This window comes from Nocardiopsis alkaliphila YIM 80379 (assembly GCF_000341005.1).
In the GTDB taxonomy this organism is placed as follows: Bacteria; Actinomycetota; Actinomycetes; order Streptosporangiales; family Streptosporangiaceae; genus Nocardiopsis; species Nocardiopsis alkaliphila.
In genome coordinates this window covers 1-57,671 of sequence record NZ_ANBD01000092.1, presented here as the reverse complement: position 1 = coordinate 57,671, position 57,671 = coordinate 1, and the positions used below count along the sequence as shown (strand labels likewise).

Here is a 57,671-nt window from a genome sequence, read left to right as displayed (position 1 = left end):
GACCTGCTCGCCGTCGACCAGACCCCGGGTGGCGTCACCCAGGCCGGTCTGCGCGCCAACATCAACGTCGCCCTGCAGTACCTTGCGACCTGGATGGGTGGCAACGGCGCGGTGGCCATCCACAACCTGATGGAGGACGCCGCCACCGCCGAGATCTCCCGTTCGCAGATCTGGCAGTGGCTGCACAACGACGTCACCCTCGACGACGGCCCCAAGGTCACCGCCGAACTCGTCAAGCAGATCATCGACGCCGAACTCGTCACCATCAAGGAGTCCTTGGGCGCCGCCTACGACGAGGACCTGTACGAGCAGGCCAAGGAACTGTTCACCGAGGTCGCCCTGGACGACGAGTACGTCGACTTCCTGACCCTGCCGGCCTACGAGCGCATGCCGTAGTTCGAACGCCGCCGAAGAGTTTCACAAAACGGAAGATTGATTCCACCGCACCCCTTGTCTCGGCAAGGGGTGCGGTCGTACGGTCGCCCTTGCGAGGTCGCGGTCGGAGTACGGGGCCAGTACGCGCTCCGACCGAACCTGGGAGGCGCCCCGTGGCCACGTCCACACACCCGAAGAGCACACCGGCGAACCTGACCGTCCTCATCCCTCGGTTACGCGAGGTCTGCGGTGCGGACCGTCCTCACCGACCTCTCCCAACGCCGTGTCTACGAGCGCGACGGCCTCGCCCACCACCGCGCCACCCCCGGGGTGGTGGCCATGCCCACCACCACCGCCCAGGTCGCCGCCATCGTCTCCCTGTGCGCCGAGCACGGTGTCCCCTACGTCCCCCCGGGGCGCCGGCACCGGTTTGTCGGCTGGAGCACTCCCCCACGCCGAGGGCGTCCTCCTGGTCACCTCACGTATGCGGCGCATCATCGAGATCGACCTGGCCAACGAGTGCGCCGTGGTCGAACCCGGTATGGCCAACCTCGACATCACCCGAGCCGCCTCACCCCACGGTTACTACTACGCACCCGACCCTTCCAGCCAACAGGCCTGCTCGGTGTGCGGCAACGTCGCGGAGAACTCCGGTGGGGCCCATTGCCTCAAGTACGGGTTCACCTCGGGCCACGTGCGCGTCCTGGAGATCGTCACCCCGGCCGGAAAGATCGTGGAACTGGGCGGCAAGGCCACGGGCGCACACGGTTACGACCTCATCGGCGCGTTCATCGGGTCCGAGGGCACCCTGGGAGTAACCACCCGCGTCACCGTCTCCCTGACCCGTTGCCCACACAAGACCGTCACCCTGTTGTCGGCCTTCACCTCCATGGACGCCGGAGGTGAGGCGGTAAGCGCGATCATCGCCGCCGGGGTCCTGCCCTCCGCCATCGAGATGATGGACGCGTCGGCCATCGAGGCCGCGGAGGCGGCGGTGGCCTGCGACTACCCGGCGGCCGCCGCCGCGGTCTTGGTGGTGGAGTTGGACGGGCCGGCCGCGGAGGTCGACGCCCAGATCGAGCAGGTCACCGAACTGTTCTGAACCATCCCACCACCGGCGAGAGGTGGGAAGGCCGAGCGTGAAGGATCTGGACGTCGAAGGGGCCGCCCTGCGCGAGGGCGATGTCGAGGACGCGGTGTGCGGGGTGGTGCCCGCACGCGTGGCCCGCTTCGAGGACACCCAGGCGTTGGGGCGACTGTTGGGGGCGGCCCGTGAGGCCGGCCTGACCGTCACCCCGCGCGGTGGCGGCACCGCCCTGGGTTGGGGCGCGCCACCATGCTCGGTGGACCTGCTGGTGGACACCCGCGCTCTCCTGGATCGAGCACAACGCCGGCGACCTGGTGGTGGAGGTGGGCGCGGGCACCCCGGTGGCCGAACTCCGACGGGTCTTGGCCGAGGCAGGACAGCGCCTGTCCCATGATCCGGTGCGCACCGGGGGACCGTGGGCGAAACGTTGGCCACCGGGCTGAGCGGTCCACGACGACTGCTCGCCGGAGCCCTGCGCGACCTGGTGATCGGGATGACCGTGGTGTGCGCCGACGGCGTGGTGGCGCGCAGTGGTGGTCGGGTGGTCGAGAAGGTCGCCGGCTACGGTTCCAGCATGAAGCACTTCGATCGCACCATGGCCGAGGCCGGGGAGAGCCGGAGGCGGGTGGAGCGCGCCCGCGCGATATCGGCCAAGGTGGTCGACCTGGCCGAGTACCTCGTCGACCTCGGGCCTCACGCGAAGCGTCATCCGCTGCCGCTGCACGTGGCCTACCACGACGCCTGTCACCTGTCCCACGGCCAGGGGGTCACCAGCCAACCCCGGAAACTGTTCGCCCCGATCCCCGACCTAAAGGTGTCCGACCTGCCGAACAAGGAGATCTGCTGTGGTTCTGCGGGGGTGTACAACCTGTTCCGGCCCGAAGCCGCGGCCGAATCGGGCGAGCGCAAGGGCCAAGACGTGGCCTCGACCGGGGCGCGCGTACTGGTGTCGGGCAACCCGGGATGTTCACTCCAGATCGCCTCGGCCATGGAACGTGCGGGCTCATCGATGGCCATCACGCACACCGCGCAGATCTTGGACGCCTCCCTGCGTGGCCTGAGCGTGGACCGACTCCTGGGTCGGGGCTGAGTCATCCGGATCGAACGTGGCCGGTGGGTCGAACCTACCGGCCGTTTCCGCGTGCCCAACGGGGGTCTGCCGTATCGTCCCGGACCGGCGTGCCCTACGCCATGACCTTCCCTCTCCAGGGCCGCGGCCGGGCACGGTGGGGAAAGACGTCCATGTGTTCGGCAAGAGCACTAACTCAAGACTCCTTCCCACTTGCCCCGTCTTGCAAACCACCGCCGGGATGGATATCCGATGATTGACAATCTCCTATGGACTTCAGTGATCAAGAGATCTCTACCGCCCGAAAGGGTCGACGAAAAACGAGCGCCGACCTGAACTGCGAATTCTGCATTGCGCGGGACTCAGTACCCGAATCGAGCATACCGCGATCCCCCTGAAGCCCTTGACTGGCTCTGCGGTGCCCGAGTAATGTCACAGCGCATCACTCGCACTGATATCACGCGAAAGCGGAGGTCATCATGACCGAAGCCAATGACAAGAACACCAATGGATCCTCCAGGAAACAGGACTCGGTTTCACAGGTCGATGTCAATCGACTGACCCGCCGACTCGACCACTCTGTTCCGGAGCCGATGCTCCTGGAAGAGCCGAAGAAGTCTTCCTAGAGAGCCGATAGAAAATGACCACTGAGGAGCCGACCCAGACGCCGGACAGCTATTCCTGGAGTCAAAAATGGAGTTACTGGATACGAGATAGAGTCAGTGTCTCCGACCAGGCGCCTCAGTGGTCTGATTTCTGCAAGGAATACACCGAACACCTGCGGTCCCTGCGGTCACTGGAGCGGATCAGACCCAGATACCAGTCTAGCGACTTCCTCGACACCGATACCCTCGAGAAGATTTACGAAGACTCCGATCGGGCTTTTCGGGACCACGGTTGGCAGCACAATGGAAGATGGAATGCCCGATTGTCGGACCATGTCGCCGACCTACTCGACTCTGCGGGCATAGTTTCCGAACTTAAAACCTTGACGCAGGAAACCATAGAATTCCCACACGGCGGAACCTACATCCGCTACTTCAACGAAGGCGAGCGGCTGAATTTCCACCTTGATGATTTCAGCTACGGGGAGGCAAATGTCCTCATCTGCCTGGATCATTTTCACGGATATTCGGAAAAGCTGAGTTCTACGTTGTTCCTCGGCCCGTCCGGATACGAATCCCATACATTGGAAAAGGGTGGTGCCCTCGCTTTCGACGGTTGCTTCACCCCCCACGGGCGAACCCCCCTCGCTGCAGGAGAAACCGTAACACTACTCGCTCTGGCCTTTCGGCCGGTTTCCGCCAAACACATCGACACGAACAACCTTCCCGAGCCTCCGTGTTGAGGCCACTCAGCGGCCGGGGGACGGGAGGTTCCGGAGAAGACGCGGGCGGAACCACCGGCCACCCACGTGAAGGCGGGGCGGCAAGCGGACACCATCCAAGCCCGGATGCTCCGGTGGAAGCGGACAACGACATCGGGAATCAGGACACCATGACCCAAGTTCAGCCCTACCAGGCAGCAGCCCTGCCCGGTTTCGTTTCTCGGAACAGCCTGGCCTCCAGACTCGGAGCCGAGGGCTCCGTCTCCGGGACCACGCCCTCCTTCATTCACACGAAACTGACCAGAAAACCCTGGAAAAGCCTGATCTCGGATATTTCCACGCAGTCTTTTACCGTATCAGGGCACGAGTTCTGGTGGGCGTGGGGAACGACTCAGGACGGCCCATTCAACAAGGCGTTGGACCTGCCTGGGCAGGAAGCGACGAAACCAACCAGTGAGACACGCTCGGAAACGGAGAGTGCGATCGAAATGATCGCTGATTATCCGTGGGCATTCACCCTATTCAAGAACTACACGACGACATTAACCTACGTCCTGAACGACCCCGGAAACCCTAGGCCCATCACATCCGCATCGTTCCCTGATTTCCCCATGCAGACTTTCTTCTCCAAGGTTGCCTGGAAACACATACCCCCCAGGAGCGTCCTCCGAGAGTCTTCTATCCATCTATTGGCAGAAAACCTTTTCCACGAAAGCATACACCAGTACATCAACGCCCGGATACTCACAGAACCGATCCTCCCCGCGGATTTCGACTCGGGCAAAGGCGTAAAGGTTGACATTTCATGGCGCAAGGGCCAGGGCAGCGAAAGCCTGTGGTCCCTCGACCGAGTTTTCCATGCGGCGTCCGTGTACACCATGCTAATTCCTTGGCGCCATGAAATCCTAAAGCGAAATGACCTTCCGCCTGAGACTCGAAAAGTAATCGAGGGCGCCGTTGAATTTTCTGAGAAATCATTGGACGAGCTTTCCTCAGCACTCCAGGAGCATCTCGAATCATTCACCCAAAGGGGGGCCTTCTTTGTGGGTCAAATGCTGGAACGAGCATCGACGTACACTCAACTGACGCGCAAGGGTCATATGTAGTCGATCTCTCATTCCGAAAGTCGGACACGAGCCCGTACCGACACCTCGACGCCCCCGCACACAGATCCGAACACCATACGCATCGATTGACCCCGCCCTGTTTCATCTTTCAACCTATATGGTGGCCCTCTTGCCGATTGAACCCATGAAGATCGTCCTCGATTACGTTCCTCTCCTGCCCGCGCAGGACAAAGACCGCCGCAAGGTGTTCGAAGACCACGAGTACTCTCCCCGATTCGATGACGATTTCGAAGAGGTCGTCGAGGAACTCATCGACCTTTCGGTCCGATTGCTGACCCTTTTGCCGGATCCCTCGTTGAGCCCCGACGAACGCTTGGAGCGACTTGCGCGGGTCGTCCCCCACTCCCAGTTGGTCACCGCGCACCGCAGGAGCGTACGGCACAAGCTATATCAATTGCGTCGTCGGCTGGATGAGTTGGTACCGGACGAGAAGCTGGACCACCGCCAGAAGCTGGAATGGCTGGTGCACCGGTTGGAGGAACTGGTTCCAGGAGAGGATCTGCGCCCGATCCAGCGTCTGGAGAAGTTGGGTGACTACCGCTCCACCGACGTCGGACTGGCACCCTGGCACTGGCAGTGAGTCCGTGATCCGCCATGAGAAACCGCGACGTATCACACCCTCACTCGGAACATGCTCGTACCGCCGCCCTTCTGAGCGCACCGGGACCAGTGGGCTCGGGCTATTGCTAGAAAGTCGAACATCGTGTCGGAACAGAGATTCCCGCGCCGGGGACGAGTGATCGGCCACCAGGCGTTCTGGGTGTTGTGGGGCGGTCAACTGGTCTCACTCCTGGGCTCCACCGCGGCGTCGTTCGCTTTGGGACTGATCGTGTACGCCGAGACCGGGAACGTGGCGGTGCTCGCGCTCATCACCGGGGTCTCCACATTCGGTTCCATCTATCTCGCACCCGTGTGCGGCGCCGTGGCCGACTATTTCGACCGCAAGCCCACCGCGTTGTTCTGCAATGTCGCGCTCGCCCTGGTCGCCTCCATACTGGCCTGGATCGCCTATCTCGGGGTCGGTGAACGTGTTCCCTGGCTGCTGGGTTTGGTGTTCGTATCAGCGCTGTTCAACACCGGTCTGTCGGTCACCCTGGCGGCGTCGGTGCGCGAACTGCGTTCGGAAGCGAACCTGACACGCGTCAACGGTGTCACCTCCCTGCTGGAGAACGGCCCGATCGTGGCCGGACCACTTCTGGGTGCGGCCATCTACGCCTTCCTCGCTCCAGCGCTGATCTTCGTCCTGGACGCGAGCACCTTCCTGTTGTGCGCTCTGGTGGTGCTCTTCGTGCGGTGGCCGCCCCGCCCGGCCACGGGGCGAACTCTCAGGCTGAGACCCTTCGCCGGTGCTGCGGCGGGACTCGCCCACATCTGGCGTGAGCGCGACTTGCGCACACTGCAGTTGAGCTTCGCGGGGGTGAACCTGTTCAACGGGCTGGCGATCGCGGCGATGACCGCTTTCGTCGTGTCCGCGTCCACGGAGGGTAAGGATGCCTGGAACCTGGCCGCGGTCAACGTGGCCGGGGCGCTCGGTCTGCTGCTGGGATCGGTGATCGTGTTCGCTCTGGCCACACGGGTGGACAGGCGGTGGCTGATCGCCGGCGGGGTGGTCTGCGGCGCCTTGGTGGGCAGGCTTCTTCTAGTGGTGACCGTGATCCCCGTCATCTGGGTGCTCGCCTACACGGTGCGGAACCTGTGCGTTCAGGCGTCCAACGCCCCGCTCACCGCCATCTGGCAGGAACGGGTGCCTAAAGACATCCAGGCGACCGTCTTCGGTGCCCGCCGCCTCATGGGCCAGGGCCTGTATCCGCTCGCCGTACTCGTGGGGGGTCTCCTCGGGGCGGGCGCCCTGAACGACTCCGCGGCGGTGGAGTGGGTCCTCACCACGATCGGTCTCGCCTTCGCCGGGGTGGACTCGGGGATCACCGCGGTGATCCTGATCGCGGGTGCGGGAGAACTCATCCTGGGGCTCGTACTGCTGACCTCCAAGGCCCTACGCAAGCTGACCCACGCCCCGGAACCGAGCGAGGACGACAGTGACCCCGCAAAGGCGCGCACGAACCCGGCGCCCACCTGAGCGCGAACACGAGACAAAGGGCCCCGACCTCTCAGATCAGGAAGGTCTCGCCCTCGGCGACGATGACGGCCGGACCGCTCAGACGGGCTCCGGATGCGTCCATGTAGACGGTGCACTCGCCGCCCAGGACACGCACCTTCCAGACCTTCTCGTTGTCCCCTTCGGCGGTGGCCGCCGCGGCCACCGCCACGATACCGGTGCCGCAGGAACGCGTCTCCCCCGAGCCACGCTCGTACACGCGCATGTCCAGCACGCCGGGCTCGACCTCCCGGTAGACCTCGACATTGGCGCCCTGGGGAAAGGCCTCGGTGTCCAACTCAGGGGCACGAGTCAGGTCGACGTCGGCGACCGGGCCCTCCACCTCACAGGCCAGGTGCGGATTGCCCACGGAGATCTGGGCGCCGTGGACGACCTGGCGAGCGAGCTTGGCCGAGGAGGTGCCCTGCATCTCCACTCGGCCCATGTCTATGGTGATGTCGCCGTTGGGCTCGATCACCACCTCCTTGGCGCCATCGCGGGTACCGACCTCGAAACGGTCGGAGTCGACCAGACCCGCGTGAAGCAGGTAGCGGGCGAAGACCCGCACCCCGTTACCGCACATCTCGGCGATACTGCCGTCGGAATTGCGATAGTCCATGAACCACTCGGCGCGTTCGGCGGTGCGCGCGGCCGGGGCGAGGGTCTCACCCAGCCTGGCGGTACGAACCACCCTCAGGATGCCGTCACCACCGATGCCCGCACGGCGGTCGCACAGCCGTCGGACGATCTCCTCCGTGAGTTCGAGCTCCCCTTCGGGGTCGGGGAGGATCACGAAGTCGTTCTCTGTTCCGTGGCCCTTGGCGAATCGCATGCGGACCATCCTAGGGGTGCTCGTCCACCTCGCCGACCGTAGAATTTTCCCACCCTCCTCTCACACCGAGTGGGCGTGTCGTGGTCACGACGTGACTACGCTGGAAGAATGATCAAGGTGATCGCGGTCGTGGGCCCGACCGCTGTGGGCAAGTCGGACCTGGCAGTCGACCTCGCGGAGTGGTTGGAGGAACGTACCGGCCGCCGTGGTGAGGTGATCAACGCCGACTCCATGCAGCTGTACCGGGGCATGGACATCGGAACCGCCAAGCTGACCGAGGCCGAACGCCGAAGCGTGCCGCACCACCTTCTGGACGTTTGGGAGGTGCACGAACCCGCCGACGTGGCCAGCTACCAGACCATGGCCAGGGAACGGGTGGAGGACTGCGCCGACCGCGACGTCATCCCCGTGCTGGTGGGCGGCTCCGGACTCTACGTGCGAGCCGTTCTGGACCACATGGACTTTCCCGGCACCGACCCCGAGGTACGTTCACGCCTGGAAGCGGAACTGGCCGACGTGGGGCCCGGACTGTTGCACGCCCGTCTGGCCGAGGCCGACCCCGAGGCCGCACGCACGATCCTGCCCGGCAACGGGCGCAGGATCGTTCGGGCGCTGGAGGTCATCGAACTGACCGGTAAGCCGTTCACCGCCAACCTGCCGGCCCACACGTCCTTCTACCCCTGCGTGCAGCTGGGACTGACCGCACCGCGCCCCGAACTGGACGAGCGCATCGACCTGCGCGTGGAACGCATGTGGGAACAAGGGCTGTTGGAGGAGGTCCGGTACCTGGACAAGCAAGGGTTGCGCGAGGGCCGCACCGCGTCCAAGGCGCTCGGGTACTCCCAGGCCCTGGCCCAGTTGGACGGTGCGATGACCGAATCCGAGGCCATGCGGAGCACCGCCCAGGCCACCCGCCGCTTCGCCAGGCGTCAGGAGTCGTGGTTTTGCCGTGATCCCCGGGTGCACTGGTTGCCCTACGATTCACCCACCCTGTTGGAGCGGGCGATGGCCCAGGTCGAGGCCGCGCTCTCCGGCCATACCGAGGAACCCGGTGAGGCTCTGGTGGACGTGGCCACGATGGTGCCTTACGGCCGGCTCTGACTCCCTGACCGTCGGACTCGATCGAAGCCTTCGTCCCGGGTCCAGGTGGCGACGAGATAGCCCACCCCGTAGAGGGCCTCATAGGCGAGCAGGTCTCCGATGAAGGGACGCCCTTGGGTCGCGCCGGCCAGAAACTGCCAGGAGGGACGTCCGGCGACCATGAGTTCACCGGCCGCATCCGCGTCGAGCCCGGCCAGTGCGGCGGTGTCCGCCTTGCTCAGCGCCTCGGCGACGGCGTCATCGAAGGGGACCGCCCGTTCGTCCACGCGGCCGGGTGAGCTCTCGGTTCGACGAGCGCTACCATCCCCCATGACCAGCAACGCGACCCGTTCGGCGTTCCCCGTCCACTCGGCGCCCAGCGCGAGCGCGCGTTCAGCACGGGTGTCGGGGGCGAGTTCGAGGTAGCCGTCTGGGGTGAGCCCTCCACGTTCGGCCAGCCATCGCCCGGTCGTGGCCGCCAGATCCAGGACGGCGGGCCCGGCCCCCACCCGCAGGTCCACACCGTAGCCGGACAGCCCTCCTGCGGCCTCGGCACCATGGCTGCGTTCGATCGGGCCACGACCCACCACGTACAGCCGGTCGAAACCACTCCGCCCGAGCGTGGCGACGGCACGGTCACAGGCCGCACGCAAGGAATCGAGTTCGGTGGCGGCGCCCTGAGCGATCTCAGGGAACAGAACCGGCGGATGAGGGCACACGGCGGCAACGGTCAACACAAGGGCGAGGTTATCTCCATCCTTGTCAACGGATGTTTCCGCGTCTGGCGTTGACCGTGTGAGAGAATGTGGAAACCGGTCACACAGTCAAAAAGACGATCGAAGAAACGGAGCCGGAATCGGGGGCGTGGATGTGGTCGTCGCGTTAGCGCTGGTGGGTGCCACCGGCGGCGGCCCACGAACCGAAGGAGCCGTAAGCGTCCTCCTCACGGCCTTTCCCGAGCTCTCTGGTACCCGACCGCCTACCTCGGCCCGACACGGTCCCGGGGACACTGCGGCTGAGCGAACCGCCGGTCCGGCTCCGCTCGAGGAAGGTTTGACAACACCGGGCCCCGCACCCCACCCTCCAGGGGCGCGGGGCCTGAAAACGAAGGTTCGACTCAGGCGTCGCAGCAACCGGTCGCCGGGGCCGGTTCTTCCGCGGGGACCCCGACCTTGGGCATCCCCAACATCACGTCCGGTTTGTTCACTTGGACCGGCTTGCCCTGACGAGCGTCCCAGGCATCACCCGCACGGGTGCGCCGCAGGTGACGCACACCCGAGTCGGCGACCAGGTGGTGCGGGGCCGCGTAGGTGACCTCGACGGTGACCATGTCACCCGGACGAGGATCGTCCGCGTCGCCCACGCTGAAGTGCACCAGACGGTTGTCGGGCGCACGACCGGACAGACGGCGGTGTTCCCCGTCCTTCTTGCCCTCGCCCTCGGCGACCATCAGCTCGACCTCGCGGCCGACCAGCTTCTGGTTCTCCTCCCAGGAGATCTGGTCCTGTAGGGCGACCAAGCGCTGGTAACGCTCCTTGACGACCTCCGGCGGCACCTGGTCGTCCATGGTGGCGGCGGGGGTCCCGGGACGCTTGGAGTACTGGAAGGTGAACGCCATCGCGAAGCGGGACTCGCGGACCACGTGCAGGGTCTCCTCGAAGTCCTCCTCGGTCTCACCGGGAAAGCCCACGATGATGTCGGTGGTGAGGGCGGCCTCCGGCATGGCGGCGCGCACCTTCTCCACGATGCTCAGGAAACGCTCCTGGCGGTAGGAACGACGCATCGCCTTGAGCACCCGGCTGGACCCCGACTGCAACGGCATGTGCAACTGGGGCATGACGTTGGGCGTGGCGGCCATCGCCTCGATGACGTCGTCGGTGAAGTCGCGCGGGTGCGGAGAGGTGAAGCGGACCCGTTCGAGCCCTTCGATCTCCCCACAGGCACGCAGCAACTTGGAGAAGGCCTGTCGGTCCCCGAACTCGCTGCCGTAGGCGTTGACGTTCTGCCCCAGCAGGGTGACCTCGGTTACGCCCTCCTCCACCAGCGCCCTCACCTCGGCGAGCACGTCGCCGGGACGGCGGTCCTTCTCCTTGCCCCGCAGCGCGGGCACGATGCAGAAGGTACAGGTGTTGTTGCAGCCCACCGAGATCGACACCCAGGCCGCGTAAGCCGACTCGCGCCGACTGGGCAGCGTGGACGGAAAGTGTTCCAAGGACTCGGCGATCTCCACCTGAGCCTCCTTCTGGACGCGCGAACGCTCCAGAAGAGCCGGCAGGGAACCGATGTTGTGCGTGCCGAACACCACGTCCACCCAAGGGGCGCGGCGCACGATCTCACCACGATCCTTCTGGGCCAGGCAACCGCCCACGGCGATCTGCATCCCGGGGTTGGCGTCCTTGACCGGACGCAGATGCCCCAGGTTGCCGTAGAGACGGTTGTCCGCGTTCTCCCGGACCGCACAGGTGTTGAAGACGACGATGTCGGCGGTGGTGTCCTCGGCTGCGCGTGCGTACCCAGCGTCCTCCAGCAGACCGGATAGGCGCTCGGAGTCGTGGACGTTCATCTGGCAGCCGTAGGTCCGCACTTGGTAGGTACGACTCTGGCTCACTGTTTCAGGCTAACCCGTGTCAGGGGTGGGTGCGCCGCCATCCGAAATCGGTTCGATCACGGGACCGACCGGAGAAGGGCCCGGCCTCGCTCGGGGATCGATCTCACCCCGAGAAGACCGTGTCCCCGGTCTCGTCGAGGAGAGCCGGGGACACGGGCGACACCGAGCCGGGGACAGGTCACTCCCGTCCGCCGTCCTCCCCGGCCTTCTCTCCCTCTTCTCTGGGCTCGGCGGGGGCCGGTTCGGCCACCGCGGGCCCGGCCGCAGCGGACTCGGCCACGGCCTTACCCTGGGGAACGGCGACCCCGCCCACCTGCGGGATGAAGGTCGGTCCGCCCTCCTTCTTGGTCTTCCAGCGCTCGTAACCGATGATCACGCCCACCAGGACCAGCCCGGCCACATTGGTCTCCCACGTGGCCGAGACCAGCCAGAGACCACCCAGGACCAAGCCGAACCGCTTGTACCACTGCAGGTGCCGGTCGATGTATCCGACCAGGCCCACGGCCACCAACGCGGACCCCACCACACCCGAGGTCCCCGCGATAATCCCGGTGACCAGCGTGACGTCCTGCAAGAGCAGTTCGGGGTTGAACACGAACATGAACGGCATCACGAAGGCCGCCACCGCGATCCGCACCGAGTAGAACCCGGTCCTGATCGGATCACCGCCGGAGATACCCGAGGCGGCGTAGGCCGCCAGACACACCGGCGGCGTGATGTCGGCCAACACACCGAAGTAGTACACGAACAGGTGCGCCATCAACAGCATGGCCAGGGTCCGGGTCTCGAACTCGCCCTGAAGGACCGCCACGATCGCCGGAGCCGCCAGGGTCGCGGTGATCACGTAGTTGGCGGTGGTCGGCAGACCGATACCCAGGATCAGGCAGGCCAACATGGACATGACCAGGACCAAGAACAGGTCGACGCGCATCGAGGCGACCGCTTCGACACCGAAGTCCGCTCCCGCACCGGTCCAGGCCAGCACCGGCGAGGTCACCACCATCGTCAACAGGTTCGCCAGACCGGCGCTGAGGGAGTTGGCGATGCCCAACAGTCCAGAGCTCAGCTTCAGGCCCAGGTCCGTGGTGATGATGACACCGGCGATGATCCCCGCCGAGGCACAGGCCACGATGATCGGGATCGCCAGACGCGAGGCGCCCACCAGACCGTCCAGGAAACTGTGCAGGTTGAGCCGATCGTCACTGGTCTCCTTCCAGGAGGTGAAGACCCTCATCAGCACGATGCCGAGCAACGCCAAGGCGAAGGAGATCGCCAGCGCGGTCACACCCCGGTCAAGACCGGTGACGATGTTGTCCATCACCCATACCAGAACGGCCGCCGCAACGGCCGCGACGGCGATCGGAAGCGCCAGGCGCAGAGCGATTCCGAGGGCCTCCCCCGCCCTACGCAGGCGCACACGCCCGTCCACACGGTGCCAGGGCAGAACCACCAACTGGGACACCAGGTTGATGACCACGGTGGCCAGGACCGCGCCCATCGCGGAGAACATCGGTGAATAACCCATGGAGAGCAGCGCGAAGATCGCGATCACCGGGGCGATCAGGTACCCCCGGGTCAGGAGCAGGTGACGCAGGTTCGGCAACAGCTCCTTGGGTAGACCACCGACCCCCATCCGCTTGGAGTCGTAGTGCACGACCACGTACTGGGAGACGAAGAACATCACCGCGGGGATCGCCGCGGCGGTCAGGATCTGCTGGTAGGAAGCGCCGGTGAACTCGATCATGATGAACGCGCCCGCGCCCATGATCGGAGGCATGATCTGCCCACCGGTGGAGGAAGCCGCCTCCACCGCGCCCGCGTACTCGGGCTTGTACCCGGACTTCTTCATCATCGGGATGGTGAACGCGCCGTTGGAAACGGTGTTGGCCACCGAACTGCCGGTCATCGTGCCGGAGAAGGCACTGGTCACGATGCCGACCTTGGCGGTACCACCCACCGAGGAACCGGTGGCCCCCAGGGCCAGGTCCGTGAAGAAGCGTTCCATACCCGTGCGCTGGAGCATCGCGGCGAAGATCATGAACAGGAAGATGAACGTCGCGGAGATCCCGAGGGGGGTACCGAACACCCCTTCGGTGCCCACGTAAAGGTTCGTGATGATCTGGTCGACGCTGGCGCCCCGGTGCCGCAGGAAACCGGGCATGTCCTGCCCGAAGTAGGCGAACGCCAGCAGGGCCGCGGCCAACACCACCAGAGCCGAACCGAGCACACGCGAAGCGGCGACGAGGATCAGCAGGATGCCGATGGTCCCCACCATCACGTAGGTGGGGTTCATGATACCGACGGTACGGGTGATCTGCTCGTAGTTGACGAACATGTACATGCCCGCGAACACGCCCATCACCGCGAGTACCAGGTCGAAGACCGGCATGCCCAGGAGCTTCAGCGGAACGTGGCGGGCCGCCTGAACCAGGAACAGGATGAGGGCGGCGGGACCGACGACGTTCCAGTCCGCCACACCCGTCACCAGCATGCCGACCAGGAGCGCCACGCCCGTGAACGTGAGTCCCCAACGCCGGACCAGCGGCCACAGGGCCTGCGGCACGAAATGGGGTGCGACGAGCAGGATCACGGACAGGGCGACGGTCAACACCACCAGGGCCAGGCCCAGAACCGGCAGGAAGAAGAAACCCCCGCCCGATTCACTGGTCACCAGGTCCACCGAGATCAGAGCGGACCCGCCCAACAGGGTCCACCCGGCACCACTCTGGGCCCGGGAGGTCTGCTCGGACACACCGGACCGGCGGATCACACCGACCGCGACACCCAAGACGACGACCGCGATGGCACCGAACACCCACTGCGGTAGGTACAGGTACATGGCGGTGTTCGCCCCGGACAAGGCACCGACCGCGACGTAGGCCACCAGAAGACCGCTGAAGGCCATCGTCGCCCCGTAGAAGGGCCCATGCGGCCCTTCGGAGCGCGCCTTGGTCGGGTACAGCAGGAACACCAGGCCGAGGCCGAGGGCCAGGTGGAACGATCGTTGTTGCAACGGAGGCAGCGTTCCGGTGAACGCCGTCCACAGGTGGAACAGAGCCAGTGCCAAGGCCGCGAAGAAGACACTCCAGCGCCAGACGGCACGCAGGTCGGTACGAGTGCCCTCGATCCCGGTGTCCTCAGTGAAGTCATGCTTTTCCAGAGCCGCGAGGTCCTTTTCGATACTCCGCAGAGCTCCTGGATCCGGCTCACCGGCGGCGGCACCTCCACCGACGGCCGCGGGGCCACCAGGTTCGCTGGTGGCGTTGGAGTCCGTTGTCATCACCCTCGTCCTCGTTCATCGGTGGGCGTCCCCACCATCTCTTCTCGGCCTTCACCTGCCGAAGGATCCGGCCATCGCACGCGCGAGGCCGCCCGACACGGTTCGCCGAGCGGCCCCATCACGAAAAACGATCAGTCCAAAAGGCCCTGCTCCTGATAGAAGCGCTCGGCACCGGGGTGCAGCTCGATGTCGCCCAGGCCATCGAGCGCGGTCTCCAGCTGGATCTGGCTGCCGACCTCGTGGCCGATGTCACCGGCGTTCTCGTACATGACACGGGTGAGCTCGTAGGCGAGCTCCTCGTCCAGGGAGTCCGTCGTGTACAGGGTCGCCCACTGGGTCAGGGTGACGACGTCCTCGTCCTGCCCGTTGTAGGTTCCACCGTCGATCGTGAGCGGGCTGTAGCTCTCGTCCGCGGCCATGAGTTCGTCGGCCTCATCACCCTCGATCGGCAGGATGTTCACGTCGTTGTTGGCCGACACCTCCACGATGCCCGCGGCCGGAACCGACAGGATGCCGAAGGCCGCGTCCACCTGTCCGTCTCCGAGCGCGGTGGCCGCGTCGCCGAATGTGCTGTCGAAGGCGTTGATGTCACTGTCCGGATCGATACCGTACGCCTCGAGGATCTGGCGGGCCGCGACCTCGGTGCCACTCCCCGGAGGGCCGAGCTCGACGTTGGCGCCCTCCAGGTCGGCGATCGACTCGATACCCGAATCGGCCAAGACCACGACCTGCATGACCTCCGGGTAGATGTTGCCCAGGGCCACGATGCTTTCGGGGTCGTCCAGCGGCTCGTCCTCGAACGGGCCGGCGCTCTCCTTGGCCTGCATCGCCACACCGTTGACCGACATGATCAACTCGACCTGGTCGATCGCGCCCGCGTCCTCGTCCTCGGTCTCGCCCTCCAGGGCACGCAGGTTCTGCACCGAAGCACCGGTGGCGAAGGTGTCCACCTGTACGCCCTCGATATTGTTGCTCCAGACCTGGGCGATCTCTCCACCGAGCGGGTAGTAGGTGCCGCCGGTGGAACCCGTGGCGAGGCGGAGGAAGGTGGTCTCGTCGCCTCCGTCGCCACCGGGCCCCTCGACGTCCTCAGGGGCCGCGCACGCCGACAGGGCCACCACACCGGCCGCGGCGATCGCCACGGAGGCCCGCATGGTCATGCGTCCCTTGCTCATCGCTGGCTTCCTCTCTAGCAGCTTCGATGAAAAAGGCCCGCGGAGACCCGCTGGAGAGCGAGTGATGCCGTGGACCACATCATCTGGTGATATCCGCGAAAGCATAAACCGGGGAGGGCACTCCCGCTGTGTCATCGCAGTCACGAAAACAGAACGATACCGAGAGCCTTGGCACGCGAGCGTTGAGTGAGACCCACGTGTTCAGACCGTGCCCGACGAGCTTTCGACCCTCCCCAGAAGGCCCTTGTGAGCACTAAGGTCGACATGTCATCTGATCACACCCACGACCCTTCCTGAGCGGGACATGTCTGAACTGTCGAGCCCTCATGGCCGCTGGCCATCGCCCATCAGCGCCGCCGACGTCGCGCGAGGAACGCGCCTGCCCTCGTTCCCTTCCGTTCGGGGCGACGAGGTCTGGTGGCAGGAATACCGCCCGGAGGAGAACGGCCGTACCACCCTCATGCGCAGGGCCCCGGACGGGACCGTGCACGACCTCCTGCCCGCCCCTTGGAGCGTGGGCACCAGGGTGCACGAGTACGGAGGCCGTTCCTACCTACCGGTGCCTCGACGCGACGACAAGGCCATCCCCCGTGTGGGCGTGGTGTTCGCCGACCAGGCGACCCAGCGCCTGTACCTACTGGAGCGAAGCGCCAAGGATCCCGTCCCGCTCACCCCCGAACCCGCGACCCCGGCGGCGCTGCGCTACGCCGATCCGGTTCTGGCCGCGGACGGCAAACAGGTGCTGTGCGTGCGTGAGGAACACACCGGTGGTGACGTGCGGCGCTCCATCGTGTCGGTCCCCCTCTCCGGACGCGGCGCCCAGGACGCGTCCGCCATCCGGGAACTCGTCCGGGGGGCCCGCTTCTACGCCTCCCCCAGCCCTTCCCCCGACGGTCGTCACCTGGCCTACGTACGCTGGAACCACCCGAGGATGCCCTGGGACGGCACGGAACTTCGAGTCGGTGAACTCACCGAGTCGGGCCTGGTCGGTGAGTACACCCTCAAGGGAGGGGTGGACGAGTCCGTGCTCTCCCCCACCTGGGCCGACGAACACACCCTGTACCTGGCCTCGGATTGGCCGGGCTTTTGGAACCTGTACCAGGCCGGGCTCACCGGACAGGCGATCGCCCTGTACCCGGCCGAGGAGGAGTTCCACGAGCCGCCGGGCCGGTTGGGCAACCGCTCCTTCTGCGTACTGGAGTCCGGCAAGGTGGTGACCCTGCACGGTGACACCGCGCTTCGCCCCAGCGTGTACGACCCGCACACCCTGGACTTGGAGGAGGTCCGGACCTCGTTCACGTCGTGGTCACAGATCGACTCCGACGGACTGAACGTGGTGGCGGTGGCCGCCTCCCCCGACATCGCCCCTTGTGTGGTGCGTCTGGACCCCGTGCGAGGTGATGTGGAGGTCCTGCGACGGTCGATGGAACAACCTCCCGAGGCCGCCTACCTGCCGATTCCCCGTCGCGAGACACTTCCCGGACGTTACGGGGCCACGGTGCACGCCAACGTGTACCCGCCCACCCACCCCGAGATCTCCTCAAAGGCTCCCGCGCCGTACGTGGTGTGGGCGCACGGGGGCCCGGTCTCCCACTCCCGACGAGAACTCGATCTGGTCAAGGCCTACTTCACCAGCCGAGGTATCGGTGTGGTGGACGTGGACTACGGGGGCTCCACCGGGTACGGCCGCCCCTACCGCAAGCGCCTGCACCGAGAATGGGGCGTGGTGGACGTGGAGGACTGCACCGCCGTGGCCCGGGCCCTGGTCGAACGTGGGGTGGCCGATCCCGAACGGCTCGCCATCCGTGGCCCCAGCGCCGGCGGTCTCACCGCGCTGCTGGCCCTGACCGGGAACACCTTCGCCTGCGGGGTGTCCTACTTCGGGGTCGCCGACCTCTTGGGACTGGCCCGAACCACCCACGACTTCGAGTCGCGCTTCCTGGACACCCTGGTGGGCACCCTGCCCGGCTTCGTGGAGACCTACAAGGAGCGCTCACCGATCAACCGCATCGATGAGATCGACGTACCGGTGCTCCTCCTCCAGGGTCTGGACGACCCGATCGTCACCCCCGACCAGGCCTTCGGTATGGCCACCGCTCTGGGAACACGAGGTGTTCCGCACGCACTACTGGAGTTCGAAGGACAGGCACACGGGTTCGACTCCCAGGAAGCGCGAGTGCGTTCCCTGGAAGCGGAACTGGCCTTCTACGGCAAGGTGTTCGGGTTCGAACCGGACGTGCCACCGCTGGAGCTGAGTACCACTCCGCCCGAGCCGCGCCCGGCGAAGACCGCCGTCGAGGAGCCGGTGGATCCGCACGAAGTATCCGAGGACGACATCCCCGAGGCCGAACAGCTGCCCGAGGTCACTCCGGCCGCGGGTCTGACCGCGGGTACCGGCGAACCCGTGACGAAGGACGACTGAACCCGGAGTGGGTGCCGTGTCCCTGAAGGGTGCGGCACTCGCCAAGGCTCAAAGGTGGTCGGGGTCGAGCGGCGACCCTACCTCCTCTCCCTCCGCCTCCAACTCCTCCCGAACGATCCGGTAGGACAGACCCGCCGGATAGCCCTTGCGGGCCAGTGCCCCCAGAGCCCGGCGGGTCCGAGTCTGGGCGTCCTTGCCCCTGCTGCCGGCCAAACGCTTACGGGCCAAGATCCGGGCGGCCTCGGTCTCGTCCTCGTCGCTGACCTCGGCGACGGCCTCCCGAACGGTCTCCTCCTCCACGCCCCGGGTACGCAATTCCTGGGACAGGGCCCGTCGAGACAGACCCCGGCTGTGGTGTCGGGAGGAGACCCAGCCCCGCGCGAAGGCGGCGTCGTCGATCAGCCCCGCCTCCTCGACCCGGTCGAGGACGCCTGTGACGACCTCTTCCTCGTACTCCCTACGTCGCAGGGAACGTTCCAGCTGGGCGCGGGTGCGCGGCGAGTGCGTGAGCATGCGCAGCACCAGGTTGTGGACCTTCGCTTCGAGTTTCTCCCCGGACGGGCACTCGGGCCCGTCCGGGGAATCGTCGACGCTCACCGGGACAGCCTCCTCGGCCATCCCGGTGCGGTCATCGAACCGGCGCCCCTCACGCATCCGTGCCGGGCACCTTGGTGGTCGTGGTCTTGGCCGACGCCTTCTTGGCGGGGGCCTTGGCGACGGCTTCCTTGGCCGGGTCGGTCTTGGCGTCCGTCTCGGATCCGGTGTCGTCACCGGAGGGCACACCCACGCCCAGCTTCGCCTTGATCTTCTTTTCGACCTCGTTGGCCATGTCGACGTTCTCGCGCAGGAACTTGCGGGCGTTCTCCTTGCCCTGCCCCAATTGCGTTCCGTCGTAGGTGTACCAGGCACCGGACTTGCGCACGATTCCGTTTTCCACACCCAGGTCGATCAGACTTCCCTCACGAGAAACCCCGACACCATAGAGAATGTCGAATTCCGCTTGTTTGAACGGAGGCGCGACCTTGTTCTTGACGACCTTCACCCTGGTGCGGTTACCGACCGCATCGGTGCCGTCCTTGAGGGTTTCGATGCGCCGCACGTCCAAACGGACCGAAGAATAGAATTTCAAAGCCCGTCCACCTGAGGTGGTCTCGGGACTGTTGTGCACCATGACACCATCGACGAAGTAATTGTGGTTTCCTTCGACCTCGATGTCGAACTTGTCCATGCCCCGTGTCTCCGGTTTGACCTGGATGTCCAGGATCGGAGAGGCGACCAGGCGGTCCACCGGCTCGGAGTGCACCGGTTCGATCCGGCACTGCCCTTGGAAACGGGGCAGGAGCTTGTGTGCCATGGATTCGTGCACGTAGGGAGCGACGATCTCCTGGAAGCGGGCGCTGGATTCGGTGCTGAACTGGAGGACCGCGATGTTTCGGCTTCCACTCGACCGGAGTTTGACGTCCAAGCCGTGGGTGTCCCGAAGGTAGTCCACCAGGCGTGTCCGACTACCGGGGCTCATCGCCTCGACACAGATCTCGATCCGGCCACTGCCACCCTCGGTACGCTGCTGGACGCCTTTGGAACGCACGGTGAAGCAACCGTCGTCCATGTACCACACGGCCAGGGCGAGCGGGGTGAGCTGCTTGAGGTACTCCCAGCTCAGGTGCTTCTTGCCGTCCCCGAAGTAGACGGCCTCGTGCAGCTCGGCCAGTTCGGGAATCGGAGTGAAGTCGGCGAAGACGGCACCCTCGTCGTTGGTGGTGCGGGTATGCCCGATGTTGCCCAGAAGCGACACCTTCCAGTCGAGGTAGTCGGCCTGCGCCTGGCCGTGTCCCATCCGGAAACGGGTGCCGGTGCGCCCCGTGGTGTTCGGGGAGAGGCTACCGTCGCCCATCAATGCTCCGAAGACGACCTGACGCTGCTGGTCGTTCAGGAAGTGCTGCTGGGAGGTCAGGACCCGGTCGCCGGGGAGCAACTCTCCCGCTTCACGCCAGCCGCCAGGAGTGCGGATCAGGTGGTTGGGCGTGGCCGCGAACTGAGAGCGGCCGTTCTTCCCTGAACGAGCCACTGTGAACTGGAGGAAGTGGTCGGCCACCCCATTGTTGAACCACCCGACGACCTTCCGAGGAACGACCTCGTCCCGTTCCGGGTCGTAGGACAGAACTTCGACGTCCATTTTCTGATCGACGATCTTGCCGATCTTTTCCTGCGTACCGTCGGCGAGGGTCACCCGGGTGTCATAATGCATGCACCCGAACATGACGCCCACCTTTTCCCGCAATTGGTTGATGAAAATCGCGGTGGTACCGGTGGAACTCAATGCGCCGGCGATCTTACGCAGGGCTTGGGACATCAGACGAGCTTGAAGGCCCACGTGGCTGTCGCCCATTTCGCCCTCGATCTCGGCGCGGGGCACCAAGGCGGCCACGGAGTCGATGACGATGACCGAGATCGCGCCGGAGCGGATCAGCATGTCGACGATCTCCAGCGCCTGCTCACCGGTGTCGGGCTGAGAGAGCAACAGGTCGTCGGTGTTGACGCCGATCTTCTTGGCGTACTCGGGGTCCAGTGCGTGCTCGGCGTCGACGAAGGCGGCGATCCCGCCCTGCTTCTGGGCGTTGGCCACCGCGTGCAGCGCGACGGTGGTGTTGTGCGAGAGCACCCCGTTGGCCAGGAAGCTGTGCGTCTGGGGAAGCATGATGTCGAAGGTGGGCTGGACACCGCCGTCCTCGATCGCGGTGATCGCCTCAAAGGTGTAGGGGTCTGCGACCAGCTGCTCCAGGTGGCCGATGATGGCCTGGGCCGAGGCGGAGGGCGCTTGCTCGCGGCTCTTGGCCCAGTCGATGATCTCGATGAGCCGGTTGCGACTACAGGTCGGGGCGCCGTCGGTGTGGAAGAGGTCGCCGGCCACCCGATCGAAGTCACGGTCGCCGCCGAAGCCGTCGCGCAGGGAGCGGATCATCCCGCCGAGGTTCGGGATGTCCTCGAACCTCGGGTCGCGCGAGGACGGGTGGAAGTCGCGCTCGATCTGCGCGGCGCGACGGGCCGAGCGGAAGCCGACCTGGTCCAGGAAGCGGTGGGCCACCGAGGGGTCGATCGCGACGGTCCAATAGTCACGCTCGTAGGTGGTGTCGTACTCGGTGTACAGGGAGGCCGGGATGCCCAGGCCGTAGAGCAGGAGTTGGACGTCGCGGGCCAGTCCCTCGGAGGCTGTCCCCAGGCCGATGGTGGAGCTGTCGTCGATCCACCCGTCGCCTTCGTAGAGGGCGGACAGGAAGGCGCGCTGGATCTTGTCGCCACCGGTGCGCACCGCGTGGGGAACGCGCTTGTTCGCGGAGCCGACGTAGTCCAGACCGTAGCGCTCGGCGATCTCCTTGCGCGGTTCCACGCCCGGGAGTACGTATTCGAGGCGGTCGCTTCCCTCGGACACCTCGACCTCGGTGTCGAAGAGCCAGGTGGCGATGGAGGTGAACTCACGGCCCACCTCCTCGTCACCGTTGGTGAAGCGGATGGAGGTGGCGGAGTCCAGCAGGGTCCCCTCTGCGACGAGGTAGCCGAGGAAGACGGCCTCGTCCTCGCTGAGGCCACCGCCCAGGGCCGCCTCGTTGGCACCGAAGCGGGCGGAGACGAGGGTGTCGCCCTCGGCCAGGTCACCGGCCTCGCGCCAGACGATGTAGCCGTCCTCGTTCATGACCCGCAAGGGGTGGTTGTGGGTGACGCTCACCCGCCGGCCCGAGGCGCTGGTGATGTTCAGGACGGGCTTGCGGTCGTTGTGGGTCAGGGCGGCGACGGTCTCCAGTTCACCGTTCTCGTTGACCACGCGGATGCCCAGGTCCCGGATGTCGGTGACGCGGGTGGTGCGGCTGACGGGCTGTCCGGCACGCTCGAAGAGCTCGGCGACGGTTTCGAGTCCGTGGTCGGTCCACACGTGGGTGTCGGCGGTCAGGCACTTCCCGCTCGACTCGGGTCCGTAGATCTCCACGACCCGGCCCTTGGGCAGTCCGCCGATGCCCAGGGCCACGTCCAGCGCGATGGCGCCGGTGGGGATCGCCTCGATCGGCGGGCGGTCGTCGTCGCCCAGGCGCATGACGGAGCCCTTGCCGAACTGCCGCTCGATCTGCGCGAGCGCTGTTTCGAGAGCCTTGTCTCGGTCTCCAGAAGCCACGGGATTCCCCTGTTGGGTCGATGCCTTTTTCTTCATGATGCGCTTGACGCTACGCACTCGGTACGACAATCACGACGTTCGTCAGCGGTGGGACCACACTACCCGAACCTGTGTTCGATTTTCGGTGATCCACGGGGCGAATGTGGACCACGTCTCATCGGACGGTGGCCGGGAGGTCGAAGGCCTCGCACACGGCGCGCCAGACTTCCTTGGCGCCGACGCCCTCGGCCAAGGCCTGGTTCACGGTGCGCGAACCCAGCCCCTCGATGACGTAGTCCTTGGCGAGGCTGTCGGCGTAGACCTCGCCGAACTGCTCGTGCATGTTGTTCCAGAAGGTGGTGAGTCTCATCGGCCCCAGTATGGGTGATCGAGAGGGCTCCCAGGGGGTTGTCCACAGGGTGGCTCCCCGTGCCGGGCGTGTCCCGGGCTCGGTCGGGCGTGTCCCGGGCTCGGTTTTGTCGGACCCCATGGGCGGACTGGCGGCATGAGCGGCCCCTTGGCACCCTTCGGCACGGCGTTGGATTCGGCCTTGGTGGCGACGGGCTTCCATGTCACCCCCAAGGGGCTGCGACTGCGCCGCTGAGTGGGTGTGGGGTCCGCGTCGTTCATCGGCCGGGACGAATCGTCTGGACGCCGCTAGGGTGACGGTGAGCAACCGTCGCACACGGGGGGACGATGGGACCGGTGATCCGGCCGATGGCGTCGAAGGACACGGAGTTCGTGGTGGCGGTGTCGTTGGCCGCCGACTCCCTCTTCACGGAGGCGGGGGTGATGCTTCCGCTGGACGACCCCAGGCAGATGTTCGACCACGTCGAACGGGTGATGGTGGCCGAGGTGGACGGGCGGGTGGAGGGCTTGGCCGCCACGGTCACCTTGGACGGGGGCACCCATCTCGAACAGCTCGCGGTGCATCCGGACCATGGACGGCGCGGGGTGGGTGGGGCGCTGGTGGAGGCGGTGTGCGCCGAGGCCGCCGGGCGAGGGCACGATCGGGTCACCCTGACCACCTTCCGTGATCTGCCCTGGAACGGCCCGTGGTACGAGCGACGGGGATTTTCCGTGTTCCCTCGACCGGAGTGGGGGCCGGGGTTGGTCCGTCAGTGGGCCGTCGAGGAGGAGGCCGGGATCATGGTCCGTCCTCGAATCGCCATGGTTCGGCGCCTGAGGTCCCCCAGCCGGCCGTGTCCCCGAGGGCCCCTTCCGGGTTCGAACGACCCATGACTTCGTAACGACTCCGGGCTCCTTTGGCCCCGGCCGAGGGGCGAAGACGAGAACGGCGATGACCGACCGCGCCTGGGCGGGTGAGGACGCGCCAGGCACGGCGTGAAGGTGGCTTCGGTCCTCTCAGACGGTCGAGGAGAAGACCTCCTCGCGGGCACGTTCCAGGCCGTGTAGGAGGGCACCGCGCACCACGGGGTTGCCCTCGACTCTTCCCAGCGCCACCTCCGTGGCGTTGGGGGCGAGCCGGGCGGTGGCCTCTTGAACCCGTTCGGCGAGCTTGGGGCCGCCGGCCTGTGCGACGTCGCCGCCGAGGACGACCAGTCCGGGGTCGAGCATCACACTGACGGCGGCCACGCCGCGGGCGAGCCGGTCGGCGAAGGCGTCGAGGAAGGCGTCGCCCTCGGGGGTGTCGGAGGCGGCGGCGCGGGCCACCACCTCGGTGACGTCGTCGCCGGTGAAGCCGTGTTCGGCGGCGAGCAGCAGGACCTGTTTGGCCTTGACCAGGGCCTGGAAGCCATGTGACAGTTCCCGATCACCCTGGGATTGGAGGGATTCGTAGCCGCCGGACAGGCCCACGTCGGTGGGCATGGGCGCACCGGGGACGGGCAGGTAGCCGATCTCGCCGGCACCACCGGATCGGCCTCGGTGGACCCGTCCCCCGATCATGGTGGACATACCGACACCACCGGCGGCGCTGAGCCAGATGAGCACGAACTCGTCGACTCCGACGGCGGCGCCGTCCGCGTGCTCGGCCAGGGCCGCCAGATTGACGTCGTTCTCGAGCATGACCGAACGCTTGAGGTCGGCGCGCAGCGCTTCGAGGATCCCTTCGTGCCAGTCCATGAGGTCGAAGGAGAAACGGATGTCGCCGGTGCGGGGATCGACGACACCGGGGGTGCCTATGACGCAGGCACGAACCTTGGCCAGCGGGACCCCGGCGGTGTCCACCAAGCGCATCACCGCGGTGTGGACGAGGGAGACCGGGTCATCGGAGGCTCTGGGGTCGACGGTGACGTCGCTGATGATCTGCCCGGTGATGTCGGCGATGGTGGCGGTGACCCGGCTCGCGCTCACGTCCAGGACGGCCACGTAGGCACTCTCGGGGACGACCGCGTAGAGGGCGGCGTTGGGGCCACGCCCTCCAGCGCGACTACCGACCACGCGTACCAGGTCGCGTTCTTCCAGTCGCGCCAGGAGTTGGGATGCGGTCACCTTGGACAGGCCCGTCTCGGTTCCGAGCTGAGTCCTGGTCAAGGGGCCGCCGGACAGTAGTAGCTCCAGTGCCGCGCGATCGTTGAGCTGGCGCAGCAGCCGGGGAGTCCCCGGACGTTGAGACATAACCGTGACACCTCACCCTGTTTTTATTAGGAAAGTTTCCTGTTAATTTAGCTCACAACCTCACAGGAGGTCACGTCCCGGCAGGTCCGTAGTGGTTTCGGACCTCGGTACCCGCGCCGGCGGGGCGGCCAAGACCGTGCTGTCCCAGCACACCCCCAACCGAACGTCGAAGCACTGGATCCGTCCATGATCCCAGGTCGCTTCGAGCACGGGCACCACACCCCCGGTGCCATGGTGCGAAGGGAGATGAATTCACATGAGGTTCCCCAAGATCGCTCTGGCATCGGCCGTGGTGATGCTGGCGACCGCCTGCGGCGGTGGCTCCGATGACGGCGGCGGTGGCTCCGGTGACGCGCCCGAGACTTTGACCGTCTGGCGCATGGGCGACGCCAGTGAGGACCAGAACGCCTTCATGGAGACGGTCACCGAGCAGTACCAGGAGCTTTACCCGGACACCGACGTAGACGTTCAGTGGGTTCCCTGGGGCGAGTTCAGTCAGCGCTTCCAGACCGCCATGGTCTCCGGAGGTCCCGACGTCGTCGAGATCGGCAACGACCAGGTCGCCACCTGGGCCGAAGCCGAGGCCCTCTACGACGTCTCCGGGTTCGTCGAGGACTGGGACGACAGCGACGATCTCCTCGAAGGAGCCTACGCCAACGGTACCTTCGGTGACGCACAGTACAGCGTTCCCTGGTACAGCGGAGTGCGCGCCCTTTGGTACAACACCGACTGGTTGGCCGAGCTCGGTCACCAGCCGCCCGCGACCTGGGACGAGCTCGTCGAGGTCGCTGAGGACATCGAGGACGAATACGACGTTCCCGGCTTCGCCGCCCCCACCGACTTCCTCAACGGTGTCGCCAGTTTCGTGTGGGCCAACGACGGTGACTTCGCCGTCGAGGAAGGTGGCGAGTGGGTCGGACGGCTCGACTCCCCCGAGACCGCCGAGGCCCTGGAGTTCTACGCGGGTCTGACCACCGACGGCATCTCCCCGAACGCCTGCATCGGTCTCAACGAGGTCGACTGCGCCCACGCCGACTTCGTCAACCGTGAGATCGGCATGTTCATCGACGGCCCCTGGGCCCAGACCCAGCTCGAGGACCTCAACGACGAGCACGCCGGCCACTGGGCCACCGCGCCCATCCCCGGTGTGGACGGCATGGCGCCCGCCTTCGGCGGCGGCTCCGACCTCGCCGTGTGGGGCACCAGCGAGCACCCCGAGGCCGCGTTCGACTACATCACCACGTTGAACAGCAAGGACAACGCGATGCCCTACACCGAGGTGTCGTCGATGTTCCCGACCTACGCCGACGTCCTGGAGAGCGACACCTTCCAGGAGGACCCGATCCTGTCCGGTGCCGCCACCCAGGCCACCGGTGACCTGCGCCTGTTCCCGGACACCCCGAACTGGGGCCATGTCCAGTGGGAGCTGGCCACCATCCAGAACGCCGTCCAGCGCCTGGCCGAGGGCGAGTCCGCCGACGAGGTCCTGCCCGAACTGAACGAGGAGCTCACCGAGGCCCTCAACCGCGAGGTCTCCGAGTAATCCCGTCCGCGTGTCCGCTACGCACGCACCAGGGGCGGTCGCCCGACCGGTGACCGCCCCCGTTCGATCCGCCAGGAACGGCTCATGACACAAACGCTGGAACGCCCCACCAAGCCCGAGGTCGAGCGGCCCGAGGCCCGGGTGACCCTGTCGCGCCGCACACGCCTCAGGTTCATTCCCTACTTCCTGATCCTGCCCGCTCTGATCGTGCTCGGCGTGGTCCTGCTCTGGCCCATCGGTCAGATGCTATGGATCTCGCTGCACGACTACGGCCTGCACCAACTGCGGGGCCAGGACGCGCAGTGGAACGACTTCGGCCACTACGCCTACGTGCTCACCGACGACCGTTTCTGGTCGGTCTTTCGCAACACGATCATCGTCTGCCTGAGCATGGTGGTCCTGACGATGATCCTCGGAACACTCGTCGGCATCCTGATGCACAAGCTGCCCAGATGGGCCTCCACCGCTCTGGGGCTCGGCCTGATGCTGGCCTGGGCCACCCCGGTCATCAGCGCCGCCATCGTCTACCGCTGGTTGTTCGACACCAGATACGGACTGGTCAACACCCTCTTGAACTCCCTGCCGAACTGGCTGGTGGGTTCGGGCTGGAACGAGTTCAACTGGTTCAACTCACCGAGCACGCTGTTCCCGATCCTCATCATCACCGTGGTGTGGCAATCGTTCCCGTTCGTGGCGATCAGTGTCCTGGCCGGGCTCAAGAGCATCCCGCACGAACTCTACGAGGCCGCGCGCATCGACGGCGCCGGTGGCTGGCGAAGCTTTTGGAGCCTCACGTTCCCGATGCTGCGTCCGCTCTTCGCCCTGTTGTTGATCCTCCAGGTGATCTGGGACTTCCGGATCTTCACCCAGCTGTTCATCCTCGGAGGCGGTGTCAGCAACCGTGAGATCTCCCTGATCCCGACCTACATCTTCCAACTGGGCTTCGCCTCGACCCCACCCGACTACGGCATGGGTTCGGCCATCGCCGTGATCATGACCGTCCTGGTGCTCGTGATCAGCGCTTACTACCTGCGCACCATGATCCGCCAGGAGGAGGCCCGATGAACAACGTCCACCGACTGCGCAGGTCCCTCGGGAAGGCGGGGCTGTTCGCCGCCGCCACCGCGGTCTTCCTCTTCGCGGTCTTCCCCGTCTACTGGGTCCTGGCCACCGCGCTGCGGCCCACCGGTGAGATCTTCACCCGTGAACCCACGGTGTTCCCCCGAGAGATCACCTTCGAGCACTTCGAACGGGTCCTGTCGGGCGTCCTCATCCCCGGCACCTCCTTCTGGTCCTTCCTCACCAACAGCCTGATCGTCACCGTCGGCTCGGTGGCCTTCACCGCCCTGTTGGCACTGCTCGCCGCGATCGCGGTCGCCCGGTTCCGGTTCCGCCTGCGCTCGGCGTTCATCATCATGCTGTTGGTGATCCAGATGGTGCCGATCGAAGCGCTGATCATCTCCCTGTTCATCAACTTCTTCCACCTGGGCAACACCTTGGACGTCGAACTCGTCGGCAACCTGAGCGGTGTGTTCGTGATCTACGTGGCGGTCGCCCTGCCGATCACCATCCTGATGATCCGCAACTTCGTGTCCGCGGTACCAAGGCAACTGGAGGAGGCCGCCGCCATCGACGGTGCCGGTGGCTGGACGATCTTCTGGCGGATCATGATGCCGCTGGTCGCACCCGGCCTGGCCGCGGCGAGCATCTTCGCCTTCATCACCGCGTGGAACGAGTTCCTCGTCGCCTTCACGTTCTTGCAGAACAACACGGGCGCCTACACCCTGCCGATCTCACTGCAGTACTACTTCGGCGCGGTGTCCATCGAATGGGGATCGATCATGGCCGCTTCGACCCTGTTGACCGTCCCCGTCATGGTCTTCTTCCTCTTCGTCCAGCGCCGCATGGTCTCCGGCCTGACCATGGGGGCGGTCAAAGGCTGAGCGTGAGCCCGGGGGCACGCCACCGTTGCGCCCCGGGCCCGCAGTCACCCCCATGGCCCCACCACTTCCTTCCCCGCCGCGCGTCTGCCCCGATGGGGCACCCATGTTCATGAACGGAGTTCGTCATGCCGCACGACCCGACCCTGGAGCGATTGGCCAACGCCACGCTGCTGGTGCCCTTCGAGTCCTACCAGGCTCCTCGGTGGATCCTCGACGGACTGGCGAACGGGTTCTCCGGAGTCTGTCTGTTCCACAACAACCTCCAGAGCGCCGAGCAGGTCACCGCGCTCAACGCGAGCCTGCGCGAGGCCACCGACCACCCGCTGATCTCCCTCGACGAGGAGGGGGGTGACGTCACACGGATCGGTCAGGCCCGAGGCAGCGACTACCCCGGCAACGCGGCTCTGGGCGCGGTGGACGATCCCGACCTGACCCGGGAGACCTTCCGAGCCCTGGGCCTGGAGCTGGCCGACCTGGGGTTCAATTTGGACCTCGCACCGTCGGTGGACGTCAACGTCGCCGACGACAACCCCGTGATCGGCACCCGCTCCTTCGGTTCCGACGCCGAACTCGTGGCCCGGCACGCCGCCGCCTCGGTCCAAGGCCTACAGTCCTGCGGGGTCGCGGCCTGCGCCAAGCACTTCCCCGGCCACGGTGCCACCTCCCAGGACTCCCACCACACGCTGCCCCGGGTGGAGGCCGACGCCGACCTGTTGCGCCGACGTGAGCTGGTGCCCTTCCAGGCCGCCATCGACGCCGGGGTCCGGTCGATCCTGACCGCCCACATCGAACTTCCAGGGCTGGGCGTCGAGGGACCCGCCACCCTCGACCGTGCCCTGCTCAACGATCTGCTGCGCGACGAGCTGGGTTTCACCGGGGTCGTGGTGAGCGACGCCATGGACATGCGCGGGGTCAGTGAGCACATCGGTATCCCCGAAGCGAGTGTGTTGGCCATCGCGGCCGGCTGTGACCTGTTGTGCCTGGGCCGTTTCGTGTACGCCGACCAGGTCGCCGCGGTCCGCGCCGCCCTGGTGGACGCCGTGCGCGAGGGCCGGCTGAGCGGTGAGCGCCTGGAGGAGGCCGCCGAACGCAACGCGCGGCTGCGCGCCTGGGTGGGTGAGTCCGTCGTCGAGCGTGACCGCGCCACCGCCTCCGAGAGGATCGGGCTGACCGGTGCCCGTAGGGCGGTGCGGGTGGACGGTGACCTGCCGCCGTTGGAGAACCCGTTCGTGGTCGAGGTGGACGCACCGGCGGGCGTGGCGGTGGGCGAGGTCCCCTGGGGCTTGGGCCCCTGGTTCCGGGACACCGTGCGGGTCGATCCCGAGGCCGACGACCCCTCGGCGGTGTCGACCTCGGTGGGCGACCGCGACCTGGTCGTGGTGGTGCGGGACGCGCACCGCTACCGGAGCGCCCAGGCGTTCGTCGGCGCCCTGCTCGCGACCCATCCCAAGGCCGTGGTGGTGGAGATGGGCCTGCCCATCTGGCGGCCGGACCGCGGCGCCTACGTGAGCACGTACGGGGCCGCACACGTCAACGGGTTGAGCGCCGCCGAACTCCTTGGTTTTGCCGGCGCCCTGAAGGTGGGCGGCTGAAGCTCGGCCACGCCCTTCTCCAACCCGTCGCCCGCTCCGGTCAGGGGCGGGCGACGGCTCTTCTCCAGGGCCCTGGGCTCGAACCTACCCATACCGGCCATACGGGAGAGATCGAACACACTGGCCCAGGGTGAGCGGGAAGCCTCACCTATGTCCCCGAAACCCGGTAGGAGAAGTACTCTTGGCGTGTAGCATCCCGGCCGCCGACGACACCCGTTGGTGCCCGGTGCCCCATTCGCCCTTCTAACCACGGCATAATCACAGCATGCGCCTTTCAGCCCGGGTCGACTACGCGCTTCGCGCGGCCGCAGAGCTCGCTGTCGCCGGCGACGGTCCGGTGACGGCCGAGCAGCTCGCACGCGCGCAGGCCATCCCCGGAAAATTCCTAGAGAACATCCTCACCCAGCTACGCCGAGCAGGCCTGGTGCGCAGCCAACGGGGGCCCGTTGGCGGCTACTGGCTCGCCCGGCCCTCGGAGGAGATCTCCCTGGCCGACATCATCCGCGCGGTCGACGGACCGCTCGCCAACGTGCGCGGAGAACGCCCTGAACACGTCGACTACGACGGGGCGGCCCGCAGCCTGCAACAGGTGTGGATCGCTCTGCGCGCCAGTGAGCGCGCCATCTTGGAGGGGGTCAACCTCCGGCACCTGGTCACCAACGAACTTCCCGAACAGGTGCGTGCCCTGGCCGAGGACCCCGAGTCCTGGACCAACCACACCCACCGCTGAGCCCTCGGCACCCGGACCCTCACCCGCGGGCATCGAGGAACCCTCGATGTGCTGACCCTCACCCGCGGGCATCGAGGAACCCTCGATGTGCTGAGACTCTCTTCACCCGAACCCGCCCCGCACACGAAGGAACCGGCCCCTCTTCGGAGAAGGGCCGGTTCCTTTGGCTTTTCGAGTGGTCGTGCGCCGACCTCGGGTGGGGCCGGGTGTCACACACCCGCCATGTCGGCGACCTGGGGAACGCGATCGGGTACGGGTTCGATGCCGAGGTCCTGCGCGGGGACGGGTTCCGTCGTGACGGTGTCTCCCAACAGGGCGGCCTCTTGGAGTTCGGCCAGAGCCAGCTGGTCGGAGACCTCTCGGAGTACTTGTGAGAGCGGGACCCCAAGGGCCCCGCAAATGGAGGAGAGCAGCTCTGAGGAAGCTTCCTTCTGTCCGCGCTCGACCTCCGACAGGTAACCGAGGGAAACCCGCGCGTCGGCCGACACTTCGCGGAGGGTGCGGCCCTGGCGCTGCCGCAGCCGCCTGAGCACGTCACCAAGTAGGTGACGAAGCAGGACCATCATTCGCGCTCCCTCCCACCGGTAGCGACCTTCATATACAACACCGTACCTGCCCCACGCCCGATTCGGGCACCTCTTGTCGTCCTGTTCGCTGGAGGGGGAACGGCCTCCGGGGGTGGTTTTGTTCCCGTGCCACAGGAGAGGGGGGGCCGACCGAAAGGGTCGGTCTCAAGCGCTGCCCGCCTCGTTCCCACGAACGGCGATCATCAGGAGCCTCAACGCACCCTCGACCGTGTGGTAGCGGATACCCGCACGATCCCCGGTGAAACGGAACGAGTGGACCTGTGTATGTGCGTCCGGTCCCGCGAGCGCGACGAAGACGGTGCCCACCTCATGCCCATCCTGGGGTTCGGGACCCGCGACCCCGGTGACGGCCACCGCGTGGTCGGCGTCGGTCAGCCGGCGGGCTCCTCGGGCCATGTGGGCGGCGACGTCGGGGTGAACGGCACCGTACTCCGCGAGCAGGTCCTCGGGCACCCCCAAGAGGGTGCCCTTGGTCTCGGTCGCGTAGGTGACGAACCCACCCCGGTAGGTGGCCGAAGCGCCGGGGACGGAGGTCAGGTGGGCTCCGATGAGCCCCCCGGTGAGGGATTCGGCGGTGGCGCAGGTGGCCCCGGACTCCAGCAGGGCCGCGTGGGCGGCCTCCGCCGCCTCGGCGGCCACCTTCTCGAGTTCGACGTCTTTGGGCCGGGGCCCCCTCGCCCCGATCACTTGTGGTCGCCGTCCTGGCCGTTCGCCCCGTCCTTGGCGCGAACCAGACGGACCGCGTCGAGGACGTAGGTCAGACCGGTCCACAGGGTCAGGGCCAAGGCCGCCGCCATGACTCCGTGGGCGATCCAGGTGAGGAATCCGGTGAACGGCAACAGCTGTAGCGGGAACAGGTAGATACTGATCGCGACGATCTGCAGGACGGTCTTGAGCTTGCCACCACTACCGGCGGGCATCACGCCGTAGCGCAGGACGGCGACCCGCAGCACCGTGATGCCCCACTCACGGACCAGGATGGCGATGGTCACCCACCACCACAGGTCACCCTGGATGGAGAGAACGATGAGGGCCGCTCCGGTGAGGGCCTTGTCCGCGATCGGGTCGACGATCTTACCGAAGTCGGTGACGAGGTTGTGGCGACGGGCCAGCTCACCATCGATCCGGTCGGTGATCGCGGCGACGACGAAGACGCCGAAGGCCGCCAGACGCCACCACGTTCCGTCCAAGAACATGAACCACACGAAGAGCGGCACCATGGCCAAGCGGCTCATCGTGAGAATGTTCGCGACGTTCCACAGGGGGGCCTGGGGCGAGGGCGACGACGCCGCGGGGTCGTGGGTGCTCATCTGTCTCCGGCTTCCCCGTCCTGTTCGGCGACGAGGTCGGCCCCGGACGCCTGGAGAACGGTGGCGCGCACCAGATCACCGACGGCCAGGTCCTCGCCGTACAGGATGGTACTGCCGTCCACCTCGGGCGCCTGGTGGTCGGCTCGACCCTCATAGACGCCGTCCTCCAAGACGGCCTCCACCAGAACGGTCACCTCGGTGCCGATACGCTCCTCGGCTCGTTGGGCCATGAGTTCCTCGGCCAGCCGGTTGAGCCGGTCCACCCGTTCGGCGATGACCTCCTCGGGCACCTTGTTCGGGTGGTTCAGGGCCTCGGTGCCGTCCTCGTCGGAGTACCCGAAGACACCGATGGCGTCCAGACGGGCCTCTTCGAGGAAGGCCACCAGTTCCTCGAACTCCTCCTCCGTCTCACCGGGGAAACCGACGATGAAATTGGAGCGCGCCCCGGCCTCCGGAGCCCCCTTGCGGGCGGTGGCGAGCAGTTCCAGGAAGCGCTCGCGGTCGCCGAAGCGGCGCATGCGGCGCAGCAGTGGTCCACTGGCGTGCTGGAAGGACAGGTCGAAGTAGGGGACGACACCGGGGGTGCCGGTGAGGACCTCCACCAGACCGGGGCGGACCTCGGCGGGCTGTAGGTAGCTGACCCGCACCCGCTCCAGGCCTTCGACGGCGGCCAGACGCGGCAACAGCTTCTCCAGGGCGCGTACGTCACCCAGGTCCTTGCCATAGGAGGTGGAGTTCTCGCTGACCAGGAAGACCTCACGAACTCCCTCGCTCGCCAACCACTCGGCCTCGCGAACGATCTCGTCGGCGTGCCGGGAGATGTAGGCGCCACGGAAGGCCGGGATCGCGCAGAAGGTGCACCGTCTGTCGCACCCCGAGGCGATCTTGAGGTTGGCCACGGGGCCACCGGTCAGACGACGGCGCGGCACCGAGGTCCGGTAGGGCAACTCGGTCCCCTCGGCGCCTTCGGCGTCAGCGAAGGAGGCGTGACCGGGCACGTGGACCTGGGAAGCGTCACGATCGGCCGGGCTGATCGGCAGTAGTGTACGGCGGTCACGCGGGTCGTGCGGGACCAGCGAACGTCCCTCGACGACGTCGTCGAGGCGGTCGGTGATGGTCGCGTAGTCGTCGAACCCGATCACTGCGGCCTCGGGAAGGGCCTCGGCCAGCTCCGAGCCATAGCGCTCGGCCATGCATCCGGCGGCCACGACCTTGCCACCGTTCTCGGCGGCCTCCAGCAGGGTCTCGATGGAGTCCTGCTTGGCCGCATCGATGAACCCGCAGGTGTTGACGACGGTCACGTCGGCCTCGGTGTCGTCGTCGACGAGGTCCCAGCCGCCGGCGGCCAGGCGTCCGGCGAGTTCTTCGGAGTCGACCTCGTTACGCGCACACCCCAAGGTGACGAGTGAGACAGTACGGCGCGATGACATGGCTTCCAAGCGTGTGGGAGAGCTGTGAGTGGTGCGGGACGCGGCGCGGCGAAGGCCGGGATACGGTCGGTCATCGCGCGCGGCACGGCTTCGATCAGCGTCGCCCGCAGCCTCCCACACTACCGTGGTCGGCTCCCCTTCCCGTACCCCGGCCTCGGCACATCCCCACTCGAGCCCGGTGTGAGCCCACCGCCTCAGTCCTCAAGGCCCTCGGAACCGATGGTGACCTCCTTGACCTCTCCGAAGTCTCCGCCGGGTCCGAGATCCTCACCGTCGACGGCGATCTCGACCACCCCGGCGTTGCCGAACCGCATGGTCAGGGGTCGCTCACCGACGTAGTCCAGGGTCTGGCCCTCGACGAGGAAGCCGGTGAACAGGTCCCCCTCCGCGGGATCGGTGACCTTGACCCAACTACGGCCCGAGCCGGTGAGTTCGACGGTGAACTCTTCGGCTCCGCCGCTTTCCTGGACCATTCGGGCCCGATCACCGACCACCTCCCCGGAAAGCATCGCCGCGCCGAGGGTCTCCTCCCCGCCGGAGCCTTGACCTCGAACGACCTCGAAGGCGCCCTGGGTGGGATCGGTTCCCTCCCAACTCTGCCAACTACGGACACCGACGAAGACCGCGGCGACCAGGATGATCCCGACCACCGCCCAGGGCCAGTGCCGACGCACCACGCTTTCGTCGCGCATTCCGACCGGGGCGGTGCGCGTCATCGCGCCCCTGAAGGCACCGCCCTCAGCGACCACGGCACTGCGTTCGGGTCGGGGCTCGGGCCGGTACGGACGTCGTTCTCCCTGTTCCTCCGGGTGTGGATCCCTGCTGGATCCGTCACGGCCTTCGTCGGTTCCGCGTGGTCCAGGCACCGCGTCGAACTCGGGTCGGCGCCCTTCCGGTTCAGGGGTCGGCCAGGCCTGTCGGAGTAGTTCCTTGACGATCGCGAACCCGCCCTGGAGCCCGGCCCCCCGCTCTGGCTCCCGGTCCTGGCCCCCGGACCGCCCCGGGGCGTGCCCGGCCCTGTCGGGATCTGCCGCCTCGGCGGGGCCCTCTTCCCTCTGTGCCGCCGCGATACGTGCGGCCTTGGAGGTGTTGACCGGTCGTCTCGGCAGGGGGACCGAGGCGGGGTCGTTCTTCAGGGCGTGTTCGCGTTCGTATTCCTCCAGCAAGGGACCCGGATCGACCCCGAAGCACCTACTGAGCCTGCGGATGTGACCGCGTGCGTAGAAGTCCCCTCCACAGGGGACGAAGTCATCGTTCTCGATGGCCCTGAGGACCCGCATCCGGATGCGCGTACGTTTGCTCAGCTGTTCCAAGGAGCAACCCGCCGCGATCCGTGCGGTGGACAGGGTCTGACCGATCGTCGCCATGCGAACTTCCCCCGCTACCGTCCGTGCCTACGGTGCACCACTCTGCTATTCGAGGTGCTTTCACGCAGGTCACCACGCCCTGCGACCGGTCCAAGATCACACCAAATCGGATGCCCGGGTCGCGGGGAGAAGCCGGGATCAGCCTCCGCGGATGTCCGCCAGGACACTGGGCAGGTCATCGGCCTGGACGAGGACGTCTCGGGCCTTGGAACCTTCGCTGGGGCCGACGACGTCGCGGCTCTCCATGAGGTCCATGAGCCGTCCCGCCTTGGCGAAACCGACACGGAGTTTGCGCTGAAGCATCGATGTGGAGCCGAATTGGGTCGTGACGACCAGTTCGACCGCCTGCAACAGCAGGTCCATGTCGTCGCCGATGTCCTCGTCGATCTCCTTCTTCTTGGTGCCCTCTACGGCGACGTCCTCGCGGTACCTGGGTTCGGCCTGCTTCTTACAGTGGTCGACGATCGAGCGGATCTCCTTCTCGCTCACCCACGCGTTCTGCAGACGGATGGGCTTGCCCGCGCCCATCGGGAGGAAGAGCGAGTCACCCTTGCCCACGAGTTTCTCCGCGCCGGGTTGGTCGAGGATGACCCGGCTGTCGGAGAGGCTGGAGGTGGCGAAGGCCAGTCGCGAGGGGACGTTGGCCTTGATCAGACCGGTGACGACGTCGACGCTGGGCCGTTGGGTGGCCAGGACCAGGTGGATGCCGGCGGCGCGGGCCAACTGGGTGATGCGTACGACCGCGTCCTCGACGTCACGGGGGGCGACCATCATCAGGTCGGCGAGCTCGTCGACGATGACCAGCAGGTACGGATAGGGCTCGTACTCGCGTTCGCTGCCGAGCGGGGCCTTGAGCTCGCCCGCGCGTACGGCGGCGTTGAAGTCGTCCACGTGCCGGTAACCGGAGGCGGCGAGGTCGTCGTAGCGACGGTCCATCTCCCCCACCACCCATTGGAGGGCCTCGGCGGCCTTCTTGGGGTTGGTGATGATGGGGGTGATCAGGTGTGGAATGCCCTCGTACATAGTGAGCTCGACCCGTTTGGGGTCGACCAGGATCATGCGCACCTCATCGGGCGTGGCGCGCATCATCAACGAGGTGATGAGTCCGTTGATGCAGGTGGACTTACCGGCACCGGTGGCACCGGCGACCAACACGTGCGGCATCTTGGCCAAGTTGGCCACGACGTTGCTGCCTTCCACGTCCTTGCCGAGCCCGACCAGCATCGGGTGGTCGTCGGAGGTGGCCACCGGGGAGCGGAGCACGTCACCCAGACTCACTATGTCCTTGTCGGTGTTGGGGATCTCCACACCGATCGCGGATTTGCCGGGGATGGGCGACTGGATACGCACCTCGGCGCTCTTGACGGCGAGGGAGATGTTCTTGGTCAGCGCGGTGACCTTCTCGACCTTCACCGCCGGTCCGAGTTCGATCTCGTAGCGGGTGACCGTCGGTCCGCGAGTGAACCCGGTGACCTCGGCGTCGATCTTGAACTGTTCCATCACCCCGGACAGGGCGTCGACCACGTCGTCGTTGGCCCTCGTACGCTGTTTGGGCGGTGACCCGGGCTTGAGCATGGTGGTGATCGGCAACTCGTAGTCGCCCTCCACCACGCGGGAGGGGATCGACAGCTGTTCGGTGGTGGCCGGGGCCGGGGTGGGGTCGGGCACCGGGGTCTTGGCCTTGGCGCGTGCCCGCTTCTTCTCGCTCTGGGCCGCCTCCTCCGCGTCGGTGAGCTCGGGGGCGATCGCCCCGGCCTCGGCCTCCGCGGCGACCACGGAGGTGTCATAGGGGCGCTCGTTGGCACCGGCGACCGTCTCGCTCTGCTGTGCCTTGGGCTTGCGCTTGCGCGGCTTGGCGGGCTTCTTCTCCTTGCCCACTTCGGCTCCAAGGAGCCCGATACCCGCGTCCGGCCCCGGGTCCCGCTCCATCAGTGCGCTGAACAGGATCTGGAGACGGTCCGGGATACGCCGGATGGGGGTGGCGGTCACGACCAGGATGCCGAAGACCAGGACCAATGCCAGCAGCAGGCCGGTGAGCCAGGGGGTGACCACGGCGCTGAGCGGGCCGGAGGCGATGAACCCGATGAGCCCACCGGCGTCGTGGAGGCCCTCCATGCCGTCCGCGGGTTGGGGAATGCCGTGGAAGATGTGGATGAGCCCGAGCAGACCGAGCATGATGGCGGTGACGCCGATGAAGAGTCGTCCACCGTCCCCCTCCTTGGCCGTGCCGGGGGTGCGCATCAGTTTGACGGCGATCGGTAGGAACAGCAGCGGCAGGATCGGGGAGAAGGTTCCGAATCCACCGGCGACCACCATGCGGGTGGCCTCCAGTAGAGGACCGTCGCTCTGCCACCACACGGCCGCGGCCACGAGGATGCCCAGGGCCAACAGGATCAGCCCCATACCGTCACGACGAAGATCGGGGTCCAAGTCACGGGCGCTGCGTCCCACCGCCCGGGCCGTCCCGCCCACGGTGTGCGCGATGAGCTTCCAGAGCACCAGCAGGAACTGGCCGAAGAGGGTGACGACGTAGGCGATGGGCCCGTCCGGCATGTGCTTCTTCTTGGCCGCGGACCTACGCGTGGCGGGCTTCTTGCGTCCGGAACCGCCTGAGGAGGCGCGCGTGGCCATCGGGGGTCACCTCCACGGGGACGGGGGTCGTACTCGAAGCCCGGGCACAGCGCCCCGGCACGGCGGGAAGCCTACTAAGGTGCCCAAGCCCGGGCACGAAGGCGCACCGGCGTGTCGTGGCCGTGCTCCGGAATCGAATACCACGCGACGTCGAACGGCCCGGGAAGGACCCGGGCCGTTCGACGCTTGGAGGTGGGGTCCGGTCAGACCTCGACCAGGACGGGGATGATCATGGGACGACGACGGTAGGTCTCGTTCACCCAACGGCCCGTGCTGCGACGGATGAGCTGTCGCAGCTGGTGGGGGTCGTTGACCCCGTCGGCGGCCGCCTTCTCCAACGCGGTCTCGATCTTCTCCATGACGTCGTCATAGGCGTCCGATCCCATGCCGGCGCCCCGAGTGTGGATCTCGGGCTCGCCCAGGACCTTGCCCGTGTTCGAGTCCACGGCCACGACGACGGAGATGAAACCCTCCTCGCCGAGGATGCGGCGGTCCTTGAGCGCGGCGTCGGTGACGGCACCGACCGAGGAACCGTCCACGTAGACGTAACCGGCCTGCACCGCACCGACGATCTTGGCCCGGTGCTTGTAGAGGTCGACCACCACGCCGTCCTCGGCGATGACGATCCGATCGTTGGTCACACCCGTGAGTTTGGCCAGGTCGGCGTGGGCGCGCATGTGCCGCCATTCACCGTGCACCGGCATGAAGTTGCGCGGACGCACCATGTTGAGCACGTACAGCAACTCACCGGCGGAAGCGTGGCCGGACACGTGCACCAGGGCGTTGCCCTTGTGCACGACCTTGGCGCCCCAGCGGGTCAGACCGTTGATGACCCGGTTGACGGAGTTCTCGTTGCCCGGGATGAGCGAGGAGGCCAGTAGGACGGTGTCCCCCTCCTCGATCCGGATCTGGTGGTCCCGGTTGGCCATACGGCTGAGCGCGGCCATGGGTTCGCCCTGCGAGCCGGTGCACACCAGGACGACCTCGTCGGCCGGCATCTTGTCGAGCTGCTTGACGTCGACGATGGTGTCGCCGGGGATGTTCAGGTATCCCAGGTCACGCGCGATGTTCATGTTGCGGACCATGGAGCGGCCCACGAACGCGATTTTGCGGCCGTGTGCGGTCGCCGAGTCGATGACCTGTTGTACGCGGTGCACGTGCGAGGCGAAACAGGCCACGACGATGCGTTTCTCCGCCTGCCGGAAGACCTTGTCGATAGCCTCGGTCAGGTCGCGCTCGTTGACGATGAACCCGGGCTGCTCGGCGTTGGTGGAGTCCGACAGCAGGATGTCGACACCTTCGTCGCCGAACCGGGCGAAACCTGCCAGGTCGGTCAGGCGTCCGTCCAGCGGCAACTGGTCCATCTTGAAGTCACCGGTGTGCAGCACCGAACCACCAGGGGTGCGGATGCCCACGGCCAGCGCGTCCGGGATGGAGTGGTTGACCGCGAAGAACTCCAGGTCGAAGGGGCCGAAGTCGCGACGCTCCCCCTCCTCCACCAGGACGGTCTCCGGTTTGATGCGGTGCTCGCCCAACTTGGCGCTGATCAGCGCCAGGGTGAGCTTGGAGCCGACGATCGGGATGTCCGCACGCTCACGCAACAGGAAGGGCACGCCACCGATGTGGTCCTCGTGCCCGTGCGTCAGCACGATCGCCTCGACGTCGTCCAGGCGATCCCGGACGTAGTCGAAGTCCGGCAGGATCAGGTCGACGCCGGGCTGCTCCTCCTCGGGGAAGAGCACACCGCAGTCGACGATGAGCAGTCGGCCGGCGTACTCGAAGACGGTCATGTTGCGACCGATCTCACCGAGACCGCCCAGCGCGACGATTCTCAGGACGCCTTCGCCCTGGGGCGGGGGCGGACCGAGTTCGGGATGCGGATGACTCATACGGAACCCTCCGTGAGACGTTCGACACGGACGGCGCTGGCCGGAACCGCCTGGTGCGGGGCGAGCCCGATCGGGCCCTTGACCCCGGCTGCCGCCAGGTCCTCGCGTAGGAGGGCCTGGAGCTCGGAGGAGGCGTCGGCGAGCGGCGTACGGACCGGCCCGGAGGGAAGCCCGAACAGGTTGAGGATGGCCTTGGTGGTGATGACGCCCTGGGTACGGAACATGCCGGTGTAGACCGGGGTGAGGCGGCGGTGGATGGCCAGCGCCTGACCGACCTCGCCCTTCTCGAAGGCGTCGATCATGTCCTTGAGGTCACTGCCCACGATGTGGCCGACGACACTGACGAAACCGGCGGCGCCCACCGACAGCAGCGGCAGGTTCAGGATGTCGGTACCGCAGTAGTAGGCCAGGTCGGTGCGCTCCATGACCCAGGAGCTGGCGCCGACGTTGTCCTTGGCGTCCTTGTTGGCGACGATGCGCGGGTGCTCGGCCAGCCGGACCAGGGTCTCGGAGGCGATCGGCGTCCCGGTGCGATGCGGGATGTCGTAGAGCATCACCGGAAGGCCGGTGGTGTCGGCGATCTCGGTGAAGTGCCGGATCAGACCTTCCTGCGGCGGCTTGTTGTAGTAGGGCGTGACCGCCAAGAGGCCGTGCGCGCCGGCCTTCTCCGCGGCCTTGGCCAGCTTGACGCTGTGGCGGGTGTCGTTGGTGCCCACGCCCGCGACGATCTGGGCACGGTCGCCGACGGCTTCGATGACCGTGCGGAGTAGGCGATCCTTCTCCTCGTCACTGGTCGTGGGCGACTCACCGGTGGTGCCACTGATGACGAGGCCGTCGTTGTGCTGCTCGTCCACCAGGTAGGTGGCGAGTCGAGCGGCGCCGTCGTAGTCGAGTTCGCCGTCCTCGAGCATCGGGGTGACCATCGCGGTCAGCATCTTGCCGAACGGGCGGTTCTTGGTGTCCATCATCACGTATGAAAGGCTCTGGGGTCCGGTGCCGGGTAGGCGTTCGGACCCTCATGTGCCCCTCCTCCTCTCCATGTGTTGCGTGAAACAGCTGATTTTTCCCGGGCCGGGTGCTTTCTGCCGTGCCCGGGTGAGGCGGCGCTGTGCGTCCACCACCGCGATCGGCCATGGGGCCGGACGCGGGAAAGTCTGTGCCGCTTCGAGCGTTTGCGTGTTCAAAGCGTTGTGCGGTTCGGTCCCCGTCCTCGTCGGTCGAGGTGAGGGAGCGTCGCCGGTGTGTGGAGCCCGGATGTGTGAACCTACCCGCCCCGGACCACCACCACGCGGGTGGGGCCCGGGACCATCGTGGTCGGGAGGGGGTGCGTGGGGTCGTCCGCGGGGATCAGTCGTCGCTCTTGTCCGGCAGGAACATACTGAGCACCCAGCTCACGATGGTGACGACGATGGCGCCCCAAAAGGCGGGCCAGAAACCGTCCACGTGGAAGGGGAGCTCGAAGAGCCCGGCGATCCACTCGGTGAGCATGAACAGCAACGCGTTCACGACCAGCCCGATCAGACCCAGGGTCAGGGCGTAGAACAGGCAACCGACCGCTTTGACGATCGGTTTGATGATGGCGTTGACCACGCCGAAGATCGCACCGACGACCAAGTAGACGAAGATCTGGCCGACGGTGTCGTCGGCCCGTACGTCGATACCGTCGATCAGGAAGACAGCCGCCCAAAGGGCGAGCGCGTTCACGATAACTCTGATAATGAGGCTCACATCGTAGATGTTCCCATGCCGTGGCAAGCTCCGGAAACTCCGGCGTCGACTTGCCCACGCCGGGAACCGTTGAGGAGGCCCTTGGTGTCCAGTGCGCAGTTCGTCCGTCCTGCCCGTACCGCCGACGTGAACACGGTGGTGGATCTGCAGGTGGCGTCATGGCGGTCGATGTACGGGGGGTTGTTGCCGGCCGAGGTGACCGAGGAGATGTCGGGCGAACAGGCCAGGGAGAGTTTCCGGGAACAGTGGACGGCGGCGCTGGAGTCCCCGCCCACCTCCAAGCACCGGTTGGTGGTGGCCACCGACGAGGTGGGGGGAGAACGCCTCGTGGTGGGGTTCGCCGCCTTCGGGCCGGCGGGCGACCCCGACCTGTGGCCGGCCAAGGACGCCGAGGTGTTCGCGCTGCACGTGGACCCCGAACGGGTCCGTGAGGGGCATGGCAGCAGGTTGCTGAACGCGTGTGTGGACCACCTGGTGGAAGGCGGGTTCGGCACGGTGCACGTGTGGGCCCCGCAGGAGGAGAACGCGCTGCGTTCGTTCCTGGAAACAGCGGGGTGGCGTGCGGACGGGGCCCGTCGGGAGATCGACATGGGCCGGGTGGTCCCCATGGTGCGGTTGCACGCGGCCATCTCGGAGTAGGTACGCCCGAACCATACCGGTTCGGTGTGGCCAAGAGCAGGCACTACCGTGAGGTGGTCGTTGTGGCGCGCCGGAAGCGTGCCTCGTCTTGGAAGGGGAGGACCGGCGCGTGGCCACGGTCAGTGAATGGGTCTCGGGGCTGCGACCCCGCACGCTTGCGAACTCGATCGTCCCGGTGGCGGTGGGGAGCGCTCTGGCCTTCGCGCTGGACGGGTTCGTTTGGTGGAAGGCCCTGCTCGCGCTGCTGGTGTCGATGACCCTTCAGGTGGGAGTGAACTTCGCCAACGACTACAGCGACGGGGTCAAGGGCACCGATACCGAGGAACGGACCGGCCCGACCCGGCTGACCGCCTCCGGGCTGGCCGCACCCGGACGAGTACTGGCGGCGGCCCTGGCCGCCTTCGCCCTGGCCGGGTTGATCGGCCTGGTGTTGGTGGCGACCACCTCGTGGTGGTTGCTGCTCCTCGGGGCGGCCGCGATCGCGGCCGGATGGTATTACACCGGAGGTCGTTCGCCCTATGGCTATCGGGGGCTGGGTGAGGTCTCGGTGTTCGTGTTCTTCGGTCTGGCGGCCGTGGTGGGCACCGTGTTCGTGCAACTGGAGGCGGCGCCATGGCAGGCGTGGGTGGCCGCGATCCCCGTAGGTCTACTGTCCTGTTCGGTACTGGTGATCAACAACCTGCGCGACATCCCCACCGACCGCGAGACCGGCAAGATCACCCTCGCGGTACGTCTGGGTCAGACCGGTACCCGCCGGATGTTCGCGGGAATGGTCGTCGCCTCCTACGTGTTCGCGCTGGCTCTGGTACCGGTGTCCTGGTGGGTACCGTTGGTGCTGCTGTCGGCCCCGTTGGCCGTGCCTCCGCTGCGCCGAGTGCTGGGCGGCCAGGTCGGCCGTGACCTGGTCCTGGGCCTGGGTGAGACCGGCAGACTCCAGATGCTGTTCGGTGTGTTGTTCTCCCTCGCCCTGCTCTTGGGGTAGCCCCTGCGTCGGGTCGAGGGCCTATAGTCACCCGGGTGGGAGAGCTGAGCGACGAGGAATTCTACGCGTCCCTGCCGGCCACCCGGGGAGCGGCGGGAGCGCTCATCCGTTCGACCGAAGGTGACGTGCTACTGGTGCGGCGGGTTTACGCACCCGATCGCCCCTGGGGCATCCCCGGAGGGATCATGGAGGCCGATGAGTCACCCCTGACCGCCTGTCTACGGGAGGTCACCGAGGAACTCGGAGTGTCGGCCTCACCCCGGCGCCTGCTGGTGATGGACTGGGTCCCGCCCGCCCTTCCACGCACCTGTGCCCTGCACTGGTTGTTCCGGGTGGAGGTGTCCTCGGAGGAGTTCGTCCTACCCGCGGAGGAACTGTCCGGATGGATCTGGGTGCCGCCGCAGAGGCTGGACCGTTACCTGACCGGAGGTGTGGCCCGCCGGATGATCACCGCGGTCCGGGTCGACGATCGAATCGGCGCGCCGATCTACCTGGAGAACGGACACCCTGTCCTACCAGGAAATATTTGAACGTTCACCACATCGGACGGGTGTCCGGTTAGGGTCGTGGCGGTCGGGGTTCGCCCGTTACGAAGCGGCGTTCAAGAGGGTGGGTGGCAAGGCGACGAGAAGTCCTCCTAGTGATTCCCATGTGGGCTTTTCGCCAACACGCCGAGGTGCCGTTCTGGACGTCGCGACGGGGTGGACCTTGACCGACACGGCATTAGGATGCCGTCCACGCCTTCCGTGTGCCAGGGAGAAATCACCACCGTGCCGAGCGATCGAACCGATCCCCACTACCTCGCCCCTGACCCCGTGGCCTGGGCCGAACGTCGCGAAGAGCAGGCCAAGGCATTCGACGCCATCGGGGAGCGCTATGACGAGGCCTTCCCCAACAAGGAGGGCCAAGAGGACTGCGTACGCCGCCTGCTGGATTCCCTACCCCAGGGCGCGCACGTCCTCGATCTCGGGTCGGGCACCGGTCTGCCGACCGCCAGGCAACTGATCAACGCGGGCGCGAGGGTGACCGGTTTCGAGATCTCCGAGCGCATGCTCGAACTGGCCCGCGCCAACGTTCCCGAGGCGGACTTCCGACAGGCCGACATCATGGACCTGGACCCGGTCGAGACCTCCTACGACGCCATCGTGGCGTTCTTCTCACTGTTGTGCCTGCCCAAGGACCGCGTGGCCGTGGCCTTGGGTCGGGTGCGCGCGTCCCTGGCCCCGGGCGGTCTACTGTGCCTGTCCATGGTGGAGACCGACCTCGACGACGTTCCGCTCTCCTTCCTGGGCACGAAGATCCGTGTCTCCGGCTACCGCCGGGACGAGTTGCGCGAGGTGGTGACCAACGCCGGCCTGGTCATCGAGGACGAGCGCGTGGTCAGGTTCGAGCCCAAGGACGAGGGTGCCCGACCGGAGGTGCAGCTCTTCCTCACCTGCCGCCGCGGCGCCTGAACACGTCGAAGGGGACCGCCCGGCGGTGGGCGGCCCCTTCTTCCTTGGTGCTCGCTGCTCGCTAGCGCAGGTCCAAGAGGGGTTCCAGCCCCAGGGTGAGATCCTCGGGCAGGTCCGCGACCTTGCGGATACCGAGCAGTACGCCGGGCATGAACGAGCTCCGATTCATCGAGTCGTGGCGGATCTTCAGGGTCTCGCCGTCGGTGCCGAACACCACTTCCTGGTGGGCGATCAGACCCTGGATACGCAGCGCGTGAACGCGTACCCCGTCCACGTCGGCGCCACGGGCCCCGGGAATCTCGGACGTGGTGGCGTCGGGCATCACCGGGACGCCGGCCTCACGACGGGCCTCGGCGATCAGTTCAGCGGTGTGGTAGGCCGTACCGCTGGGGGCGTCGGCCTTGTTCGGGTGGTGCAGCTCGATGATCTCGGTGGAGTCGAAGTAGGGTGCGGCCTTCTTCGCGAAGTGCATCATCAGCACCGCTGCGATGCCGAAGTTCGGCGCGATGAGCACCTTGGCCCCCGGCTTGACGGCCTGCATCCGACCAACCTCGGCCAGCTTCGTCTCATCGAACCCGCTCGTGCCCACGACGGCGTGGATCCCGTTGGCGATCAGCCACTCCAGGTTGCCCATCACCACGTCGGGGTGTGTGAAGTCGACGACGTAGTCGGCTCCCAGCACCGCGTCACGATCGTCACCGGCGTCCACGCCCGCGACGAGTTCCATGTCGTCCGCGGCCCGAACCGCCTTGACGACCTCTGACCCCATGCGCCCATCGGCGCCGAAAACTCCTACCTTGAACACGGAACGAGCGTACCGGAGCCGACCACTGTGTTCGGCGTGGTGGGGCGTGTCAGCCGGCGGTGGACAGGCACAACGCGAAGTCCCCGGCCGGATCGGTCCACCAATGGGTGAGGGTGAAGCCGGCCGTGTCCAGTTCCTTGGTCAGTCCCTCACGGCGGAACTTGGCGGAGATCTCGGTCCGCATGTCCTCCCCGGGGAAGAACTCCACCTCCAGGTCGAGATCGGCCACGCGCACGTGTTGGTGGGTGCGTGAGCGTAGTCGCATTTCGATCCACTCCTGCTCGGCGTCCCAGCGGGAAACGTGGTCGAAGCCCTCCGGGTCGAAGTCGCCGCCCAGTCGGTGGTTGATCACGGACAGGACGTTGCGGTTGAACTCGGCCGTGACCCCTTGGGCGTCGTCGTAGGCGGCGACCAGGCGGGCCGGGTCCTTGACCAGGTCGACGCCGAGCAGGAAGGAGTCACCGAAGTCGAGGGTGGCGTGGACGTCACGAAGGAAACCGGCCCGTTCGTCGGGTTCCTGGTTTCCGATGGTGGAGCCCAAAACGGCGAGCATCTGCGGACCTTCGTGTTCGTTGACCGGAAGCAGGCCGAGGTGGTGCTCGAAGTCACCGACCACCGCGTGCACGTCCAAGCCGGGGTAGTCCTGGGCGACCCGCTGGGCGGAGGAGGCCAGGAAGGCGCCGCTGACGTCCACGGGGACGAAGCGCTTGAGCCGGCCATGACCGAGCATGGCGTCCAGGAGCAGTCGGGTCTTGACCCCCGAGCCGGAGCCGAGCTCGACCAGGGCCACTGCGTCGGCGGCCTCGGCGATCTCCTGGGAGTGTCGCTCGAGGATGGCGCGTTCGGCCCGGGTCGGGTAGTACTCCGGCAACCCGGTGATCTCCTCGAACAAGGCGCTGCCGCGTTCGTCGTAGAACCACTTGGGCGGAAGTCGCTTGGGCTCGACGGAGAGCCCTTCGATGACGTCGGCGCGCAGGGCCTTGTCGAGGTCGTCTGCGGTGAGGTTTCGATCAATCCGGAACATGCTTCCTCCTGTGCCCCCTGAAGAATGCGCCCGGGACGGGCGGCGCCCATGTGATGGCCCTGGGGTGGCCCACGTGGCGGGCCGGGCTCCGACGGATGAGGGTGATCAGTTCAAGGGCCGGATGTCGGTGCGCTCGCGAGTGGCGATCACCACCGACCCTTCCGGGACCTCCCGCCAGTCGTGGCCGTCATCGAAGGGTTCGGAGGCCAGGTAGACCCCCTCCCCCCCTTCTCCGGGCCGGCGTAGGGCGTACAGGGTGTCCCCGGCGGTGGTTCCGGCGATCACCGTGCCGTCACCGGCCAGCAGGTTGTAGCGACCGTCGGAGAGTTCCCGGGCCCGGCGCACCACTGCGGCCAGGGTTCCGGGCAGGTCTCCGGTCGCCCGCCACAGACGTACGGTGTGCGCGAACAAGGACGCGGAGTCCACCGGCGCCCGTGCGTCCAACGCACCGGAGGGCACGGGAAGGGCGAGTGCGGCGGTCAACGCCTCGTCGTCCTCGACGGCTCCGTTGTGGCTGAACAGCAACCGGTCCGCGCGGAAGGGTTGAGCCCCGGACTCCTCGGAACCGAAACCGATGGTGGCGTCACGCACGGCCGCGACCACGCACCCGGAGGTGATGGCCCGGGCCGCGTCGGTGAAGGAAGCGTCGCCCCACATGGGCATGGCCCGCCGGTACCGCAGTGCTGTCGGGAACTCCTCGGGAGCGTCCTTCCCGGGCGTCCCGGTTTCCTCCGGATACCAGCCGACGCCGAACCCGTCGGCGTTGACGGTGCCGTACCGCTGGCGGCGTGGCGCCCAAGACTGAACGTGCAACGAGTGGGGTGGTGCGTACAACAACTCGTGCAACGTACGTGGCGGCCCCAGGTAGGCGAGGTGACGGCACATCAGTCGCGGTCCGCATCGCGTGCACAGCGCAAACCGCTGAAGATCTGTCGGCGGATCGGATGATCCCAGTTCCGGAAGGTGGAGCGCACCGCGGTGGGGTGGGTGGCCCAGGAGCCCCCACGCAGCACCTTGTAGCCGTCGCCGAAGAAGACCTCCGAATACTCGCGGTAGGGGAAGGCCCGAAATCCCGGGTAGCCGTGGAAGGTGGTGGAGGTCCACTCCCACACGTCCCCGATGAGCTGGCGCACCCCCAGTGGGGAGGCGCCGTCGGGATGGGCCCCCACCGGGGAGGGAGCGAGCCTGCGCTGGCCGAGGTTGGCGTGGCGCGGTTCGGGTTCGGCGTCGCCCCAAGGGAAGCGATGGGAACGACCGGTGGCGGGGTCGTACCGGGCGGCCTTCTCCCATTCGGCCTCGGTGGGCAGTCGTTTGCCCGCCCAGTGGGCGTAGGCCTCGGCCTCGTGGAAACTCACGTGTTGGACGGGTTCGTTCGGTGGCACGTCCTCGCGGCGACCGAAACGGCGCCGGGTCCAACGTCCCTCCTCCAGGGACCAGAAGGCGGGGGCCACGGCCTCCCGGGCACTACGCCACTCCCAGCCGGCCCGGCTCCACAGCTCGGAGCGCCGATAGCCGCCGTCGGCGATGAACTCCTGGTAGGCGGCGTTGCTCACGGGGGTGGTGTCGATCCAGTAGGCGGGCAGGTCGACCACGTACGCGGGGCGCTCGTTGTCATAGGACCAGGGATCGTCGTCGGTTCCCAGGGTGAAGGGGCCGGCCGGGACCAGCACCTCGTGGGCCTCGGGCGGGTCCATCGGTCCCAGGGACGGGGTCTCCTCCAGCAAGGCGGGGGCGCCGCGACGCAGTTGGTGGGTGGCGAGCATCGTCTCGTCGTGCATGTGTTCGTGCTGGATCACCATGTGGAAGACGAATCCGGCCTCCAGCAGGGAGCGTTCCGAGTGCCCCGCCCGCCCCGGCGCCCCAGGACGTACGGACAGATCGGCGCCTTCCAGGGTGTCGAGGACCTCCCTGCGCACCCGCTCGTTGTACTCACGTGCCTCCTGCGGGCGCAGCAGCGGGAGCGTGACCCGATCGGCCCGCGGGTTCTCGAAGGCGTCGTAGAGGCCGTCGATGTCCGGGCGCAGCGCCTCACGTCCACCGGCGGCCCGCAGCAGCCACTGTTCCTCATAGTTACCGACGTGCGCCAGGTCCCAGACCAGGGGTGACATCAACGGGGAGTGCTGGGCGAGCAGTTCGTGCTCGTCGAGCGCCTCGACGGTCAAACCGTTGCTGCGTCGCCTGACCCGGTCGAGTTCGACGGCGATGCGTTCCTTGAGGCGTTCTTGTTCGTGGATCACGACGAACCTCCGGGGCGGGCGAGGTGGGCGTCGGCGCCGGTCGGCGACCCGGCCGGGCGCGCTGCGGGCACTTGAAGGGTCGCGTCCGCTGGGCACAGACCACGTCGGACGTAGCGCTCGGCGTATGCGTCCACGAGGGTGGCGAGTTCGGACGAACCCATGCGCGGCAGGGCCTCGATGGCGGCGTCGAAGCAGGTCCGAGCACACGCGACGATCTCCGGGTCACTCGGCCCCGAACGCGCCGAACGCAACCACAGTGTGGGGGCGGGCGCGCCGCCTCCGCTCAGCCGTGCGGTGGCCTCCTCGGCGGTGGCCCTGGCGCGGGGGTCCTCGGTCAGGGCTGCGGCGAACGCCATCGGGACCGGCCACCAGCGCAGGGGCACGGTGTCGATCATCCGCAGCTCCCACCAGCCACGCGGACGAATGGGTGGGAACAGGGTGCTCAGGTGGAACTCCAGGTCGGCGAGGGCGAGGGGACGTGGCCCCCGCCCGTGGACCCAGTCGTTCAAGGTGATACCGGGGTCCGCGGTCCAGGTACCGCCCCCACCGGGGGTTTCCGGTATGGCCATCACCTGGGCGGCCAAGGCGTACTCGGTCCAGGCGGTGGCCGGGTCGACGCGGGATCCCGGTTCCGGAACGGGTCGGGTGCGGCTGGAGTCGGTGGCCGCCCAGATCGCCCATCGGGTGGACTTCCATCCGGTGGGTCGACCACGCCAGAGGCCGGAGTTGGCGAAGGCGGCGACCAGAACGGGGCCGAGTCGGTGAAGGAATTCCCAGCGCTCTCGCGTGTCGGTGACGTCGTCCCCGATGTCCAGACACACCTGGAGGGATGCGGTGCTGCACATCATGGTGCGGCCGCTGACGTGGCGTCGGCGGGTGAAGAAGCGCTCCATCGCCCCGTAACGGGGCACTCGGAGCTGAAGCGTGGGTGGTCGCAAGGGATCGAGCGCGGTCTCGACCAGGTGTAGTCCGGCGTTCGCGAGTGCCTTTCCCAGGTGGTCCAGGTCGGCGCCGAGGGCCTGGTGGACGCGTCCCGGCCCCGGCAGGGCGGGCGAGCTGAGCTCGACCTGGCCACCGGGTTCGAAGGTGAATCGGCTTCCTGCGGGCGGGGGCCCGTAGGGCTCCAGCAACTCCGCGAGTCGCTCGATGGTGACGGGCGCGGTGGGGCGTGCGGGGTCGGTGACCAGCCATTCGGTCTCGACCCCGACCTTGCCTGGAGGGCCGGTCTTGAAACAGATCCCGTTGATGTACTCGTGAACGTCTTCCGCCGTCATGTTCATCATGGGCTGGCTCCCTCGGAGTGGCACCTCTCAAGTCCTGCCCAGCGATCTGCGGGGATGAACCTGGGGTATGCCCACAAGTCCTCAGGTTCGGCCGCGCGGCCTCGGACGGAGGCACCTCGGTGACGGCGACGCGCCCTTTGGCCACACGGTTTTCCCGTCAACGGAAGGAGCCAGGACACCCCCCCGAATTGAGTGATGTGGGTCACACCTCAAGAAAACTCCGCACCTTCCCCTCGATGAGAGCGCGTTCTTCCTGGTCAAGGTGGATGTCGAAGACCTCATGCAACACCCTCCCCACCTCCCCCACCAAGACCTCACGTGTCTCCCGTTCCGGACCGGATCCCGTGGATTCCTTTCGGTCCCTCCCCACCCGCTCCACCGTCAAGATCGTGTTCGTCAGCGAGTACCGAGTACCGCNCCGAGTCCCGCCGACGGTGCGGGCCGCCATCAGCCGGGTACGGAAGGGTGAGCGCGGGTGGGTGGTGAGGTAATGGCTGAAGACGGCGTAGTCCTGCGGCAGGCTCGCGGCTGTGGTGAAGGAGTACAGGTTCTGCCACTGTCGTCCCTCGAAGGCGCGCAGGAGCCACTCCTGGCCACCCGATTGCGGAATCCGGTCCAGGCGCAGGTGCCAGCCGTCCTGAGAGGTCTGGTGTCCGTTGACGAAGGGGAAGGGTTCGAGTAGGCCGCCTCCACCGAAACCGACGTCCACCAGCCAGGGCGAACCTTCCACGTCGACCCGCAGTAGGGCGTGTGTGGAAGGTCTGGGCCGCCCATCTCCGCCCACCAACACCCGGGCGGCGAAGGCGGTGAGCGTGAACCCGATCCGATCCAGCGCGGCGGCCAGCAAAAGGTTCTGCTCGTAGCAGTAACCGCCTCGGCGGTGATGGACCATCTTGTCCGCCAACGACGGCGGATCGAGGAGGACGGGACGCTCCAGCAACAGGTTCAGGTTCTCGAAGGGGATCGCCGCCAGGTGCGCGCGATGCACGGCCTTGAGGGTCTCCAGCGTGGGCGAGGGGTCCTCGGCCAGCCCCACTCGTGTCAGATAGGCACCGAGGTCCAACCCCTCACCCCGCCACGGATCGAGGTCGGTGAACACGGGTGCGGGCGGCGGGGCGGCCCCGGGGACCGGCTCGGGCTGTTCGGTGGTGTTCTCACTGGTGGCCATGCCCTTGCCAACGGTGGCTCCGGCACGGGTGTTCCGCTCCGAAGGGGCCCGGCTCGACCGAAGACGTCCAGGAAGAGCGCGTGCGGACCCCTGGTTCCCGGAAGCGTCCGCGGTCAACGAGCCACAAGGTCTCCCGGAGCGCTCCCGCCCGACTCGCCCGCCCCCTCGAGGCCTCTCGGCCGACTCCATCCCCACGGCTGAGACCAGGGCTTCGCATCAAGCAGCGATCACACTCGGGGGCCGACCCTCATCATCGGTTCGACGCGGCCTCCTCGTCCACGCGCCCGGACTCGTCGGCGGCCGCCCAGTGGCAGGCCACGCGGTGCCCCGCGCCCCCACCCAGGATCGCGGGGTCCACACCCACGCACCGATCGGCCACACCCGCCCGTTCGGCCTCACCCGAGGCCAGCACCGGACAGCGCGGATGGAACCGGCACCCCGAGGGCACCTGCTTGGGGTCCGGTGGTTCACCACTGAGCAGTACGGGTCCCTCGCCCAGCCCCGAGTCCGGCAGTACCGACAGCAGGGCACGCGTGTAGGGGTGGGCGGGGGCGGAAAGCACCTCCTCCACCGTTCCCAGCTCCACCACACGTCCCAGGTACATCACGGCCACCCGGTCGGCGATGTTCCACGCCAGCCCGAGGTCGTGTGTGGCCACCAGTGCGGACAGCCCCAGCCCATCGCGCAGTCGCAGCAACAGACGCAGGATCTCCCCGCGCACCGAGGCGTCCAGGGACGCCACGGGCTCGTCGGCCACCAGGACCTCGGGGTCCAGGACCAGGGCGCCGGCGATCACCACGCGCTGGCGTTGGCCCCCGGAGAGCTCGTGCGGGTAGCGGGACAAGAACCTCTCGGGTGGACGCAGGCCCGCCCGGGACAGGGCCCGTTCCACCCGTTCCAGTTCGTCCACCGCGGTGCCCTCGTGGATGCGCAACCCCTCCACCACCGACTCGTAGACGGTCCGGCGCGGGTTGAGCGATCCCATGGGGTCCTGTTGGACGAACTGGACACGGTGACGGTAGGAGCGCAGGTCACGGGAGCGATAGCGCAAAGGTGCGCCTTCGAACAGTATTCGGCCCCGGGTCGGGCGTTCCAGACCGAGCAGGGTCCGGGCCAGAGTGGTCTTGCCACAACCGGACTCACCGACCAAGGCGACGATCTCGCCGGGGGCCACGTCCAGATGTACCCCGTCCACGGCCCGAGCGGTGCCCCTACCACCGCCCGGGGCGAATCCGGCGGTGAAGGCCACCTCCACGGACTCGGCGCTCAGAATCGGTACGGCCCGCGCCCGGGGGCCGGCCCCGGGCCGGCCCGGGGCTGTGTCGGTGCTCAACGACTCGTCTCCTCCGGGCTGGTCTCCTTCGACGCGCCGGCCTCCTCCGGTCCGACGTGCACGCAGGCGGCGTACCGGTCGGAGTGACCATCAGGGTTCGGGTGGAGCGGCCACAGCGGTGGGTCCACGGTGGCGCACACCGGCTCGGCCACCGCGCATCGCGGTCGGAAGGCACATCCCGGGGGTGGATCGGCCGGATCCGGCGGGTCTCCCGGTAGCCCTCGTGGCGCCAGTCTGGAGGCGGGGTCACCGATCTTGGGAAAGGCCGCGCTCAACGCACTGGCGTAGGGATGGGCGGGCCGGTGTACGACTTCCCGCGCCGGCCCTTCCTCCACGAGCCGGCCCGCGTACATGATGGCGACTCGATCACAGGCGTCGGCCAGCACGGACAGGTCGTGGCTGATCATCAACATGCCGATACCGTTCTCCTTCACCAGTCGCTCCAGCAAGGCGAGGATCTGCGCTTGGATCATGACGTCCAGGGCGGTGGTGGCCTCATCGGCGATGATCAGGCGCGGTTCACAGGCCAACGCCATGGCGATCATCACCCGTTGGCGCTGACCTCCGGAGAGCCGGTGGGGGTGGTCGCGTGAGCGGGAAGCGGGCAGACCGACCTGTTCGAGGAGTTCGGCGACCCGGGCTTGGACCTGGTTCGGCCTCACGACCCGATGCAACAGGAGGGGTTCGGCGACCTGCTCACCGATCCGCCTGACCGGATTCAGCGAGTGCATGGCGCCCTGGAAGACGACCGATGCGCCGGCCCAACGCACGGCGCGCAGACGCCCCCACCGCATCTGGAGAACGTCCTCGCCCTCCAACAGGATTCGCCCGGTGACACGGGCGGTGGCCGGCAGCAGGCGTAGTAGTGCCAGGGCGACGGTGGACTTACCGCTACCGGACTCCCCCGCCAGGCCGAGGGTGTCGCCAGGGTTCAAGGACAGGTCCACGCCGCGTACGGCCGGTACCTCACCGGTACCGCCGGCATAGGTGACGTACAGGTCTCGGACGTCGAGAAGGCCGCTCACCTTGGTCCCCTCAGTCGTGGGTTGATGACGGATTCGACCGCGCGCCCGCACAGGGTGAAGGACAACGCGACGATGGCGATCGCGAGGCCGGGCGGAACGATGTACCACCAGATCCCGGCGCTGATCGCCCCGGAGGTACGGGCCGCCTGCAGGACACCGCCCCAGGAGATGGTGGTGGGATCGCCCATCCCCAGGAAGGCCAAGGTGGATTCGGCGATGATCGACGTGGCCACCAGCAAGGTGGTCTGGGCGAGCACCACCGGCATCACGTTCGGAAGCACGTGCCGGCCCATGACGTGCGCGTGGCCACCACCCAGGGCTCGGGCCCGCTCCACGTAGGGGCGGGCCTCCACCGCCAGGGTCTGGGCGCGCACGAGGCGCGCCGTGGGTGGCCAGACGGTGAGCCCGATGGCGAGGACGATGGTGCCGGTACCACGTGGCAGGACAGCCGCCAGGGCCACCGCCATCACCAGGGTGGGCAGGACCAGGAACCAATCGGTGACGCGCATGATGACCGAGGAGAGGATACGGCCTCCCCTCCCACCGGAGGAACCGAAGTGTCCGGCGGTGATCCCGGCCAGGGTGCCCAGGGCCACGGAGACGAACGTGGCCAGCAGACCGACGGCCAACGACACGCGTGAGCCCCAGATGATCAGGTCCAGGATCGAACGACCGAAGTTGTCGGTGCCCAACGGGTACTCCACGCTGGGCGCCTGGTAGCCGTCACCGGGGGCTCCGGTGACGGTCAGGTGGGCCTGGTCGATGAACAGCGGCGCGGTCAGGGCGAGCAGGCCGATCGTGAGCAGCGAGGTTAGGCCGAACAGTCCGGCGCGGTTGCGCGCGTACTCGCGGGCGAACCGACCCAAGGCCTCTCGGTGGCGTCGCCGAGCCAGGGCACGGGGTGAGAGCACCACTTCGGGCTCCGACCCGGTGGGTTCGGGTCCATGGGGCGTGGGTTCGGTGGGTGCGCTCATGGGCGCACCCGTGGATCGAGCAACGGATACACCAGATCGGCCAGAAGGTTCATCAGGATCACCGAGGCCGCGAAGACCACGAACAGGCCTTGGACGAGGCCGAGGTCGGGGACTCCCAGGCCGGAGTAGAAGAGTTGGCCCAGTCCCGGCCATGAAAAGACCGTCTCCACCAGGATCACCCCGGACACGACCTGTCCGAGGTTGAGGAAGATGAGGGTGACCGTGGGCAATAGGGCGTTGGGAACGGCGTGTCTGCGCCGTACGAGGACGTCTCGCAGTCCCTTGGCGCGAGCGGTGGTCAGGTAGTCGGCTCCCTTCTCGTCCATGAGGGAGGAGCGCATGATCATCAGGTACTGGGCGTAGATGACCGCCACCATGGTGATGACCGGAAGCACCATGTGTCGGGCGGTGCTCAACGCCCGTTCCAACGACCCGGTGAGGCCGGGGTCGACCATGCCGCCGGTCGGGAAGAGACCGGGCATGAAGCCGCGCCCCGAGGCCAGCAGGACGATGAGCAGCAGACCCAGCCAGAAGGTGGGCACCGACCAGAAGAACAGGGCGATGGCGGTGTTGACCCGGTCCCCGCGTCCGCCGGGTTTCCAGCCGGCCCGTGAGCCCAGGAACAGGCCGAGGAGTGCGGCGATGACCGTCCCGGTACCGGCGAGCAGGATGGTGGGCCCCAGGCGTTCCAGGATCAGGTCCACGACCGATTCGCGGTACTGGAAGGAGACGCCCAGGTCGAGCCGGAGCAACCCTTCGGCGTAGTCGAGGAACTGGCGCCACAGGGGTTGGTCGAGGCCGAACTGGCGGCGCAGTTCCTCACGCTGCTCCGCGGTGACCTCGCGCCCTTCGGTCATGGCGCGAACGGGGTCACCGGGCAGGATCCGAAAGAGGAAGAACCCTGCGACGATCACGGCGAACAGGGACACGACCGCGGTCATCAGTCGACCGAGCACGTAGGCGAGGACCCGACGCGCCCGTCCCGACCCTCCGGTGGCCGTCACGGAGGGGGCACCGCCCGTGTCCGCCCCGGTCGGGCCCTCCGATGCCGGCTCCGTGGTCCTCACTCGCGGTCCTCCACGGTGGAACGGTTGCGAAAGAACAGGAAGGCTCCGCCGGCCAGCGCGACGAGGACCACGGCGCCGGCACCGATGACCGCTCCGGTGGACGGACCATCCCCGGAGGACGCGGCCGAGGCGTCGGCCGGTTGCGCCGACCACCAGGCCCAGTAGCCGTCCTGGCCCCAGATGTTGCCGCCCTCGGTGGGCTCCAGTCGGATGCTCTCGATGTGGTCGGTCCGGTAGGCCTCCATGATGTTGGGGTAGGTCAAGACGTTGACCACGGCCTCCCGGTACAGGACCTCCTGTAGTCGGTGGATGATCTCGGCCCGAGCCTGGCGGTCGTACTCGGCCAGTTGTGCCTCGTACAGCTCGTCGTACTCCTCGTCGCAGAAGTAGGCGTCGCCCTGCATGGTTCCCGGTTCGGTGGGCAGCGCCCCACAGGTGTGGATGCTGAACACGTAGTCGGGGTCGGGGTTGACCGTCCACCCGGTGAAGATGAGGTCGTACTCGGCGTCATAGAGGGCGTCGCTGAGGATGCCCGGATCGACGGTCCGGTTGTCGATCTCGACGCCGATGTCGGCGAGGCGCTCTGCGATGACCAGTCCGGCCTGGACGTTGTCCGGGCGATCGGAGTGCACGTGCATGCGCAGTTCCAGGCGGTCGCCGTCGGGTGAGACGCGCACACCGTCATCGCCGAGTTCGTAACCGGCCTCGTCCAGCATGGTGTTGGCGGCCTCGGGATCGAAGTCGAGGATGGCCTCCTCGCCCTGGGGCGACCAGTGGAAATCACCGTAGCGCGGCGGGACGTAGCCACCGGCGGCGACCGCCTGACCGTTGGACCCCTGCTGGACGATCTCCTCGTTGTCGATGGCCATGACGATGGCCTGGCGCAGGGTCAGGTCTTGGAGCGCGGGGTGTCCGTCTCCGAACTCCTCACCGTCCTGGGTGAGGGCTCCGGGGTTGATGGTGAAGGCCTGGAACCGCTTGCCGTCGGCGATGTTGACGGCGATGTCCTCGGCCGCCTCCAGCGAAGTGACCTGGGCGTCGGTGAGCTCGTAGACGAAGGAGACCTCACCGCCACGGAGCGCCTCGACCGCGGCGTCCTTCTCGGAGTAGTAGCGAAAGTACAGCTCGTCGAAGCCGGGCGCGCCCCGCCAGTGGTCGGGATTGGCCTCCAAGCGGATGTGCTCTCCACGTGAGTGTTCGGTGAGGACGAAGGGGCCACTGCCGACGGTGGGGAAGTCGTCACCCGCGTAGTCGGAGAAGGCCTCGCCCTCCTCCTCCAGGATCGGTTCCCACACGTGGCGAGGCACGATGGGCACGTTGAGCGCGGTCATCGTGGCCTGGGGCTCGTCCAGTTCGATGACGACGGTGTGGTCGTCCTGGGCGGTGACGTCCTCGAAACCGGAGACATAGTTTCCGGAGGCGATGGCCGCGGCGTCGTTCTCCATGATGGTGGTGAAGGTCCACACGACGTCGTCGGCGGTGAGCGGTTCTCCATCGGTGAAATGGACGTCGTCGCGAAGGTTGAAGGTCCAGGTCAGACCGTCTTCGGAGGAGTCCCAGCTCTCCGCGAGGGAGGGCGCGGGTTCATTTCTGTCCGGGTCGACCGTCACCAGCCGGTCGTAGACGTGTCTGAGGATGTTGGTGGTGACCGCCAACTGCGCGGTGAAGGGGTTGAACGAGTCCACCTGTTGGGCGATGGCCACCGTGAGCGTGGTGGCGCTCGTCTCGT

Annotated in this window: 48 protein-coding genes and 2 pseudogenes (1 of these 50 running past the window's edge); 20 read left to right on the top strand and 30 right to left on the bottom strand. The window is 67.1% G+C overall.

All coding sequences use genetic code 11. The features are described from left to right. The 8 genes and pseudogenes from aceB to D472_RS0113820 form a co-directional block, all read left to right on the top strand. Positions 1-396: the 3' end of a malate synthase A gene (gene aceB, locus D472_RS0113860; RefSeq protein ID WP_017605087.1), read on the top strand. The gene continues 1,209 nt to the left of window position 1, outside the view; only the last 396 of its 1,605 coding nucleotides appear in the window; the start codon falls outside the window, past its left edge; the stop codon is at positions 394-396. A 191-nt stretch (positions 397-587) separates the two neighbouring features. Continuing rightward, a pseudogene (locus D472_RS26775) lies at positions 588-1,471 on the top strand (FAD-binding oxidoreductase); the annotation flags it as partial. A gap of 43 nt (positions 1,472-1,514) precedes the next feature. Then, complete coding sequence (locus tag D472_RS28190; RefSeq protein WP_026117676.1) at positions 1,515-1,856, top strand: FAD-binding protein; 342 nt, start codon at positions 1,515-1,517, stop codon at positions 1,854-1,856. A gap of 144 nt (positions 1,857-2,000) precedes the next feature. Beyond that, a pseudogene (locus tag D472_RS25550) lies at positions 2,001-2,552 on the top strand ((Fe-S)-binding protein); the annotation flags it as partial. A gap of 619 nt (positions 2,553-3,171) precedes the next feature. After that, positions 3,172-3,879: a hypothetical protein gene (locus tag D472_RS0113835; protein WP_017605083.1), complete on the top strand. Its 708-nt coding sequence runs from the start codon at positions 3,172-3,174 to the stop codon at positions 3,877-3,879. A gap of 113 nt (positions 3,880-3,992) precedes the next feature. Further along, a complete protein-coding gene (locus D472_RS0113830) occupies positions 3,993-4,964 on the top strand; it encodes a hypothetical protein (RefSeq protein WP_017605082.1) in 972 nt (323 codons plus the stop codon). A gap of 130 nt (positions 4,965-5,094) precedes the next feature. Further along, positions 5,095-5,565, top strand: a complete 471-nt coding sequence (locus D472_RS0113825; RefSeq protein WP_204366511.1) for a hypothetical protein — start codon at positions 5,095-5,097, stop codon at positions 5,563-5,565. Positions 5,566-5,688: 123 nt separating this feature from the next. After that, entirely contained in the window at positions 5,689-7,062 is a 1,374-nt protein-coding gene (locus tag D472_RS0113820; protein WP_161625109.1) for an MFS transporter, read from the top strand. Between the two features lie 31 nt (positions 7,063-7,093). On the opposite strand, the gene dapF is transcribed toward D472_RS0113820, so the two are convergent. Beyond that, positions 7,094-7,912: a diaminopimelate epimerase gene (gene dapF, locus D472_RS0113815; protein WP_026117673.1), complete on the bottom strand. Its 819-nt coding sequence runs from the start codon at positions 7,910-7,912 to the stop codon at positions 7,094-7,096. Positions 7,913-8,020: 108 nt separating this feature from the next. Between dapF and miaA the strand changes: the two genes are divergently transcribed. Continuing rightward, complete coding sequence (gene miaA / locus D472_RS0113810; protein ID WP_017605078.1) at positions 8,021-9,013, top strand: tRNA (adenosine(37)-N6)-dimethylallyltransferase MiaA; 993 nt, start codon at positions 8,021-8,023, stop codon at positions 9,011-9,013. Here the strand turns inward: miaA and D472_RS0113805 are convergent. The 4 genes from D472_RS0113805 to D472_RS0113790 all read right to left on the bottom strand — a co-directional run bounded on the left by D472_RS0113805 (position 8,998) and on the right by D472_RS0113790 (position 16,055). Continuing rightward, positions 8,998-9,729, bottom strand: a complete 732-nt coding sequence (locus D472_RS0113805) for a class III extradiol ring-cleavage dioxygenase family protein (RefSeq protein ID WP_017605077.1) — start codon at positions 9,727-9,729, stop codon at positions 8,998-9,000. The two genes, miaA and D472_RS0113805, sit on opposite strands and share 16 nt — an antisense overlap. A 380-nt stretch (positions 9,730-10,109) precedes the next feature. Next, positions 10,110-11,576: a tRNA (N6-isopentenyl adenosine(37)-C2)-methylthiotransferase MiaB gene (gene miaB, locus D472_RS0113800; protein WP_017605076.1), complete on the bottom strand. Its 1,467-nt coding sequence runs from the start codon at positions 11,574-11,576 to the stop codon at positions 10,110-10,112. Between the two features lie 202 nt (positions 11,577-11,778). Then, a complete protein-coding gene (locus D472_RS0113795) occupies positions 11,779-14,880 on the bottom strand; it encodes a TRAP transporter permease (protein WP_017605075.1) in 3,102 nt (1,033 codons plus the stop codon). Between the two features lie 131 nt (positions 14,881-15,011). Further along, on the bottom strand, positions 15,012-16,055 hold the full coding sequence (locus D472_RS0113790) for a TAXI family TRAP transporter solute-binding subunit (protein ID WP_017605074.1): 1,044 nt from the start codon (positions 16,053-16,055) through the stop codon (positions 15,012-15,014). Positions 16,056-16,359: 304 nt separating this feature from the next. On the opposite strand from D472_RS0113790, the gene D472_RS0113785 reads away from it, so the two are divergent. Beyond that, positions 16,360-18,477 carry a S9 family peptidase gene (locus D472_RS0113785; RefSeq protein WP_017605073.1) on the top strand — a complete coding sequence of 706 codons (2,118 nt, stop codon included), beginning with the start codon at positions 16,360-16,362 and terminating at the stop codon, positions 18,475-18,477. A gap of 48 nt (positions 18,478-18,525) precedes the next feature. On the opposite strand, the gene D472_RS0113780 is transcribed toward D472_RS0113785, so the two are convergent. From D472_RS0113780 to D472_RS0113770, 3 genes are all read right to left on the bottom strand, one after another. Next, positions 18,526-19,131: a regulatory protein RecX gene (locus D472_RS0113780; RefSeq protein WP_017605072.1), complete on the bottom strand. Its 606-nt coding sequence runs from the start codon at positions 19,129-19,131 to the stop codon at positions 18,526-18,528. Continuing rightward, on the bottom strand, positions 19,124-22,678 hold the full coding sequence (gene recA / locus D472_RS0113775) for an intein-containing recombinase RecA (protein WP_083903479.1): 3,555 nt from the start codon (positions 22,676-22,678) through the stop codon (positions 19,124-19,126). Before recA ends, D472_RS0113780 begins: the two co-directional genes overlap by 8 nt. Positions 22,679-22,796: 118 nt before the next feature. Then, positions 22,797-22,991, bottom strand: coding sequence for a DUF3046 domain-containing protein (locus tag D472_RS0113770; RefSeq protein ID WP_017605070.1), 195 nt, complete (start codon positions 22,989-22,991; stop codon positions 22,797-22,799). 347 nt (positions 22,992-23,338) lie between these two features. Here D472_RS0113770 and D472_RS0113765 point away from each other — a divergent pair, with 347 nt between their 5' ends. Next, the gene (locus tag D472_RS0113765) at positions 23,339-23,863 is read left to right on the top strand and encodes a GNAT family N-acetyltransferase (RefSeq protein ID WP_239642974.1); all 525 of its coding nucleotides are present in this window, start codon (positions 23,339-23,341) and stop codon (positions 23,861-23,863) included. 123 nt (positions 23,864-23,986) lie between these two features. Here D472_RS0113765 and D472_RS0113760 read toward each other — a convergent pair whose 3' ends face one another. Then, positions 23,987-25,201 carry an ROK family transcriptional regulator gene (locus D472_RS0113760; protein ID WP_017605068.1) on the bottom strand — a complete coding sequence of 405 codons (1,215 nt, stop codon included), beginning with the start codon at positions 25,199-25,201 and terminating at the stop codon, positions 23,987-23,989. Between the two features lie 60 nt (positions 25,202-25,261). Then, the gene (locus D472_RS28435; protein WP_161625108.1) at positions 25,262-25,411 is read right to left on the bottom strand and encodes a hypothetical protein; all 150 of its coding nucleotides are present in this window, start codon (positions 25,409-25,411) and stop codon (positions 25,262-25,264) included. 46 nt (positions 25,412-25,457) lie between these two features. On the opposite strand from D472_RS28435, the gene D472_RS0113755 reads away from it, so the two are divergent. The 5 genes from D472_RS0113755 to D472_RS0113735 all read left to right on the top strand — a co-directional run bounded on the left by D472_RS0113755 (position 25,458) and on the right by D472_RS0113735 (position 31,009). Continuing rightward, positions 25,458-26,744: an extracellular solute-binding protein gene (locus tag D472_RS0113755; protein ID WP_017605067.1), complete on the top strand. Its 1,287-nt coding sequence runs from the start codon at positions 25,458-25,460 to the stop codon at positions 26,742-26,744. An 84-nt stretch (positions 26,745-26,828) separates the two neighbouring features. Continuing rightward, positions 26,829-27,809, top strand: a complete 981-nt coding sequence (locus D472_RS0113750; RefSeq protein ID WP_017605066.1) for a carbohydrate ABC transporter permease — start codon at positions 26,829-26,831, stop codon at positions 27,807-27,809. Beyond that, the gene (locus D472_RS0113745) at positions 27,806-28,687 is read left to right on the top strand and encodes a carbohydrate ABC transporter permease (protein WP_017605065.1); all 882 of its coding nucleotides are present in this window, start codon (positions 27,806-27,808) and stop codon (positions 28,685-28,687) included. Before D472_RS0113750 ends, D472_RS0113745 begins: the two co-directional genes overlap by 4 nt. Positions 28,688-28,812: 125 nt before the next feature. Continuing rightward, entirely contained in the window at positions 28,813-30,279 is a 1,467-nt protein-coding gene (locus tag D472_RS0113740; protein ID WP_017605064.1) for a glycoside hydrolase family 3 protein, read from the top strand. A gap of 265 nt (positions 30,280-30,544) precedes the next feature. After that, the gene (locus D472_RS0113735) at positions 30,545-31,009 is read left to right on the top strand and encodes an RrF2 family transcriptional regulator (protein WP_017605063.1); all 465 of its coding nucleotides are present in this window, start codon (positions 30,545-30,547) and stop codon (positions 31,007-31,009) included. Positions 31,010-31,218: 209 nt separating this feature from the next. Here the strand turns inward: D472_RS0113735 and D472_RS0113730 are convergent, their stop codons facing one another. From D472_RS0113730 to D472_RS0113690, 9 genes are all read right to left on the bottom strand, one after another. Then, the gene (locus tag D472_RS0113730) at positions 31,219-31,575 is read right to left on the bottom strand and encodes a helix-turn-helix domain-containing protein (RefSeq protein ID WP_017605062.1); all 357 of its coding nucleotides are present in this window, start codon (positions 31,573-31,575) and stop codon (positions 31,219-31,221) included. Positions 31,576-31,740: 165 nt separating this feature from the next. After that, a complete protein-coding gene (locus tag D472_RS0113725) occupies positions 31,741-32,283 on the bottom strand; it encodes a CinA family protein (RefSeq protein ID WP_017605061.1) in 543 nt (180 codons plus the stop codon). Then, entirely contained in the window at positions 32,280-32,906 is a 627-nt protein-coding gene (pgsA, locus tag D472_RS0113720; RefSeq protein ID WP_017605060.1) for a CDP-diacylglycerol--glycerol-3-phosphate 3-phosphatidyltransferase, read from the bottom strand. Before pgsA ends, D472_RS0113725 begins: the two co-directional genes overlap by 4 nt. Further along, positions 32,903-34,336 carry a 30S ribosomal protein S12 methylthiotransferase RimO gene (gene rimO / locus D472_RS0113715; RefSeq protein ID WP_017605059.1) on the bottom strand — a complete coding sequence of 478 codons (1,434 nt, stop codon included), beginning with the start codon at positions 34,334-34,336 and terminating at the stop codon, positions 32,903-32,905. The genes pgsA and rimO overlap by 4 nt, the downstream gene beginning before the upstream one ends. Before the next feature lie 194 nt (positions 34,337-34,530). Then, positions 34,531-35,703, bottom strand: a complete 1,173-nt coding sequence (locus D472_RS0113710; RefSeq protein ID WP_017605058.1) for a helix-turn-helix domain-containing protein — start codon at positions 35,701-35,703, stop codon at positions 34,531-34,533. Between the two features lie 138 nt (positions 35,704-35,841). Further along, positions 35,842-38,334: a DNA translocase FtsK gene (locus D472_RS0113705; RefSeq protein ID WP_017605057.1), complete on the bottom strand. Its 2,493-nt coding sequence runs from the start codon at positions 38,332-38,334 to the stop codon at positions 35,842-35,844. Between the two features lie 203 nt (positions 38,335-38,537). Then, positions 38,538-40,223, bottom strand: coding sequence for a ribonuclease J (locus tag D472_RS0113700; protein ID WP_017605056.1), 1,686 nt, complete (start codon positions 40,221-40,223; stop codon positions 38,538-38,540). Next, a complete protein-coding gene (gene dapA, locus D472_RS0113695) occupies positions 40,220-41,191 on the bottom strand; it encodes a 4-hydroxy-tetrahydrodipicolinate synthase (protein WP_026117671.1) in 972 nt (323 codons plus the stop codon). Before dapA ends, D472_RS0113700 begins: the two co-directional genes overlap by 4 nt. A 379-nt stretch (positions 41,192-41,570) precedes the next feature. Continuing rightward, on the bottom strand, positions 41,571-41,951 hold the full coding sequence (locus D472_RS0113690) for a phage holin family protein (protein ID WP_083903475.1): 381 nt from the start codon (positions 41,949-41,951) through the stop codon (positions 41,571-41,573). A gap of 84 nt (positions 41,952-42,035) precedes the next feature. Between D472_RS0113690 and D472_RS0113685 the strand changes: the two genes are divergently transcribed. The 4 genes from D472_RS0113685 to D472_RS0113670 all read left to right on the top strand — a co-directional run bounded on the left by D472_RS0113685 (position 42,036) and on the right by D472_RS0113670 (position 45,026). Further along, entirely contained in the window at positions 42,036-42,590 is a 555-nt protein-coding gene (locus D472_RS0113685; protein ID WP_017605053.1) for a GNAT family N-acetyltransferase, read from the top strand. Between the two features lie 109 nt (positions 42,591-42,699). Beyond that, positions 42,700-43,572, top strand: a complete 873-nt coding sequence (locus D472_RS0113680) for a 1,4-dihydroxy-2-naphthoate polyprenyltransferase (protein ID WP_017605052.1) — start codon at positions 42,700-42,702, stop codon at positions 43,570-43,572. Positions 43,573-43,607: 35 nt separating this feature from the next. Further along, a complete protein-coding gene (locus D472_RS0113675) occupies positions 43,608-44,102 on the top strand; it encodes an NUDIX domain-containing protein (protein WP_017605051.1) in 495 nt (164 codons plus the stop codon). Between the two features lie 240 nt (positions 44,103-44,342). Further along, entirely contained in the window at positions 44,343-45,026 is a 684-nt protein-coding gene (locus D472_RS0113670) for a class I SAM-dependent DNA methyltransferase (protein ID WP_017605050.1), read from the top strand. Between the two features lie 61 nt (positions 45,027-45,087). On the opposite strand, the gene dapB is transcribed toward D472_RS0113670, so the two are convergent. From dapB to D472_RS0113615, 11 genes are all read right to left on the bottom strand, one after another. Beyond that, complete coding sequence (dapB, locus tag D472_RS0113665) at positions 45,088-45,831, bottom strand: 4-hydroxy-tetrahydrodipicolinate reductase (protein ID WP_083903474.1); 744 nt, start codon at positions 45,829-45,831, stop codon at positions 45,088-45,090. A 49-nt stretch (positions 45,832-45,880) separates the two neighbouring features. Further along, on the bottom strand, positions 45,881-46,855 hold the full coding sequence (gene egtD / locus D472_RS0113660; protein ID WP_017605048.1) for an L-histidine N(alpha)-methyltransferase: 975 nt from the start codon (positions 46,853-46,855) through the stop codon (positions 45,881-45,883). Positions 46,856-46,960: 105 nt separating this feature from the next. Further along, positions 46,961-47,740, bottom strand: a complete 780-nt coding sequence (gene egtC, locus D472_RS0113655; RefSeq protein ID WP_017605047.1) for an ergothioneine biosynthesis protein EgtC — start codon at positions 47,738-47,740, stop codon at positions 46,961-46,963. Beyond that, entirely contained in the window at positions 47,740-49,092 is a 1,353-nt protein-coding gene (gene egtB, locus D472_RS0113650) for an ergothioneine biosynthesis protein EgtB (protein ID WP_017605046.1), read from the bottom strand. Before egtB ends, egtC begins: the two co-directional genes overlap by 1 nt. Continuing rightward, on the bottom strand, positions 49,089-50,375 hold the full coding sequence (locus D472_RS0113645; RefSeq protein ID WP_017605045.1) for a glutamate-cysteine ligase family protein: 1,287 nt from the start codon (positions 50,373-50,375) through the stop codon (positions 49,089-49,091). Before D472_RS0113645 ends, egtB begins: the two co-directional genes overlap by 4 nt. Positions 50,376-50,577: 202 nt before the next feature. Then, on the bottom strand, positions 50,578-51,543 hold the full coding sequence (locus tag D472_RS0113640; protein WP_017605044.1) for an arylamine N-acetyltransferase family protein: 966 nt from the start codon (positions 51,541-51,543) through the stop codon (positions 50,578-50,580). A gap of 250 nt (positions 51,544-51,793) precedes the next feature. Beyond that, positions 51,794-52,876 carry an ABC transporter ATP-binding protein gene (locus D472_RS0113635; RefSeq protein ID WP_017605043.1) on the bottom strand — a complete coding sequence of 361 codons (1,083 nt, stop codon included), beginning with the start codon at positions 52,874-52,876 and terminating at the stop codon, positions 51,794-51,796. Then, a complete protein-coding gene (locus tag D472_RS0113630; protein ID WP_017605042.1) occupies positions 52,873-53,901 on the bottom strand; it encodes an ABC transporter ATP-binding protein in 1,029 nt (342 codons plus the stop codon). Before D472_RS0113630 ends, D472_RS0113635 begins: the two co-directional genes overlap by 4 nt. Next, complete coding sequence (locus tag D472_RS0113625; protein WP_017605041.1) at positions 53,898-54,875, bottom strand: ABC transporter permease; 978 nt, start codon at positions 54,873-54,875, stop codon at positions 53,898-53,900. The genes D472_RS0113630 and D472_RS0113625 overlap by 4 nt, the downstream gene beginning before the upstream one ends. Beyond that, positions 54,872-55,942 carry an ABC transporter permease gene (locus D472_RS0113620; protein WP_017605040.1) on the bottom strand — a complete coding sequence of 357 codons (1,071 nt, stop codon included), beginning with the start codon at positions 55,940-55,942 and terminating at the stop codon, positions 54,872-54,874. Before D472_RS0113620 ends, D472_RS0113625 begins: the two co-directional genes overlap by 4 nt. Further along, positions 55,939-57,645, bottom strand: a complete 1,707-nt coding sequence (locus D472_RS0113615; protein ID WP_083903478.1) for an ABC transporter substrate-binding protein — start codon at positions 57,643-57,645, stop codon at positions 55,939-55,941. Before D472_RS0113615 ends, D472_RS0113620 begins: the two co-directional genes overlap by 4 nt. Between the last annotated feature and the right edge of the window lie 26 nt (positions 57,646-57,671).

Excerpts from the sequence above, each read along its gene's own strand:
- miaA (WP_017605078.1), top strand. The coding sequence starts at position 8,021 with ATGATCAAGGTGATCGCGGTCGTGGGCCCGACCGCTGTGGGCAAGTCG.
- recA (WP_083903479.1), bottom strand. The coding sequence starts at position 22,678 with ATGAAGAAAAAGGCATCGACCCAACAGGGGAATCCCGTGGCTTCTGGA.
- D472_RS0113735 (WP_017605063.1), top strand. The coding sequence starts at position 30,545 with ATGCGCCTTTCAGCCCGGGTCGACTACGCGCTTCGCGCGGCCGCAGAG.
- D472_RS0113780 (WP_017605072.1), bottom strand. The coding sequence starts at position 19,131 with ATGCGTGAGGGGCGCCGGTTCGATGACCGCACCGGGATGGCCGAGGAG.
- D472_RS0113705 (WP_017605057.1), bottom strand. The coding sequence starts at position 38,334 with ATGGCCACGCGCGCCTCCTCAGGCGGTTCCGGACGCAAGAAGCCCGCC.
- egtD (WP_017605048.1), bottom strand. The coding sequence starts at position 46,855 with ATGTTCCGGATTGATCGAAACCTCACCGCAGACGACCTCGACAAGGCC.
- D472_RS0113790 (WP_017605074.1), bottom strand. The coding sequence starts at position 16,055 with ATGAGCAAGGGACGCATGACCATGCGGGCCTCCGTGGCGATCGCCGCG.
- D472_RS0113625 (WP_017605041.1), bottom strand. The coding sequence starts at position 54,875 with ATGAGCGCACCCACCGAACCCACGCCCCATGGACCCGAACCCACCGGG.
- D472_RS0113835 (WP_017605083.1), top strand. The coding sequence starts at position 3,172 with ATGACCACTGAGGAGCCGACCCAGACGCCGGACAGCTATTCCTGGAGT.
- D472_RS0113710 (WP_017605058.1), bottom strand. The coding sequence starts at position 35,703 with ATGGCGACGATCGGTCAGACCCTGTCCACCGCACGGATCGCGGCGGGT.
- D472_RS0113765 (WP_239642974.1), top strand. The coding sequence starts at position 23,339 with ATGGCGTCGAAGGACACGGAGTTCGTGGTGGCGGTGTCGTTGGCCGCC.
- D472_RS0113745 (WP_017605065.1), top strand. The coding sequence starts at position 27,806 with ATGAACAACGTCCACCGACTGCGCAGGTCCCTCGGGAAGGCGGGGCTG.
- D472_RS0113785 (WP_017605073.1), top strand. The coding sequence starts at position 16,360 with ATGTCTGAACTGTCGAGCCCTCATGGCCGCTGGCCATCGCCCATCAGC.
- D472_RS0113740 (WP_017605064.1), top strand. The coding sequence starts at position 28,813 with ATGCCGCACGACCCGACCCTGGAGCGATTGGCCAACGCCACGCTGCTG.
- D472_RS0113795 (WP_017605075.1), bottom strand. The coding sequence starts at position 14,880 with ATGACAACGGACTCCAACGCCACCAGCGAACCTGGTGGCCCCGCGGCC.
- egtC (WP_017605047.1), bottom strand. The coding sequence starts at position 47,740 with ATGTGCCGTCACCTCGCCTACCTGGGGCCGCCACGTACGTTGCACGAG.
- D472_RS0113770 (WP_017605070.1), bottom strand. The coding sequence starts at position 22,991 with ATGAGACTCACCACCTTCTGGAACAACATGCACGAGCAGTTCGGCGAG.
- D472_RS0113730 (WP_017605062.1), bottom strand. The coding sequence starts at position 31,575 with ATGATGGTCCTGCTTCGTCACCTACTTGGTGACGTGCTCAGGCGGCTG.
- dapA (WP_026117671.1), bottom strand. The coding sequence starts at position 41,191 with ATGATGGACACCAAGAACCGCCCGTTCGGCAAGATGCTGACCGCGATG.
- D472_RS0113645 (WP_017605045.1), bottom strand. The coding sequence starts at position 50,375 with ATGATGAACATGACGGCGGAAGACGTTCACGAGTACATCAACGGGATC.
- D472_RS0113750 (WP_017605066.1), top strand. The coding sequence starts at position 26,829 with ATGACACAAACGCTGGAACGCCCCACCAAGCCCGAGGTCGAGCGGCCC.
- rimO (WP_017605059.1), bottom strand. The coding sequence starts at position 34,336 with ATGTCATCGCGCCGTACTGTCTCACTCGTCACCTTGGGGTGTGCGCGT.
- pgsA (WP_017605060.1), bottom strand. The coding sequence starts at position 32,906 with ATGAGCACCCACGACCCCGCGGCGTCGTCGCCCTCGCCCCAGGCCCCC.
- D472_RS0113700 (WP_017605056.1), bottom strand. The coding sequence starts at position 40,223 with ATGAGTCATCCGCATCCCGAACTCGGTCCGCCCCCGCCCCAGGGCGAA.
- dapF (WP_026117673.1), bottom strand. The coding sequence starts at position 7,912 with ATGCGATTCGCCAAGGGCCACGGAACAGAGAACGACTTCGTGATCCTC.
- D472_RS0113755 (WP_017605067.1), top strand. The coding sequence starts at position 25,458 with ATGAGGTTCCCCAAGATCGCTCTGGCATCGGCCGTGGTGATGCTGGCG.
- D472_RS0113760 (WP_017605068.1), bottom strand. The coding sequence starts at position 25,201 with ATGTCTCAACGTCCGGGGACTCCCCGGCTGCTGCGCCAGCTCAACGAT.